At 75.4% G+C, this 47,882-nt stretch carries 26 protein-coding genes; 7 read left to right on the forward strand and 19 right to left on the reverse strand.

What is annotated here, in order from left to right; genetic code table 11:
- The 13 genes from IH44_RS46805 to IH44_RS0130710 form a co-directional block, all read right to left on the reverse strand.
- A partial coding sequence (locus IH44_RS46805) for a hypothetical protein (RefSeq protein WP_030463030.1) occupies positions 1–2,215 on the reverse strand: 2,215 nt, incomplete at its 3' end.
- Between the two features lie 6 nt (positions 2,216–2,221).
- Positions 2,222–3,223 carry a WXG100 family type VII secretion target gene (locus IH44_RS0130655; RefSeq protein ID WP_030463031.1) on the reverse strand — a complete coding sequence of 334 codons (1,002 nt, stop codon included), beginning with the start codon at positions 3,221–3,223 and terminating at the stop codon, positions 2,222–2,224.
- Positions 3,224–3,241: 18 nt separating this feature from the next.
- The gene (locus IH44_RS43230) at positions 3,242–5,107 is read right to left on the reverse strand and encodes a hypothetical protein (RefSeq protein WP_030463032.1); all 1,866 of its coding nucleotides are present in this window, start codon (positions 5,105–5,107) and stop codon (positions 3,242–3,244) included.
- 104 nt (positions 5,108–5,211) lie between these two features.
- Positions 5,212–5,844 (reverse strand): hypothetical protein, encoded by a 633-nt coding sequence (locus tag IH44_RS0130665; protein WP_030463033.1) that lies wholly within the window; start codon positions 5,842–5,844, stop codon positions 5,212–5,214.
- 278 nt (positions 5,845–6,122) lie between these two features.
- The gene (locus IH44_RS0130670; RefSeq protein WP_030463034.1) at positions 6,123–9,026 is read right to left on the reverse strand and encodes an AfsR/SARP family transcriptional regulator; all 2,904 of its coding nucleotides are present in this window, start codon (positions 9,024–9,026) and stop codon (positions 6,123–6,125) included.
- Between the two features lie 213 nt (positions 9,027–9,239).
- Complete coding sequence (locus IH44_RS0130675; RefSeq protein WP_157852517.1) at positions 9,240–21,461, reverse strand: toxin glutamine deamidase domain-containing protein; 12,222 nt, start codon at positions 21,459–21,461, stop codon at positions 9,240–9,242.
- An 839-nt stretch (positions 21,462–22,300) separates the two neighbouring features.
- Entirely contained in the window at positions 22,301–24,058 is a 1,758-nt protein-coding gene (locus IH44_RS45740; protein WP_030463036.1) for a hypothetical protein, read from the reverse strand.
- A 4-nt stretch (positions 24,059–24,062) separates the two neighbouring features.
- Positions 24,063–25,190: a hypothetical protein gene (locus tag IH44_RS0130685; RefSeq protein ID WP_030463037.1), complete on the reverse strand. Its 1,128-nt coding sequence runs from the start codon at positions 25,188–25,190 to the stop codon at positions 24,063–24,065.
- Positions 25,191–25,240: 50 nt separating this feature from the next.
- Positions 25,241–27,658, reverse strand: coding sequence for a hypothetical protein (locus IH44_RS45745; protein ID WP_051817589.1), 2,418 nt, complete (start codon positions 27,656–27,658; stop codon positions 25,241–25,243).
- A 217-nt stretch (positions 27,659–27,875) separates the two neighbouring features.
- A complete protein-coding gene (locus IH44_RS0130695) occupies positions 27,876–28,607 on the reverse strand; it encodes a hypothetical protein (RefSeq protein ID WP_030463039.1) in 732 nt (243 codons plus the stop codon).
- 347 nt (positions 28,608–28,954) lie between these two features.
- Entirely contained in the window at positions 28,955–31,090 is a 2,136-nt protein-coding gene (locus IH44_RS0130700) for a WD40 repeat domain-containing protein (protein WP_030463040.1), read from the reverse strand.
- Positions 31,091–31,135: 45 nt separating this feature from the next.
- Complete coding sequence (locus IH44_RS43240; RefSeq protein WP_051817591.1) at positions 31,136–31,705, reverse strand: GNAT family N-acetyltransferase; 570 nt, start codon at positions 31,703–31,705, stop codon at positions 31,136–31,138.
- Positions 31,706–31,978: 273 nt separating this feature from the next.
- Positions 31,979–32,893 (reverse strand): LysR family transcriptional regulator, encoded by a 915-nt coding sequence (locus IH44_RS0130710; RefSeq protein ID WP_035956901.1) that lies wholly within the window; start codon positions 32,891–32,893, stop codon positions 31,979–31,981.
- A gap of 139 nt (positions 32,894–33,032) precedes the next feature.
- On the opposite strand from IH44_RS0130710, the gene IH44_RS0130715 reads away from it, so the two are divergent.
- The gene (locus IH44_RS0130715; protein ID WP_030463043.1) at positions 33,033–34,031 is read left to right on the forward strand and encodes an NADP-dependent oxidoreductase; all 999 of its coding nucleotides are present in this window, start codon (positions 33,033–33,035) and stop codon (positions 34,029–34,031) included.
- A 49-nt stretch (positions 34,032–34,080) separates the two neighbouring features.
- On the opposite strand, the gene IH44_RS0130720 is transcribed toward IH44_RS0130715, so the two are convergent.
- From IH44_RS0130720 to IH44_RS0130735, 4 genes are all read right to left on the reverse strand, one after another.
- Positions 34,081–36,282: a DEAD/DEAH box helicase gene (locus IH44_RS0130720; RefSeq protein WP_051817593.1), complete on the reverse strand. Its 2,202-nt coding sequence runs from the start codon at positions 36,280–36,282 to the stop codon at positions 34,081–34,083.
- Positions 36,283–36,336: 54 nt separating this feature from the next.
- The gene (locus tag IH44_RS43245; RefSeq protein ID WP_030463045.1) at positions 36,337–37,602 is read right to left on the reverse strand and encodes an HNH endonuclease signature motif containing protein; all 1,266 of its coding nucleotides are present in this window, start codon (positions 37,600–37,602) and stop codon (positions 36,337–36,339) included.
- A 9-nt stretch (positions 37,603–37,611) separates the two neighbouring features.
- The gene (locus IH44_RS0130730; RefSeq protein WP_030463046.1) at positions 37,612–38,832 is read right to left on the reverse strand and encodes an MFS transporter; all 1,221 of its coding nucleotides are present in this window, start codon (positions 38,830–38,832) and stop codon (positions 37,612–37,614) included.
- Between the two features lie 149 nt (positions 38,833–38,981).
- Positions 38,982–39,734 carry an MBL fold metallo-hydrolase gene (locus tag IH44_RS0130735; RefSeq protein WP_030463047.1) on the reverse strand — a complete coding sequence of 251 codons (753 nt, stop codon included), beginning with the start codon at positions 39,732–39,734 and terminating at the stop codon, positions 38,982–38,984.
- 218 nt (positions 39,735–39,952) lie between these two features.
- On the opposite strand from IH44_RS0130735, the gene IH44_RS0130740 reads away from it, so the two are divergent.
- Positions 39,953–40,585, forward strand: coding sequence for an ABATE domain-containing protein (locus IH44_RS0130740; RefSeq protein ID WP_030463048.1), 633 nt, complete (start codon positions 39,953–39,955; stop codon positions 40,583–40,585).
- Positions 40,586–40,681: 96 nt separating this feature from the next.
- Here the strand turns inward: IH44_RS0130740 and IH44_RS0130745 are convergent, their stop codons facing one another.
- Positions 40,682–42,121, reverse strand: coding sequence for a glyceraldehyde-3-phosphate dehydrogenase (locus IH44_RS0130745; RefSeq protein ID WP_030463049.1), 1,440 nt, complete (start codon positions 42,119–42,121; stop codon positions 40,682–40,684).
- A gap of 409 nt (positions 42,122–42,530) precedes the next feature.
- Here IH44_RS0130745 and IH44_RS0130750 point away from each other — a divergent pair, with 409 nt between their 5' ends.
- The 4 genes from IH44_RS0130750 (at position 42,531) to IH44_RS0130765 (ending at position 46,341) form a co-directional block, all read left to right on the forward strand.
- Positions 42,531–43,061: an EF-hand domain-containing protein gene (locus IH44_RS0130750; RefSeq protein WP_030463050.1), complete on the forward strand. Its 531-nt coding sequence runs from the start codon at positions 42,531–42,533 to the stop codon at positions 43,059–43,061.
- 246 nt (positions 43,062–43,307) lie between these two features.
- Positions 43,308–44,516, forward strand: coding sequence for an isocitrate/isopropylmalate family dehydrogenase (locus IH44_RS0130755; RefSeq protein WP_081967231.1), 1,209 nt, complete (start codon positions 43,308–43,310; stop codon positions 44,514–44,516).
- On the forward strand, positions 44,513–45,256 hold the full coding sequence (locus IH44_RS0130760; RefSeq protein ID WP_081967232.1) for a cysteine hydrolase family protein: 744 nt from the start codon (positions 44,513–44,515) through the stop codon (positions 45,254–45,256). Before IH44_RS0130755 ends, IH44_RS0130760 begins: the two co-directional genes overlap by 4 nt.
- A 146-nt stretch (positions 45,257–45,402) precedes the next feature.
- Positions 45,403–46,341 carry an SAM-dependent methyltransferase gene (locus tag IH44_RS0130765; protein WP_081967233.1) on the forward strand — a complete coding sequence of 313 codons (939 nt, stop codon included), beginning with the start codon at positions 45,403–45,405 and terminating at the stop codon, positions 46,339–46,341.
- On the opposite strand, the gene IH44_RS0130770 is transcribed toward IH44_RS0130765, so the two are convergent.
- Complete coding sequence (locus IH44_RS0130770) at positions 46,338–47,369, reverse strand: hypothetical protein (RefSeq protein WP_030463053.1); 1,032 nt, start codon at positions 47,367–47,369, stop codon at positions 46,338–46,340. The genes IH44_RS0130765 and IH44_RS0130770 overlap by 4 nt on opposite strands.
- A 71-nt stretch (positions 47,370–47,440) precedes the next feature.
- Here IH44_RS0130770 and IH44_RS0130775 point away from each other — a divergent pair.
- On the forward strand, positions 47,441–47,882 hold a 442-nt coding region (locus IH44_RS0130775; RefSeq protein WP_030463054.1), incomplete at its 3' end, for a TetR/AcrR family transcriptional regulator.

The following is a 47,882-nucleotide window of genomic DNA, read 5'->3' on the forward strand; positions in this document are numbered from 1 at the left end:
CGGTGGACGGGCGGTCGGGGGCGGGGGTCTCCGGGCGGGCGGGGGCGGGGGTCTCCGGGCGGGCGGGGCGTTCCGCGTCCGTGCGGATCGTTCCGCCGGACGGGCGCTCGGTGGCGCCGGACGGCCGGACCGGGCCGGGCGTGACCGGGCCGGACGTGGCCGGGCGCGGCGGCTGGTGTCCGCCGGTGCTGCCGCCGCCGGAGTGGGCGCCGCCGCCCGTCGGGGCGGTTCCGAGGCCGCCCGTCATCGGCATCTGCACCGGCGCCTGCTGCGTACCGGCTCCCGCCGGGGGCACCTGGTCACCGGCGGGTACCGGCTGTCCCGCCGTCGACGCCCCGTCGGACGGCGTCGGCCGGACCGCCGTCGCCCCGGCACCCGCCAACCGGGAGCCGCCGTCGATGTGCGTGGCACCCGCCAGGTTGGGCACCGAGCCGGTCCCGCCGCCCGGCACGGCGCCGGACGTGTGCGCGGCACCGGCCTGGGGGGCGTCGGCCCCCGACTCCCGCAACGGGACGCTCTCCTGACGGACCTCCGCCGGGGACGGCCGGGACGGCTGCTCCTGCGGGCCGCCGTGCCCCGCGTTCGTCTCGTGGACGGGCTGGGCATCCGGGCGGACGCTCGCCGCGGGCTGGGGCGACGGCTCGTGCGCGCCGGACGTGCCCGCGTGGCTGCCCGTGGTCTCGTGCGGCAGGGGCGCGTCGGCGGTGCGACCGGAGCCGGTGGGCGCGTCGTGGCCGCCCGTGCTGCCGGTCGTCTCGGGGTGGACGGGCGGGGCCTCGTGACGGCCCGTCGCTTCGGCGTAGGACGGCGGGGCCTCATGACGGCCGGAGCCGCCCGCCGTCTCCAGGCGGGAGGGCGGCGCCTCCTGACGGCCCGTCGCCTCCGCGTACGACGGCGGGGCCTCGTGGCGGCCGGGCTCGGTGGGCGCGTCGTGACGGCCGGCGCCGGACGGCGACTCGGTGGAGGCCGGCGGGGTCTCGTGGCGGCCGGTGCCGGAGGTGGCCTCCGCGTAGGACGGCGGCGCGTCGTGGCGGCCGGTGCCGGAAGTGGCCTCCGCGTAGGACGGCGGCGCGTCGTGGCGGCCGGTGCCGGAAGTGGCCTCCGCGTAGGACGGCGGCGCGTCGTGGCGGCCGGGACCCCCCGTGCCGGTGCCGCTGGCGGTGGCGGTGCTGCTGTTGCCCTCCGGGCCGTGGTAGCTGCTCTCGCCGGTGGGGGCGGAGTCGGGCTTGGTGAAGGACGGCGGGGGGCCGTCCTGGCGGCCGCCGGTGCCGGGGGCGGTGGGGCCGGGGATGTCGAGGTGCGGGCCCTCGCCGGGCTTGGGGGCGTTGGCGTGGGCCTTGGCGGCGGCGCCGGCCGCGTGCAGGCCGACGCCCGCGCCGCCGGAGAGGCCGGAGCCGAGCAGGGAGGAGGTGTCGACCTCGCCGGTGGTGATGAGCTGGGTGAGGGCGTCCGCGCCGACGCCGACGGCCGCGCCGGTGGCCATCTTGCCGACGGTGGAGCCGAGGGCGGCCTCCGCGCCGAGCTTCTTGCCGATGCCGCCGATGCCCGCGCCGAGCAGGTGTCCGGTGGCGCCGCCGATCGCGCCGCCGAGGGCGTTCTGGCCGACTTCCTTCATGTCGATGCTCTTGCGGTGGCCCTCGGCGAGTTCGATGCCCTGGGCGAGCAGGTTGATGGCGGCCATCTGGACGGCCTGCTTGGCCGCCATGGTGATCATCTCGGTGGCGAGCTTCTTCAGGATCCCGAGCACGATCTGCCGCTGGGTCTGGATCATCACCGGCACCTGGAGCATCGAGGCCCCGGCGGTGACCACCGACTCGGCCTCGGCGGTGGCGATCTCGAAGGCCAGGATGCCGAGTTGCACGACGATCTGGATCTTCGCGGTCTCGGCCGAGTTGGCCATCTGTTCGAGCATGTCGCCCATGCCGTTGAGCGCGTTGACCGCGCCGCCGAGCCGGCCGGGCTCGTTCTCGGTGCCCTTGCCGACCGAGAACTTCACCCAGTACGCGCCCAACGACTGGGCGGCGTTTCCCTGTTGGCCGTCCAGGGCGCGTTTGATCGCACTGTCGGCCCCCCGCGAGGCGTCCTTCAGCCCCTCGGCGGTCTTGCGGCAGTGCTCGGCCATGTCGCGGAGCTGGTCCTCGTCGGCCTCGGGCCAGCGGCAGCCCGCGAGCAGCAGGAGCACCCACTGGAGCGGTTCCGGGAGTTCGGTGGCCATCGTGGGTCAGTGCCTTCCGCTCTGGGTGAGGTGCGGCGTCATCGGGACGTGCACGGGGGGACGGGGTGCGGACGGCGCCGGGGGGAGCGGGGCGGCGCCCTGGTCCTGGCCGCCGAAGTCGGCGGTGATCGCCGAGTCCGCGTCCTGGTAGCTCTGGCCCATGGCCTTCAGGCCGTCCGCGATGGTCTTCAGGTCGCCGGACAACTCCTTGAGGACGGCCAGGGTGTCGTGGCTGTAGCTCAGGTAGCCCTTCTCCCCCTCCGCGAACTTCTTGCCGGAGTCGTCGTTGCCCCAGGGGTTCTGGGACTCCAGCGACGGCAGGTAGCCGCTCAGCGCACTGCTCAGCGCGGCCACCTGCTCGGACGCCGCGAGCAGCGGTGAGACCGCCGCCAGGTACTGCGCGGGGTCGACCCGGAAGCCCGCCCCGGCGTTCCCCGCGCTCCCGGCGCTCCCGGCGGTCTTGGCCACGGCGCCCGCGGGCTGACGGGGCGTCACCGTCGTGCCCGCCGGAACGGCGCCCGTCTCCTTCGCCACCCCGGGCACCGTCCCGGCCCGGTCCGCCAACACCCCTTCCGACGCCGCCCGGCCCACCTGCTCGGCCGGGACCGTCCCGTCAGCGGCCCTGAGCGGCACCCCCTCCGACGCCGGAACCCCGGCCCGGTACGCCGGGAACGTCCGCTCGCCGAACTCCGCAGGCACCCCCTCCTCGGCGGGCACCCTGTTCTGGTACGCCGGGAACGTCCGCTCACCGAACTCCGCAGGCACCCCCTGCTCGGCGGGCACCCTGTTCTGGTACGCCGGGAACGTCCGCTCACCGAACTCCGCAGGCACCCCCTCCGCGGACGACCGCGCGGTGTAGGCGGGGAACGTGCCGTCGGGCAGGACGGTGCCGATCCGGGCCGGTTCCACCCCGTCGGGCAGGACGGGTTGGGCGGGGACGGTGCCTTCGGGATAGTGGCGGGCGGTGTGGGCCGGGGTGGTGAACCAGGCGGGCTCGTCGGTGGTCATGGGGGGTCCTCTGCTGGTTCAGTCGGTCGGGGCGGCGAGGCGGGTGAGGGCGGCGCGCAGGAAGGGGCTGGGGACCTGGTAGCCGCCTTCCTCCCGGATGGGTGCGGGCTTGGCCTCGGCGGCGGCGGTCGGGGTGGCCGGGGTGGTGGACGCGGCGGAGGTGGTGGCCGCGTCGGGTACGGCGGGTGCGTCGGGGTGGCCGCGGCGGGCGGCGGCGGTCCTGGCCCGGTCGAGGTAGGCGTCGTCGCGGTCGGCGGCCTGGGTGGTGGCGTCCTGGGTCCTGGCGCCTTCGCCGCCGACGGCCGTCGCGGTGTCGCCGGGGCCGGCGGGGCCGTCGCCCGCGGTGCCGTCGGCGTCGTCGGTGCCGTCGGTGCCGCGCAGGACGCCGGCCAGCAGGGCGAGGGCGTCGTTCTCGCTGGCGGGGGTGACGGGGGTCTCGGCGGGGGCGGCTTCGGTCCCGGGGTCGGTGAGGGCGCCGTCGGCGCGGGCGTCGTCGAGCCAGCGGCGGCGGGCCTGCTGCCACTTGCGGTCGCGCGGGTCGGTCTCGGCGGCCTGGCCGAGGATGCCGCGGTCGGTCTTCGGGAGGTCCTCGTCCTCGATCTCGGCGCCGAACCGGCTGGGGCTGAGGAAGCGGTTGCCCTTCTTGCCGTCCTTGCCGGCGCCGCCGCGTCCGCCGCCGCCCATGCCGCCGGGGCCGTGGGCTCCGGCGGCGGTGCCGCCGGGTCCGGCCCCACGTCCGGACCCGGCGGCGGAGAGGAGTCCGGCTCCGGTCCGGCCGACGGCGGAGGCGGCTCCGCCGAGGCCGTTGGCGGCGGCGCCGGCGGTCCCACCCGCCAGTGCGCTGCCGCTGCCGCCGAGGCCGAACGCCCCGCCCCCCGCCCCGCCGCCCGCGCCGCCGAACGGGGACAGCGCGCCGGAGCCGGAGCCCCCGCCGAGCGCGCTGCCCGTGTCCAGCCCGGACAGGCCGGCCAGGCTCAGCCCCCCACTTGGGCTGAGCGGGAGGGGGGAGTAGACCGGCAGCTTGCCGCTGCCGGAAGTGAAGTCGGGGACGGTCGGCATCGCCGGGGTGAGCGGCTTGAACGGCTGGATCGCGGGCGTCTTGCCCTTGCCCAGGCCCGCGCCGCCGCTGTGCGGACCGAGGCCGCCGGGCCCGCCCGCCCCGGCGCTGCCCGCCCCGGAGCCGAGGCCACCGGCGTCCGCGCCGCTGCCGCCGGGGCCGCTGCCCGCGCCGCCGTCCGCGCCGGGGGGCGGGGTGAGGCCGTCCAGGCCGGTGCCGGGGCCGCCGGCGGGGCCGCCCGCACCGGCGCCGCCGCCGTTGCTGCTGTTGAGGGCGCAGGTCTTGGCCATGCCGGTCATGTCGGTGATGTGGCCGGCGCTCTGCCGGAGCATGCCGTCGACGTTGCTGCCGACCTGGCCGATGTACTGGTGGTAGACCGCCGCGGCCTGCTTGACGCCCTCGGACTGGGCGATGTCGCTCTTCTTGCCGGCCGGGTGGGACGCCATGTACTCCTTGGCGTACTGGAGTTCGCGGATCATCTCGTTCTTGGTGCCGGTCACGGCCTGCACCGCGCCGTGCAGGCTCTGGGCGATCGCCTGCCCGGCCTGCAGGGTGGTGGCGACGTGCGAGCCGGCCCCGGAGGCGAACTTCTGCAGGTACTGGGCGAAGCTGTCGGCGGCGGGGCCGGACATGCTGGCCATCGCCCGCTGGGCGGCCTGGACGATGCCCTGCACGTGGCCGTCGGCGGCCTCGTTCCACCGGTCCCAGGCGGCGGCGAGGTCCGCGATCAGGTCCTCGTTCCCGTCGGGGAAGAAGATGTCCTTGCCGTTCTCGTTGTTCTGGACGGTCTTGAGCACGTCGGCGAGTTCGGCGGGCAGCAGGATCATGGCGGGCGGCTCTCTCGGGCGCGGACGGGGAGCGGAGCGGGGCAGGACTGAGCAGGGCGGACGCGGGGACGCGGGGGCGCAGGGCGCGGCGGGGTGACCGGGCGTCAGATGTAGTTGCGCTGGCCGCCTCCGCCGCCCGAGTGGACCTCGGAGGGCGGGGCGGGCTTGTTGTAGTCGAGGTCGGGCGCGGTCGGGTCGTGGTACCCGATGCCGGGCGCCGGGGCCGGGGCCGGGGCGGGTGCGGAGACCGGCTGGCCGGCCGGGACGGACGGCACCTCGGCGGAGACCGGGACCCCTTCGGACGCGGGCACGGCGGGGGCGAGCGGCGCCGACAGCGGCACGGCGGGCTGCGTCCTGGCGACGGCGTCCACTGCGGTGGCGCCGGTGCCGCCGGCCTCGGTGCTGAGCCGGCGCAGGTCGGCGGCGTGCTCCTCGTCGACGCTCTGGTGGCGGGCCGCCATGGTCTGGAGGTTGGCGGCGACCGCGGCGGCGTTCCGCAGGAACTCCCGGATGCCTTCCAGGACCTGGGTCTGGTGGGTGCCGAGGCCGCCGATGCCGGAGGTGTCGCCGATCAGGGACTTGCCGAGCAGGTCGCTGCCGTAGACCTTGTCCTGGACCTGCTTGACCTTGGCCTCGAGCTGGTTCATCGGGCCGTTCAGCTCGTCGAGCAGTCCGGCGATGGTCTTGGCCGCCGCCTGCACCTCGTCGAGGTCGATCTGCACCGTCTCGCCCGCCACCGCGCCCCTCCAGGGTTGTCCGTGTCCGATGGGACCGCGGACCGCCGGTGCGGTCCGTACGGTCCGTTCGGCGGCGGAGTGCCGGGGGCCGGTCCGGTCGGGCGGGGTCGGGTGGGCCGGAGCCGTGCACGCGCCTGGGGCCGGCCGGGCGGGTCCGCGCTGCCGTGCGGCCATCCTCCCGAGGGGCGTTTGCCTTTCGGCTGCGCCTGGTTAACGTTCCATTGTCAGGGCGGCGCGTGACGCGGATCACGCCCGGCGCGGGGTCGGTTGACGGGGCGTCAGACGGGCGACAGCAGGTCGGCCCGGAGGCGGTGCGCGGCGGCGGCGTGGCCGTGTCCGGCGGCGTCCTCGGCGCGGGCCAGGGCGCGCAGGACCTCGGCGGTGGCCTCGTCGTGGCCGACCTGTTCGGCCTCGGCGAGGGCGGCGCCGAGCCGGGCCCGGGCCTCGGGGTGGCGGCCGAGCGCGGAGAGCGCCTCGCCCGCGGTGGTGTGCAGCAGGACGCGGCGCGGGTCGGAGTGGGTGCCGGTGCTCAGCGCGAGGCCGTGCAGGGCGTGGTCGAGGGCGGGCCGGGGGCGTCCGGTGCCCAGGTGGTGGCGGGCCAGGTTGAGCAGGGCGAGGGCGGTGGTGTGCGGGTGGTCGGCGGCCAGGGCGATCTCCAGGGCCTGGGCGAGTCCGGCTCCGGCGGCGGCGTGGTCGGCGAGTTCGGAGTGGACGGCGGCCAGGTTGATCAGGGCGATCGCCCGGCCGACCTGGTTGTCGGCCCGGGCGGCGAGTTCGGCGGCGGGGGCCAGGCAGGCGGCGGCCTCGTGCAGGCGGCGGTTGGAGACCAGGACCCAGCCGAGCAGCGCCCGGACCTGGCTCTCGCCGTCCAGGTCGCCGGCCTCCACGGCGGCCTCCAGGGCGAGTTGGAGCTGCGGCACCCAGCCGTCGCGGACCCGGCGCAGGATCAGCGGCCACTGGGTGAGCACCAGCCGCCAGGTGCGCTCGGGGGTGGCGGTGGCGATCACCTCAGCGAGCGTCTCGCGGTGCGCGCCGATCCAGTGCAGGGCGTCCCCGATGGTGGTGAACTCCGGTACGGCGCGCGGGCGGTGGCTGCCGGCGGGCGGTTCGCAGCACGGCTTGCTGCCGGGTTCGGCGCACTGCGCGGCGGCCAGGCCCGCGTACAGGTACTGGTCGGCGAGCCGGGCCCGGGCGGTGCGCTGCTCGGCGCGGGAGGTCTCGGCGGCGAGCTGGCGGGCGTACAGCCAGACCAGGTCGTGCAGGGTGTACTGCTCGGCGTCGGTCTCGGTGACCAGGTGGGTGGCCGCGAGCTGCTCCAACGCCTGGGCGGCGTCCGGGTGTTCGAGGTCGGCGAGGGCGGCGGCGGTGTAGGCGTCGACCATCGGGCCGGGGTGCAGGCCGAGGGCGCGGAACAGCCGGGCGGCGGTGGGCGGAAGCTGTTCGCAGGAGATCCGCAGGGCGCTGGTGACGCTGATCTCCTCGGCCGCCAGGTGGTTCAACCGGCGCTGCTCGTGCCGCAGTTGCTCGGTGACGGCGGCCAGGCCGCGGCGCGGGTCGGCGGCGGCCTTGGCGGCGGCGATCCGCAGCGCGAGCGGCAACCCGTCGCACAGGTCGGCGAGTTCGCGGGCGGCCTCGGGTTCGGCGGCGATCCGGGCCGGGCCGAGCACCCGGGCCAGCAGCGCCGAGGACTCCTCCGGGCCCAGCACGGACAGCGGGACGGGGCGGGCGAGTTCGGAGGCGACCAGGCCGAGCATCCGGTGCCGGCTGGTGACCAGCGCGGCCGAGTCGGCGCCGGCCGGGAGCAGCGGGCGGACCTGCTCGGACTCGCGGGCGTTGTCGACCAGGACGAGCAGCCGGCGGCCGGTGGTGGCCCGCCGGTAGAGGGCGGCGCGGCCGGCCAGGGTGGGCGGCAGGTCCTCGTGGGCGGTGCCGAGGGCGGCCAGGAACTCGGCCAGCACGTCGCCGAGTTCGCGGTCGGGGCGGTCGCTGAACCCGCCGAGGTCGGCGAACAGCACGCCGTCGGGGAAGCGGTGGCCGTGCCGGTGCGCCCAGTCCAGCGCGAGCGCGGTCTTGCCGACCCCGGCCGGGCCGGTGACCAGCGCGATCGCGCCGTCCGGCCCGGTGCTCAACGCGTCGCCGAGGGCGGCGAGTTCGGCGCCCCGGCCGTAGAAGCCGCGCGGCGGCCGGGGCAGCAGGTCGACGGCGGGCAGCTCGGCGGCGGCCCGCTCCGGGGCCTTGGCCGACGAGAGCACGGGCGTGGGCGCCGGGGCGACGGGCCCGGGCGCGGTCGGCCGCAGCCGGCCCCGTTGGACGGGGATGCCGGGCACCCCGACCGGCACCGCGGCGGGCCCGGTGGTGTCGGCGGGCCCGCCGGCGTGGTCCGCTCCGCCCGCGTGGTCCGCTCCGGCGGCGTGGTCCGCCCCGGCGGCCGCGGCCGCGGCGCCCTCGCCGCGCAGGATCCGCTCGTACGCGGCGTTCAGGGCCCGGCCGGGGTCGACGCCGAGGCGGTCGGCCAGCGACTCCCGGGTGCGGTGGTACCAGGTGATGGCGTCGGACTGCCGGCCGGCCCGGAACAGGGCGAGCATCAGCGCGGAGACCAGCGACTCGCGCAGCGGGTGGGCGACCGTCTCGGCGCGCAGCAGTTCGGCGGCGCGGGCGGGTTCGCCGAGCCGCTGGAGGTGGTCGGCGAGGGTCTCGACGGCGGCGAGCCGGTTCTCCTCCAGGGTCTGCCGCCAGGCTTCCAGCGGGGCGCTGGGGACGGTGCCGGTGAGGGCGGGTCCGCGCCACAGGCCGAGGGCGTGTTCGAGGGCGCCGACCACCTCGGTGGAGCGCTGCTCGGTGCGGGCGGCGGCCACCAGCGCGTCGAACTGCTCGACGTCGAGCAGCCCTTCGGGCAGGCACAGGGTGTAGGCGTCGCCCGCGGTGGTCAGCCCGACGCCGTGCCGGTCGGCCCCGGCCTCGGCGAGCAGGGCGCGCAGCCGGGAGATGTGGCTCTGCACGACGGTACGGGCGTTGGCGGGCGGTTCGTCGACCCAGAGCGCCTCGGTGAGCTGGGCGACGGACACCGCGCGGTTGCGGCGCAGCAGCAGGAGGGCGAGCAGACTGCGCCGCTTCTCCGGACCGAGCCGGAGCTCGCCGTCGGCTCCGTCCGCGGCAACTGCCCCGAGCAGCCGGAATTTCACCGTATACCCCCCACTGTGGTGCATTGTTCGGTGAGGGAGGCTATCCGGTCGTTATCCGGTGCATACCACCGGGCCCGCCGCAGTGCCCCGCCGGACGGCCACGGTGCCCGACCGGACCGCCGCGGTGCCCGGCCGGACGGGCCCGGTGCCCCGCCGGACGGATCCGGTGCCCCGCCGGGCGGCGCGGTGCCGCCCGGCGGGTGCCCGGTGCCGTCAGGCGGACGGCGCCCCCGCCGCCCGCAGCGCCTCGACGTGCCGGCGCATCGCCTCGACCCGGGCGGCCGCCGCGGCGGCCGCCGGTGAGGTGCCGCCGGCCGACCCGCCCGGCCCGGCTTCCGGTGCCGGGGCCGGTACCGGCGCCGGCTCGGGGCGGCGATGACTGAGCATCAGCTCGCGGCTGCGGTCGGAGCGGGCGGTGACCCGGTAGTCCCAGTCCTGGCCGTGCTCGGACGGGCCGGCGAACCGGACGGTGACCTCGCGGGGCGAGACGCCCGGCTTGAAGTAGGTCTCCGCCTCGATCTCCCCGATCCGCTTCACCGGGTCGCCGTCCAGGGTGAACTGCCGGTGCATCGGCAGTCCGGGACCCTCGCCGCTGACGGTGAGGTGCAGCACCCCGCCCGCCCCCGCCGCGCCGTTGCCGAGCAGCGGCAGGACGGCGCTGGAGGCGGTGGCCATCGCGGAGGTGAGCAGGCCGCTGGCCGGGCCGTGGTCGGTCCAGCTCTCGCGCCGGACGTCGTACGGCCGGTCGGCCGGCCAGCCCTCGCGGGCGCCGGTGACCAGGTCGTCGAGGGTGAACGGCCCCTCGGCGCTGCGCCGCACCACGTAGTCGAGCGCCTGGCGCACCTCGGTGGCCGGCAGCGGTTCCCCGGCGGGGGCCTTGAGCAGGTCGCCGAGCAGGCCGGCCGCGGACTCGGAGCTGCCGCCGGAGAGTTCGACCAGCCGGTGGGCGGCCCGGATCCGCTGCTGGGCGAGCGGGGTGCCCGAGGTGAGGGCCTGGCCGTAGGCGGCCCGGCCGAGCCGCACGGTGCCGGCCAGCTGCTCGCGTTCGGCGGGCGTGCGCGCCTCGTGGTCGTACCCGCCGCCGCTGCCGTGCACCGCGTCGTGGACCTGGTCGAGCAGGCGGCCGCCCTCGGTGAAGTGCGGGGTGCCGTCCCGGTGTTCGGGGCTGAAGGCCCGGTACTGGTCGCCGGGGACGTCCACGGTGCGGGACTCGCCGCGCGGGACGTCCAGGGTGATGGGCAGCAGGCCCTTCTCGACGACCGGGTCCTTGCCCTTGTCGAAGAACGTCACCTCGACCTCGGCGTAGCCCTGGTAGCGGTCCACGGGGGCCGCGAACTTGCCGTTGGAGACGGTCTGGCCGGCCTCGTTGAGGCTGCCGCCCTCCCGCCACAGCCGCTGGGCCCCGGCGGTGATCCCCGGACTGGTGGTGACGTCGCCGGTGATCTTGGCGCCGACCTGGGCCTGGGCGCCCGCGTGGTTCGCGGACAGGTCCGAGCGGGCGGTGCCGGAGGCGGTCGTGTTGGCCGGGCTGAGGTCCGTCTTCTCGTTGCTGCCGTCGTGCTCCAGCGAGACCACCTTCACGCCGACCTCGACGCCCTTGCCGCCGCCGAGCGTGACCCGGTTGGTCGGGGCGGTCGCGCTGATCCCCCCGCCCTGGCTGGCGGTGCCGAACATGGCGGACAGGTGGCTGTGCGTGGTGAGCGCGTTGACCTTGGGCTCCAGCTCCTTCCAGGAGGTCTTCCCGAAGTAGTCCTGCCCGCGCAGCCGCACCACGTCCCGGACGCCGCCGACGTCGCCGAGCCAGCGCAGCACGTCGGTGTCGCGCAGCCCGTTCTCCCAGATCCGCTCCGGCGGCACCGGGACCGCGGTCGTCTCCGGCGCCTTCACCGGGACGGTGCGCGCCGGGTCGTCGACGACCTCGTCCCGCCCCTGCTCGTCGTGCGGCTCCGTCTTGCCGCCCTCCGCCTTGCCGCCCTCCGCCTTGCCGCCTTCCGGGCCCTTCGGCGGCTCCGTCTTGCCGCCCTCCGGGGCCTTCGGCGGGACGGTCTCCCCCTCGGGGGCCTTGGCCGCCGGCGCCTTGCCGTTCACGAAGGGCTCCACCGGGACGGTCTCGCCGGTCTCCACGATGGTCTCGAAGCCGACCGTCGCGGTGCGCCGCTGGTGGACCGAGGCGCCCACCCACGGCTTGCGGGTGATGGTGAACTGGAGTTCCGCCTCGCCCCGGTAGGCGCTGCCGGGCAGCTTCGACTTGGTGGCCATGCCGGCCGTGGTCGACCCGGTCCGGACCTCCGTGTGGTCGTGGCCGTGCCCGCCGGTGCCGGTCAGTCCGGCGGTCACCGAGACCGGTGCGCCCGGGATCGGGGCCGCGCCGGTCGCCCCGAGGACGCCGATCTTGGAGTTGCCGCCGCCCTCGGTCCGGGCGAAGGTGCGCTGCACGTCGGTGCCGGCGTTGAACTCGGTGGTGCCGGACTCGCCGAGGTGCTCCATCCGGTCCCGCAGCACGGCGCCGACCCGGACGGTGGTCCGGCCGTGCCGCACCACGATCTCGTCACCGGCGGTCATGCCCTTGAGCCGGGACTGCAGCCGGTCCGGGGTGAGTTCCGCGTCCAGCTTGCGGCTGACCCCCTCCCAGTCGCTGCCGAACGGGTTGCGCTCCGGCCGGGCCGCGCCGTCCGGCCGGGCGCCGCCGCGGCGGGGCTTCCAGCCGGACTCCACCTGGTCCCGGATCGACTCGCCGAGCGTCCGCCGCGGCCCGGGCGCCCCGCCGCCCGTACCGGCCGGACCGTTCCGGTCCCCCAGCGCGTGCACGTCGGTGACGATCGCCGAGGAGTCCAGCCGCCGCCGCTCCACGAAGCCCTTCGGCTGCCGGGAGGTGGTCCGCCCGGTCGGCTCCGCGTCCTTCTTCCCGTCCTTCGGGGCCTGCTCGGGGGCCTCCTTCGGGGCCTCCTTGGGAACCGCGCCCTCCGCGCCCTCCGCGTCCTTCGGGGCCGGGGCGGTGTCCTCCTTCTTCGGCACCGGGACGGCGTCGCGCTCCGGCACCGCGACCCGGGCCACCGTGTCGACCTGGTGGGTGACCGAGCCGTCGGCGATGCCCAGCCGCTTGAACTCGACCTTGACGTCGTACTTGGCGTCCACGTCGAACAGCACGGCCGTCTCGACGTGCTTGCCGCGGTTCGAAGTCGAGCCGACCGTCTCGGAGTTGTGGCCGTACGTGCGGTCCACCCGGTAGCTGGAGCCGCCCGTGACGTCCAGCACCGGGGTCTTCAGCCGGCCGATCCCGCCGCCGTTCAGCCGGGTGCGGTGGTCGCCCAGGCTGCCCTGTCCGCTGGAGGTGCGGGTGCCGGACTCGAACTCGTAGTCCTTCGACGTGGAGTGGTAACTCGACTCCCCGGTCCGGGCGGTGACGGTGATCTCGGCCTTCCAGGTGGCGCCGGAGACCGTCTCGGTGAGCTTCCCGCCGCGGGTCAGCTGGGAGAGCTGCGACTTCAGCGCGAGCCGGTCGAAGGTCTCCCCGAGCTGCTGGCGGGTCTCCTCCGACAGTTCGCCGTGCTTCGTGCGGACGGCGTTCTCCACCGTGGTGCGGACCCGGTCCGCGCCGCTCAGGCTGTGCACCACGTACGAGGCGTTCAGCTCTCCCCGCTCGCGGATCCGGGGCGGCGCGGTGTGCGTCGCGTCCGGGTTGGGCGCCTTCGCGGCGGCGGACGCCGGGGCGGCCTCGGGCAGCTTCTCCGGCCGGGTGAAGGTGTGGGTGCCGTCCTCGGTCTTCGCCACCTTCGACTTGACCGTGCTCCCGGCTTCGAGGCCCACCTCGATGCCGAGCGGCGCCGTGGTGTCCGAACGGCCGCCCGGCAGCGTCTCGCCCGGGCGCCCGAAGTGCACGTCCACCGCGAGCTTCGCGCCGTAGATGACCTGCGGCGCGTTGTACTTGCCGTTGGCGTAGACCCGGTCGGCCTGCCGGTCCTGCCCGCCCTCCCGGTCGCGGCGCTGGGCGGAACCGGTGGCCAGCAGGTCGCCGCCGGGCGCGCCCTTGGCGACCGTCCCGCCGAGCTGGCCGTTGCCGGCCGCGGTGCGCGCCAGCATCCGCCGCTCCACGGTGAACGAGCTGTTCTCGTTCACCGTGTTCAGCGCGGCCTTGCCGTCCTCGCGCCGGTAGGTCATCTCCTGCACCCGGGCGGTGGCGGTGACCACCATGTCCTCCTTGCCCGGGATCTTCACCACCAGCGGCTCGCCCCGGGTCATGCCGGTCATCCGGGAGGCCAGCTTCGGCTGGCTGAAGCCCTGCAGCACCTGCTCGCGGACGGCGTCCCAGTCCTTGCCGAACCGCTCGCGGCCCTTGGCGTCGACCGCCGCGCGCAGCGCGGACGTGTTCTCCACGTCCCGGACCACGACGTCCTCGCCGAGCCCGCCCCGGTCGTTGCCGCCGCGCCACACCGACTCCGGCGGGCCGGCCACCTCGTGCTGCTCGGGCTCCGGCGCGTCCTTGGCCTTGCCGCCTTCGGCGGAGTCCTTGGGCTCCGTGCTGCCCTCGCCCTCACCCTCGCCCTTGGGCTTGGGCTTGGGCTCAGCGGCGGGGGCCTTGGTGTCCGCCCGGTCGACCAGCAGCCGGACCTCGGCCTCGCCCGCCGGGTGCGCCGTGTCCTTGCCGTTGAACTTCAACTCGTAGTGCACGGCGCCGTCGTAGAGCACACCGGGCACCTTCGACTTGCTGGTCAGCTGGGAGACCCGGCTGTCACCGGAGATCTCCACCACGTCCCGGCCCAGCCGCCCGGAACCACCGACGTTGATCAGGGCCGGACCCGGCTTCAACCCGAGCGACGCGCCGAGCTGGCCCGCGTTGCCCTTGTTGGTGGCCGTGCTGTGGACCTGCTGGACGGTGGTGCCGATGTTGAACTCGGTCTCCTTCGTGGTGCCGACCTGCTCCAGCGTGCCGACCCGCGCCCCGATCTCGACCGTCCCGAGGCTCTTGCCGTTCCGGTCCGTCAGGTTGACGGTGAGCGGCTCGCCCGCCGTCATCGACTTGAGGTCCCGCTGCAGGCGTCCGAAGTCGACCTCGGCGAGGACCTTCTCCTTCATCGCGGGCCAGTCCTTGCCGAACTCCCGCGCACCCGCCTGCTCGACGTGCTCCAGCAGCCCCTCGACCGGCCGCTTGCCCGAGCCGCCGTCGCGCGGCTTCAGGTCCAGCACGATCTCCTGACCGCCGACCCGGCCGTCCAACAGCCGCTGCGGGGGCACCCGGCGCTCGCTGTCGGCCCCCATCGTCGGACGCTCCGGCACCGCCACCCTCATCGTGAGGTCCACCTGCGCGGTGTGCCCGGACTCGGTCCGCACCGGGGTCCCCAGGTGCCTCATGTTGCCGAAGTCCAACTCCAGCCGCATCGTCGAGTCGAACAGCTCCGCGGTCCCGGAGGTCTTCGACCGCGCCACCATGCCGCCCAGGTCCACGTCGACCTGGGCCTGGCCGCGGTCGTGGAAGTACCCCACCATCTCGGTCGGGTCGGCGATGCCCTTCGACTCGCGGACCTGGACGCCCACGTTGTACTGCCACTGCGAGTTCCGGTTCCCGCCGGTCGCCACCGTCCGGTCCGCGCCGTTCTCGAACTCGATCTTGTCGGTCCCCGCGGGCTTCGACTCGGTGACCCGACCGCGCAACTCCACGCTGCCGCTCCACCCGTGCCGCTCGAACGAGGCCGTCCACACCTCGCCCCGGGACAGCGCCCCGAGCATCGGGCGCAGCGTCGCCGGCCCGAAGTGCTCCTCCGCGAACGCCCGCGCCGCCGCCCGGTCCCCCGGCACCATCCGCTCGATGGCCGCGACCACCTGCTCCCGGACCGCCTTCTCGTTCCCGGTCAGCCCGACCACCAGGTCCGTCCCGGCGATCGGCCGGGGCTCCGTAGACTCCTTCTTGCCCTCGGGCAACGGGAGTTCGGGCTCGGGCTGCTTCTTCTCCGACTCGGGCTCGGGCTCCGGCTGCTTCTTCTCCGGCTCCGGCTCGGGCTGCTTCTTCTCCGACTCGGGCTCGGGCTGCTTCTTCTCCGGCTCCGGCTCCGGCTGCTTCTTCTCCGACTCGGGCTCGGGCTGCTTCTTCTCCTCCTTGAGCGCGTTCTCCCACTTCCCGTGGCTCGGCGCCGGGGCACCCTCCGGGCGCGGCACCGGCGCGCTGCCGTCGTAGTGGGCGGGCGCGTCGTGCGCGGGCCCGTCGTTCCGGTACACCGTGACCTGCCGGCCGTTCTCCGGGCCGAAGGTCCCCACGTGCTCACCGTTCGGGTCGAGGACCCGCAGCCGGACGCCCAGCGCGTTGGCCGCCGCGACGGGCAGCATCTCGCCCGCCTGGGTGTTCCAGCGGTTCCCCCAGTCGCGGACGGTTTCGAGCAGCGCCTGCCGCTCGTGCGGGAGCGGCGGCGGGGCGGTGGTGAGGATGTGGTCGCCGACGATCGTCCGCAGCTCGGCGAGCGGCACGTTGTCGAACCCTCCGCGCACGTCCTCGGGCAGGTAGGAGAGCAGTTCCTCCCTGGGCGCGTTGCCCCGGGCCACCAGATCGCCGCGGTAGTTGGTGACGACCTCCTGCGGCCACTGGTCCGCGGGCAGCGTCCGGAAGTGCTCCTCGACCTCGGCCCGGAGCCGTTCGTGCGCGCCGTTCACCCCCGAGAGCTCGGGCAGGCCGACGACCAGCGAACGCAGCAGGCACAGACCGTCGGCCGCCACCGGAACCAGCTTCCCGGCCGGCGGGAACTCGGGCCGCTCCTCGTTGTCGTCCTTCGGAGCCTTCTCCTCGCCCTTGTCCTCGCCCTTGTCCTTGTCCTGGTCGCCGTCCTTCTTGCCCTGCTCCTCGGTGTCGTCCTTCTTGCCGTCGCCCTCGTCGTCCTTCGGGGCCTTGCCCTCGCCCTTGTCCTCGTCGCCCTGCTTCTTGCCCTGCTCTTCGTTGCCGTCCTTCTTGCCCTGCTCCTCGCTGCCGTCCTTCGGAGCCTGGTCCTTGTCTCCGCCCCCCTGGTCCTCGGGGCCCTTGTTGCCCTTCTCCCCCTCGTGGGCCGGGGCGTGCTGGGTGCCGAGTTCGGGCGGGGCCGAAGCGGAGCGGGGGCGGGTGGTTCCGGCGGGCGGCGGCGGGGCGGGGGTGTCCTCGGTGTGCTGCTGCCGCGGGGGTTCCTGGTGCTCGGTGGGCGGCGTGTGGTGGGAGACCGAGCCGAAACCGGGCTGGTTGTCGTTGCCGCGCGGCGTGCCAGTGCCCCCGGAGGTCTTGTCGTTGCCGATGGGCGCCGGGGTCTCGGTGGTGGGCTCGTTCTTGGCGGTCTCCGGCGCCTTCTCCCGGCTGGTCCCGGTGCTGCCCTGCGGCGGCTGCTCGTTGCCGCGGTCCTCCAGCCGCTGCTGGCGGCGGGCGAGCTTGGCCGCCTTCACCGCTTCCTTCTGCTGGCGCGCCTCGGCTGCGGCTTCCGCCTTCTTCCGTTCCGCTTCCAGCTGCTCCGGGGTCTTCTCCGGCTTGGCCGACAGCGCTTCCCGGCGCTTCTCGAGGTCTTCGTTGTTCTTGACGACCTCTTCCGCCTGCTTCTTGCGGTCCTTGAGCAGTTCGTTGGCCTGCTTGGCCCGCTCTTCGGCGGCGGCGAGCTGCTTCTGGTGCTCGGGGCTCCGGTCGTCCGTCTGCTTGAGGCGCTGGACCTCGGCCTCGGTCTGCCGGACGAACTCCTCGGTGCGGGCGACGGAGTGCTTCGCGGCGGAGACGGCGGGCCCGTACTGGCGCAGCGCGTTGTCGAGGTTCTTCTTGTTCTCGCCCTTGTTGGCGTTCTTGTCGCCCTCGCGCTGCCGGTCGTCGACCCGGTCGGACATCCGGGCGGCGGCGAACGCGATCGGGTCGAGGGTGCCGTCGTTGCGGTAGCGGCCGTCGCCGTCCGGGTTGTGGACCGTGAGCGGGCGGTACGGCGGGCGGCCCTCGCCGGCCGGGCCGGGGCCGTGGCCGGGGCGCGGGTCGATCGGGAGGCCGGAGCCGAACTTCGCCTCGGGGCGGTAGAACCGGGAGACGAGGTCGCCGAGTTTGCGTTCGGCTTCGTCGACCTGCTTCTTCGCGGCGGCTTCGCGGTCGGTGCCCCTGGCGTCTTCCAGGTCGCTCTTCGCCTTGGCCAGTTCGTTGTTGAGGCCGACGGCGTGTTCCCTGAGCGCGGGTCCGCCCCGGTGGATCTCCTGGACGACGGACAGGGCCAGGCCCTCGGCCACGTCCTTGCCGTGGAAGACCTCCTGGTCGAAGGTGACGTGCTGCTTCGTGCCGCCGTTGCCCGGGTAGGTGTGCTCCCACTTGCTCTTCTCGCCGGTGGCGGTGGAGCCCTCGACGTACTTGGTGGTGCGGGCGGTCTCGCCGTTGGGCAGCTTGTACTCCTGCATGGCCGGGCGGTCCAGCGGTTCGAGCTGGTCGTGCAGGGAGACCCAGCCGTCGTGGTGCTGCAGGATGTCGGAGCCGAACACCATGGTGGTGGGGCCGTAGCGGGTGACCATCTTCTCGTCGCCGACCTCCATCCGGAAGAAGGCGAAGTCGTCGTTGCCCAGGCTGCTGGTGTTGGTGTCGCTGCTCTTCCCGGACGCCATGAACTTGACGTCCCGCCGCATGAGGTCGCCCTGCGAGGAGAGCATGCCGGAGTTGGCGATGGCGTGGTAGGCGGGGGTGGAGTGCTTGAGCCGGTAGGGCAGGTCCTTGAGCGAGTCGTGGAGGTCCCGCAGCTCGGGGTCGTCCTTGAGGTGCGGCTCGACCTGGTCGCGCAGGTTGCCGAGGTTGCGGTCGGACAGGGCGCGGACGAAGTCGGCCCGCTTCTCCGGCGGGAGGGTCGACAGGTCCTCGGGGAGGTTCGCCAGGTCCTCGTTGGTGAGCTTCTTCGAGTCCTCCGCCTTGGGCGGGTTCGCCGGGTCGTCCGCCTTGGGCTGGTTCTCCGGGTCCTCGTGCTTCGGCGGGTTCGCCGGGTCCTCGACCCTGGGGGTCTCGGAGGCCGGCGGCTTCTGCTGCCCGGCGCTGTCCCTGATGTCCTGCTGGACGGTCTTCCACTGGGTGCCGGTGGGCACGTCGGCGTACGCCTGGTCACGGCGGAACTCGCGGACCCGGTTGTGCAGCAGGTCCATCAGCTTCGGGTCGAGCGCCAGCGGGACGCGGCTGCCCCCGCCCTGCGGGTGCGGCTCGGACAGGGTCTTGGAGAGGCCGGTGAGCGGGCCGTACTGGTTGCGCAGGTGGTAGAGGCCGCCGTGGTCGGCGGCGCCCGTGACCTGGCCCTTGAGCAGGCGGTCCAGTTCGTCGCCGCGCCGCACCGTCTCCTCCTCGTAGGCGCGCCGCGCCTCGGGGGTCGGGTGGGCCTGCTCGAAGCGCGGGGGGTCCGTCATCAGCTGGAGCCGCTCGCGCAGTTCGTCGCCCTTGCCGACGATCTCGTCGCCGGTGGCGCGCAGGTGCTTGCCGGGGTCGGCCCCGTCGTTGCCCAGCCGGGCCTGCTCGTCCAGCCACTGGGCCCGTTCCAGCACCTTGGTGGCGGTCTGCGGGTAGTCGCTGCGGATCAGCATGTCGGCGAACTGGTGGAGTTCGGGCTGCGACAGGTGGTCGACGTTCACCTCGACCGGGGTGTCCTTGCGGGTGGTGAAGTCCTTGCCCATCCACTCGGAGAACGCGTCCGGGCGGGCCTGGCCGTCGGCGGAGGGGACCCACTTCTTCTGGTCCGCGTCCCACTTGATCCTGACCGACCCGTCCTGGGTGACGGCGGCCTCGTTGTCGCGCCGCTGGGCGGCTTCCGGGTCGTCGTCCTGGTTCTGCTTGTTGTCCTTCTTCTTCGCTCCGAAGCCCTCGTGGTCGGCGGTCGGCTCCGGGAGCGGCCGCTCCTCGGGGCGGTGGAAGTCGGAGTAGGTGTCCATGAAGTCGCGGTCGTGCGGCCCGGAGATGTTGTTCTCGTGCGGGTCGGCGACCGAGGCCCAGACCGTCCAGTCGGAGCGGAAGTTCTCCGGCATCGAGCCGTCGGCGACGGTGACCTTGCGGTCCGTCAGGTCGGCCCAGCGCAGCGTGCCGTCGCGGTCGTGGACCAGCGCGACCGCGTGGCCCGTGCCGCCGTCCTTGCCGGCGCCCAGGACGGTGGCGAAGCTGCCGGGGCCGCCCTGCTTGACCTGGTCCATCAGCTTCTGGATGCCGTCCGGCCCCTCGCCGAAGCGGGCCGGGCCGTCGTGCCGCTTCCACAGCGCGTTGCCGGGGACCGGTTCGGCCGTGCCGTGCAGGGTCTGGCCGGAGACCCGGGGGCGCCCGAAGTGGGTGTCCCGGTACGCCTCGACGTTCTCCAGGCAGGCGTTCAGGTCCTCGGGACGCCGGCCGCCCGGGCCCTCGTGGACCGGCACCTCGTGCGGATTGACCTTCTGCAGCAGCGAGTTGCTCATCGCGGGGTGCTGCCGGTCGGCGCCGCCGACGTAGTCCGTGAGGTCCTTGGTCAGCGGGTGCTCCGGGCCGAACGAGCGGTAGCCGCGGTCGTTCAGCACGCCGTCGGTGTTCTCGTACGACGGCGTCCGGCGCCGCTTCGGCTCCTGCTCGGAAACGAGCTGGTCGTCCTCGTCCTCGTCCCGTCCGCGCTTGCGGCTGTTCGACGGGGCGGGCTGCGGCGTGGTGTCGCCGTCCGCGTCCCGCCGGGGCGGGACGGCCCGGGTGTCCTGGGCGGGCGCGGTGGCGTCCGTCGGACGGGGCGGCTGGTGTTCGGGCGCGGCGGTGCCGTGCGCGGTGGCATCCGTCGGACGGGGCGACTGGTGTCCGGACGCGGCGGTGCCGTGCGCGGCGGTCGACGCGGGCGCCGAGTCCGACGCGGGCGCCGGGCGCGACGGGAGCGCGCCGAAGTCCCGGGCGCCGGTGCCCTGTCGGCTGCCCTCGGCGGGGTGCGAGGCCGGCGGCGGCACGGACGTGTTCTCGTCGCCGGACCGGACCGCGTCCGGTCGCGGGGTCACCGGCCCGGGGTTGTCGGCGGAACCGGACGGCTGGGGCTGCCGGGCGGCACTCTCGTCCCGCATCACCTCGATCCAGTCCGACTTCCGGAACTCCGAGAGCAGGGTCTCGGGGGTCCGGTTCGGGTAGGCCGCCAGCGCCTGCTCCGCCAGTTGCCGGATGGGGGCCTCGCTGGCGTTCAGGAACTGCTGGTTCGCCTCGTTGGCCCTCTGCAGCCGGGCCGCGGTGGCCTCGACGTCCGCGAGGGTCTTGCCGGGCCTCTGGAGCTCGGCGACGAGGCGCTCCTGGGCTTCGAGCCGCCCGCTCATGTCATTGACGAACCTCTTCAGCGTCTGGACGGACGGGTCCCGCGGGTCCAGCCCCTTGGTGAGGCCGTGCGCCGCGTCCTGGAACTGTCCGAGCTGCTGCTTCGCCCTGACGTGGTACGGGTCGACCGTCATCTTGACGAGGTTCTCCGGGGTCTGCGTCGAGACCTCGAACGGGATGGTCGACTGCTTGGAGACCGTCGGCGGACGGTTCGGATCCAGGATGTTCGTGTGCGTCTCCTGGCTGACCAGCTCCCAGCCCTGCCCGTTGTGGCGCAGCATGTTGGTCGCCGCCGGCGTGTGGCCGGGCGGCAGGGGCGCCGCGTAGTCGTGCAGCCCCGCCCACTGGGTGACCGTCTTCCCCAACCGGAAGTCGGCGCCGGCCCGCAGGTTCTCCGAGGCGGAGTACGACTGGTAGTGCCACGCCGTGAACGTGTCCTCACCGGGCTTGACGGTGGCCACGAACGCGCAGCCGTTCATCGCGTCGGTGAACACCAGCCCCTCGCGCGGGAGGTCCGGGTGCGGGCGCAGCGGGACCTCGGTGTGGCCGATGGTGCTGTCGGCACCGGGGCGCTCGCTGGCTTCGTAGGGCACGTACGCGCCCTTCACGTAGTGGCTGTCGTCCTTCAGCGGCGGCAACTGGGATCCGACCGGCTCGGGGAAGCGTTCGAGTCCGGGGAAGCTCTCGGGGTGCTCGGCGAAGTGCGCCGCGTACTTCTCCCACGCGGGCACCAGGTGGTAGGAGGGCTTGCCGCCGCGGCCGGCGGCCGGGTCCGGCTCCATCGTGAACCAGTGCTTGTCGCTGCTCTTCATCGCGTTGAGGAACGCGATGTCCTGCCCAGGCTTCAGCCCGGGCATCCGCTGCTTCACGCCTTCGGAGAAGTCCACCGAGAGGAGGTTGTCCTCCAGGAACCTCGCCGGGTCGTGCATGATCCCGTGCTCCGGCGTGCCCACCGGCGGCAACGGCTCCGGCTCGACGTGCGGCACGGCCTCGTCGTGGTCCGACGGCCGGTCGGTCACGTCCTGGTGCTCCCGGCCCTCGTGCTCGGGGTGGGCCTGCGACGACTCCGGGGCGGACTCGTGCCCGGGGCGGAGCGAACCGCCGCCCTGGTGGCTGCCGCCGTTGCCGGTCGCGCCGTTCGGGTGGACGGAACCGGACGCACCGGAAGTCGACGGCGCCCCCGATCGGATCCCGCCGCCCACGTCACCGGCACCGCGGACCGGACCGGTCACCAGACCCGACCGGTGACCGTCCTGCCGCGGGACGGCCCCGAACCCCGCCGGGCGGCCGGACGCACCGGCCCCGCCGCGACCGGCACCGGCCGCACCACCGGCCGTCGCACCGGGCAGGTACCCGCCGCCCGCCATCGGGGGCGGCGTGGCGGTCGACGACGTGACGTCCGGGACCGCGTCCGGCGACTCCTGACCGGGCAACTGCTCCGTCCCGGCCGGACGCATCGGCGTCGGGGCGGACGCCCCCCGCGTGCCACCGTCCAGATGGGTGCCACCGCCACCGGCCAGGTTCGCGGCGCCACCGAGCACGCCCGACAGGTTCGGCACCGCGGACTGGTGCGCCGCCGCGGAACCGTCGGACTGCTCCGTCCCCCGCGACGCAGGACCCTCCTGGTGCGGCAACGCCGTCCCGTGCGGCTGCGCAGCGACCGGCTCCTGGCGCGGAGCCGGAGTCTCGTGCGGCTGCGCGGCGACCTGCTCGTGGCGCGGAGCCGGGGTCTCGTGCGGCTGCGGAGTCGGCGACTCGTGCGGCTGAACCGCCACCGGCTCCGGACGCGGCGCCACGTTCTCGTGCACGGGCGCGGCGGGCTCGTGACGCGGAGTGGCCTGCTCGTGCGGCTGCGAAACCGGCTCCTGGCGCGGAACGGCCTGCTCCTGACGCGGAGCGGCATTCTCGTGCACCTGGGCAGCAGGCTCCTGGCGCGGCGTCACGTTCTCGTGCACCGGAGCCGACTCCTGACGCGGAACCGCCTGCTCCTGCCGGGGAGCAGCGTTCTCGTGCACCTGGGCAGCAGGTTCCTGACGCGGCGTCACGTTCTCGTGGGCCGGAGCCGACTCCTGACGCGGAACCGCCTGCTCCTGACGCGGAGCAGCGTTCTCGTGCACCTGAGCGGCAGGCTCCTGACGCGGCGCCACGTTCTCGTGCACCGGCGCCGACTCCTGACGCGGAACCGCCTGCTCCTGACGCGGAGCGGCATTCTCGTGCACCTCACGTTCTCGTGCACCGGCGCCGCCTGCTCCGTACGCGGCGCGACGTTCTCGTGGACCGGCGGGGTGGCCGTCGGCGTGGGATCCGTCTGCGGCCGCACCGATTCGACCTTCGGCGTCGCCGCCTGGGTCTCGGCGTGCGGTGCGGGGGTGTCCTGGGTCCGCACGCCCGTCTGCTCGCGCGGCGTGGGCGCGGGGGTCTCGTGGGTGGCGGACCCGGCGGGGGTGGTGGTGTCGTGTGCCTGGGAGGTGACGGGCGTGGTCGTCGGGTGGGTGCCGCCCGCAGTCTCCCCGGCGCTGCGGCCCGAGCCGAACGGCGCCAGGCCGTTGACCTTCGACTCGCCCGCACCGGCGCCCGCGCTCGCGCCCGCGCTAGTCCCGGAGCTGTGACCGCCGGACGAACCGGCCGCCGCAGCACCCGCGCCAGCGCCCGCGCCCGCGCCGAGCAGCGAGCCCGCACCGGTGCTGCCGTGCGTGCCCGCGCTCTCCGCCGAACCGCTGCCGCTGCCGCTTCCGCTGCTGCCACTGCTACCGGAGGAGGACGTCCCGGACGGCCCCTGGTAGGCGCTGTCGCCGGAGGAGGTGGCGGACTTGCTGAAGGTGGGCGGGCCGTCGTGGCTCGCGCCGCCGCCGGTGCTGCCGGTGCTGTGGGGGAGGTCGAGCTTGGGGGCCTCGGCGGGCTTGGGGGCGGCGGCGTGGCCCTTGAGCGCGGAGGCGCCCGCGTGCAGGCCGGCGCCCGCGCCGCCGGAGAGGCCGGAGCCGAGCAGGGATTCGCTGTCGACCTTGCCGGTGGTGATGAGCTGGGTGGAGACGTCGGCGCCGACGCCGACGGCCGCGCCGGTGGCCATCTTGCCGGCGGTGGAGTTGAGGGCGCTCTCGGCGCCGATCTTCTTGCCGGCCGCGCCGATGCCCTTGCCGATCAGGTGGGCGGAGGCGCCGCCGACCGCGCCGCCGAGGGCGTTCTGGCCGACTTCCTTCATGTCGATGCTCTTGCGGTGGCCCTCGGCCACCTCGATGCCCTGGGCCAGGAAGTTGATCGCGGCCATCTGGGCGGCCTGCTTGGCCGCCATCTCGAGCATCTCCTTGAGGAGCTTCTTGAGCAGCTGCGAGACGACCACCCGGCTGGCCGCGATCATCACCGGGACCTCGAGCAGCGAGGCGCCCGCGGTGAACGGGGCCTCGGCCTCGGCGGTGGCCAACTCGAAGGCGAGGATGCCGAGTTGCGCGATGATCTGGATCTTCGCGGTCTCCGCGGAGTTGGCCACCTGTTCGAGCATGTCGCCCATGCCGTTGAGCGCGTTGATCGCGCCGGGCAGGTAGCCGGGGTCCTGCTCGGTGCCCTTGCCGACCGAGTACTTGTCCCAGTACTTGCCGAGCGCCTCGGCGGCGTTGCCCTTCTGTCCGTCGAGGGCGCGCTTGATCGTCGAGTCGGCGCTCTGGGTGGCGTCCTTGAGGGAGTCGGCGGCCTTGCGGCAGTGGTCCGCCATCTCGCGGAGCTGGTCCTCGTCGGCCTCGGGCCAGCGGGTTCCGGCGAGCAGGAGCAGGACCCACTGGAGCGGCTCCGGGAGTTCGACAGCCATGGGGTCAGTGCCTTCCGCTCTGGGTGATCCGCGGGGTCATCGGGACGTGGACGGGGGTGGACGGCATGGAGGGGGAGGTGGGCATCTGCACGGGGCTGTCGATGTCGCCGAGTTCGGAGACGACGTTCTGGTCCGCGTTCTGGTAGCTCTCGGCCATCGCCTTCAGGCCGTCGGCGATGCCCTTGAGCGCCTCGGGCAGGCCCTTGACCACGTCCATGGTGTCGTGGCTGTACTTCAGGTAGCCCTTCTCGCCCTCGGCGAACTTCTTGCCGGACTCGTCGTTGCCCCACGGGTTCTGGGACTCCATCGAGGGCAGGAAGGCGCTCAGCGAGCGGTAGACCGAGGCGACCTGCTCGGAGGCGGCGAGCATCGGCGAGACGGCCGCCCGGTACTGGTCGGGGTCCACCTGGAAGCCCGACCCGGCGTTGCCCGATCCCCCGCTGCCGGAGGCCGCGCTCCGCTTGGCGGCGGCGGTCTCGCCCCGCCGCAACGTCCGCTCCGGCGTGGCCTCGCCGCGCTGCAACGTCCGCATCGGCTCGGCCTCGCCCCGCTGCAACGTCCGCTCCGGCGTGGCCTCCTGCGCCGGAACACCCCGGTCGAAGGCCCGCAACGGCTCCGCCTCCTGCGCGGGGACGCCCCGGTGCAACGTCCGCTCCGGCTCGGCGTCCCCCCGCACCCGCACGCCCTGCTCCATCGGCTGCAGCGGCTCGGCCGCCACCCGCTGGAAGGGCTGCAACGGCTCGGCCTCCTGCGCCGGTACACCCCGGTCGAAGGCCCGCAACGGCTCGGCCTCCTGCGCCGGAACAGCGCGCTCGAACGGCTGCAGCGGCTCGGCCTGCACCCGCTGGAACGGTTGCAGCGGCTCCGCCTCCTGCGCCGGAACGCCCCGCTGGAACGGCTGCAGCGGCTCGGCCTGCACCCGCTGGAACGGCTGCAGCGGCTCCAGCGGCTCGGCGGCCAGGTGCTGTCCCTCCTCCGCGGTCCGGAGGACCCGGTGCTGCGGCTCCAGCGGGACGCTGTCGGGGATGACCGTGCCGACCCGCAGGTGGGCGGGTTGGACGGGTTCCTCGGGCAGCAGCCGGGCGGTGCTCGGCTCGGACGCGGCGTACCAGGCCGACTCGTCGTTGCTCATGGGAGGGTTCCTTCGTCGGTGCGGGGGTGGCGGCGGGCGGGCGCGCGGGGTCAGTCCGCGGCGGGGGCGGCCAGCCGGGAGAGGGCGGCGCGCAGGAACGGGCTGGGCACCTGGAAGCCGCCCTCCTCGCGGAGCGGGGCCCGCTGCGGCGCGGCCGCCGCGCCCTCGGCGGCGGGCGCCGGGGCGGTGGTGGCGGCGGGCGCGTCGGGGTGGCCGCGGCGGGCGGCGGCGCTGCGCGAGCGCTCCAGGTAGGCGGCGTCGTCCGTGCGGTCGGCGCCCTCGGCCTGGGTGTCGGTCCGGGTGCTCGCCGAGGTGTCGGTCCGGGCCGTGGTCGGGTCGGCCGCGGGGGTGCCGCCGGAGGTCCGGTCGGTGTCCGGCGTGCCGTCGGTGGTCGGGGTGTCGTCGGTGCCGGTGCCGTCGGGGGTGGCCGCGCCGCCGCCGAGCAGGACGCCGGCCAGCTGGTTGATCATGTCGTTCTCGCTGGCGGGTCCGGCCGGGGCGACCGCGGCGGGTTCCGGTTCGGCGGTGGTGAAGGTGCCGTCGGCGCGGGCGTCGTCGAGCCAGCGGCGGCGGGCCCGGTGCCACTGGCGGTCGCGCGGGTCGACGTCGGCGGCCTGGCCGAGGATGCCGGCGTCGCCGTAGAGCTCCTCGTCCTCCTCGCCCTCGGCGCCGAACCGGGTGGGGCTGACGAAGCGGTTGCCGCCCTTGTTGCCCTTGCCGCCGCGTCCACCGCCGCCCATGCCGCCGGGGCCGTGGGCGCCCGCGCCGGGGGTGCCGGCGGCGCCGTTGCGGCCGCTGGCGCCGCTCCCGCTGCCGCTGCCGCCGGCCGCCAGGACGCCCGCGCCGGCCCGGCCGACCGCGGAGCCGGCCCCGGACATGCCCTTCGTGCTGGCCCCGCCGGCCGCGCCGAGGCTGCCGGCGCCGCCGGAGCCGGCCCGGTACGCGGAGCCGCCCGCGCCGCCGAGGCCGCCGGCGCTGCCGCCGCGCCCGGCCAGGGCGCTGCTGCCGGAGCCGATGCCGCCGCCCGAGCCGCGCAGGGCCGAGCCGCCGGCGCCGACGGTGCCGCTGCGTCCGGCGGTGCTGCCGCCCAGGCCGAACGGGCTGCTGCCGGTCCCGTTGAAGGGGGTGAGGCCGCCGCGGCCGAGGCTCGAACCGAGGTTGCCGGAGGTGCCCAGGCCGTTGCCGAGGACGCTGCCGATGTTGCCGAGCGAGCCGCCGAGGTTGAGGCTGCTGCCGGGGCCGCCGCCGCTGGTGCCGAGGCTGCCGGGGTTGTAGCTGCCGCTGGGGGTGTACCCGCCGGTGTTGCTGCCGGGGCCGCCCAGGTCGCCCAGGTCGCCGAGTCCGGCCAGGCCGAGCGAGCCGGCGCTGCTGGAGAGCGGGCTGAAGGTCGGGGTGGAGGCCACCGGGCCCGCGCCGTTGCCGAAGTTGGGCATGTTGGGGGTGAGCGGGGTGAAGGGCGCCAGCCCGGCGGAGCCGGAGCCACCGGAGCCGCCGGAGCCCGAACCGCCGCCGAAGCCGCCGCCCGCGCCGCCGTGCGCACCACCGCCGCCGGTCCCGCCCGCGCCGCCGTACGAGCCGGCGCCGCCGCTCCCGCCCGCGCTGCCGAGGGAGCCCGGGTCGCCGACGCCGCCGAGGCCGCCGTACGCACCCGCGCCGCCCGCTCCGGACGCGCCGCCCAGGGCCCCGGGGTTGCCGACACCGCCGAGCGCACCGGCACCGCCGAGCCCGTCCGCGCCACCGAGGGCGCCCGCACCGCCGAGGCCGTCGGCGCCGGTCGTGCCCGGGGCGTACGGGTCGCCGGGCAGGGCGGTGCCCCGGACCCTCATCGCGGCCGCCGTGCCGTCGGCGCCGGTGCCGCCCGCTCCGGCGGCTCCGCCGGTGCCCGGACCGCCGCTCGCGGACGTCCCGTTGAGGGCGCAGGTCTGGCCCATGCCGGTCATGTCGGTGATGTGGCCGGCGCTCTTCCTGAGCATGCCGTCGACGTTGCTGCCGACCTGGCCGATGTACTGGTGGTAGACGGCGGCGGCCTGCTTGACGCCCTCGGACTGGGCGATGTCGTCGTGCTTCCCGGCCGGGTGGGCCTCCATGTACTCCTTGGCGTACTGGAGTTCGCGCACCATCTCGGTCTTGGTGCCGCTGACGGCCTCGGAGGCGCCCTGCAGCGAGTTGGCGATCGCCACGCCGGACTGGAGGGTGGTGGCGACGTGCGAGCCGTCGCCGGCGGCGAACTTCTGCAGGTACTGGGAGAAGCTGTCGGCGGCGGGGCCGGACATGCTGGACATCGCCCGCTGGGCGGCCTCGGTGATCGCCCGGACGTGGGTGTCGGCCACCTCGTTCCAGGTTTTCCAGGCGTCGGCGAGGTTGGCGAGCAGGTCCTCGTCCCCGTCGGGGAAGGCGATGTCCGCGCCGTTCTCGTTGCTCTGGACGGTCTTGAGGACTTCGGCGAGGTCGGCGGGCAGCTCGATCATGGCGGCAGGTCTCCGGAGAGGGGAGGTCGGGTGCGGAGCGGGTGGCCGGTGGCCGGGGCCGACGGGGCCCGGGCGGCGGCAGCGACGGGCGGTGCGCGGCGGGTGCCGGTCCGCGGCGGCGGAGCGGCCCGGGCCGGTGCGGGCCGGTGAGGTGCGGTACGGGGGCGGGCGGCGGGCGGACCCGGGTCCGGGTCCGGCGGCGCCGCCCGACGGTCCGTCAGATCATTCTCGGCCCGGCGCCGCCGCCGTAGCCAGGCCGCAGCAGCGGGTTGGGGTGGTTGTAGTCGAGCTCGGGCGCGTCCGGGTCGTGGTAGCCGACGCCGGGGTCGGTGTTGCCGATCGGGGTGATCGGGGCCGGCGGCGGGGGCGGGGTCGGCTCCGGGACGGGGTCCGGTTCGAGCAGCGGCCGCAGCGGCGCGTCGGGCAGCGAGGCGGGCACCGCGTCGACGGTGTCCGGTTCGAGCAGCGGCAGCCGGGGCGTGAGGGGCAGCGAGTCCGGCACCGCGCCGACGGTGTCCGGTTCGAGCAGCGGCAGCCGGGGCGCGAGGGGCAGCGAGGCGGGCACGGCGCCGGTCGGGGCCTGGCCGACGGGCGCGGAGAGCGTGCCGGTCGGGATGACCTGGCCCATCGCGGCGGCCTGTTCGTCGTCGTTGGCGCGGTGCCGGGCGACCATGGTCTGCAGGTTCTCGCCCACCGCGGTGGCGTTCTGCATCAGGGTGCGGATGCCCGCGAGGACCTGTTCCTGGTGCTGGGCGAGGCCGCCCACCGAGGAGCTGCCCCCCAGCAGGGCCTTGCCGAGCAGGTCGGTCCCGTAGACGGACTCCTGCACTTGTTTGACGGCGGCCTCCAACTTGTTGGCCGGTCCGTTCAGTTCGTCAAGCAGCCCCATGATCTTCTTGGAGGCTGCCTCGACCTCGTCGAGGTCGATCCACACCGTCTCGTCCGCCACCGCACACCTTCCCGAACTCCACCCGCCCCCGGTGGGTACGCGTCCGCACCGGCGGCCCGGTCGGGCATGCCTGAACACCGGAGCGGAACGGCTCCGGGCGTGCCCGTGCCATGCCCGCACCGGCCCTTTTCGCAGGCAACCCTAACCCGCCGTCTGAGCGCGCACAGCCAAGGCCGGGTGCCGGGATGACGATGCGTCATCCCGGCACGAGCTTTGCAGAGCTTTCGACTCCTGTAAGGAGCCTAAAAGCATGCATCAGGTAAATTCACGGCGTGAAACCGTAAGGGAGGTAAAGAGCGGACGTGCGCGTTCCGGGTGGATCGTGAAGGTTCCGGAGAGGTTGCGCGCTAGAGGGTGACGGCGCCTCCCGGGGTGACGATCCGCAGGCCCGCCTCGTCCAGCTCGATGGCCAGCGGAGTGCCCTCCAGCGCCGCCTCGTTGAGCAGCGTCGCGCTGGAGAGGTGCCACAGCCGCAGCGTCCCGGCGGCGTCCCCGGCCGCGAGCAGCGCCTCGCCGTCGAACTCCTTGCCGACCACGGCCCGGACGGCCGCGCCGCCGCCGGTCAACTCGGCGGTCCGGCTGCCGTCCTGGACGTCCCAGACCAGCACCGTGCCGTCGCCCGCGCCCGCGATCACCACGGGGCGGCCGCCGATCTCGGCGAACGTCACCACCTCGGCGGGGCGCGGCAGTCCGGCGCAGACCGGGCCGGCCGCGCCGCTGCCCGCGTGCCACAGCCGCACCGTCAGGTCCTCCCCGGCGGTGGCCAGGATCGGCTGCCCGCCGGCCACCGTGGCGGCCAGCGCGGTGAACGGGCCGCGCCCGGTGGCGAAGCGGCGGCTGTCGGCGCCGGTGGCGGCGTCCCGGACGGAGAGCGCGCCGTCCCGCCCGGCCGAGGCCAGCAGCGGCTGCTCGCCGGGGGTGAAGGCGATCCCGGCGACCGGTCCGGCGTGCGGGACGGGCAGCGGCAGCGCGCTGCCGTCGGTCAGCCGGTGGCTGCGGACGGCGCCCGCGGCGGTGCCGCACAGCAGCAGGTCGGCGGTGAGGTCGAGGGTGTGCACCGGGCCGCCCTCGCCGGGCAGGTCGAGGAGTTGGCCGCCGGTGGGGGCGTCCCAGACCGCGACCGAGCCGTCGCCGAAGCCGGCCGCCAGCACCGGGCGGCCGTGCAGGGTGCCGGCGGCCAGCGCGGCCAGCGGGCTGCCGGGGCGCCCGGCGGGCACCGCGGCGGTCGCGGGCCGGCCGGTGGCGGCCTCCCAGACGGTGATCCGGCCGCTCTCGTCGCCGGTGTAGAGCAGGCCCTCGACGGCGGCCAGGCCGGTCAGCCACTCGCCGGCCGGCCAGCCGTGCAGCGGGCGGCCGTCGTACACGTCCCAGGTGCGGACGGTGCCGTCCAGCGCGCAGGAGGCCAGCACCGGGCGGTCGTCCAGGGTGGTGAAGGCCAGGCCGGTCACCGTGCCGGTGTGGCCGTCGAGTTCGGCCACCGACTGGCCGGTGGCCAGGTCCCACAGCCGGATCCGGCGGTCCTGCCCGGCGGAGGCCAGCACGGCCTGGTTGTCGAGGGTGAGCACGGCCAGCGCCGCGACCTCGCCGCGGTGGCCGACCAGCAGGTGCATCTGCTCGCCGGTGCCCGCGTCCCAGACCCGGACGGTGCCGTCGGGAGAGGCCGCGGCCAGCAGGTCGACCCCGGCGCAGTGCGCGGCGCGCAGCGCGGTGGCGCCCCGGCCGCCGGTGGGCAGGGTGCCCAGCACCCGGCCGTCGTCGGCCCGGACGGCCCGCAGGTCGCCGGACTGCCCGGCCGAGAAGGCCACCGGGATGTCCCGGCAGACCAGCGCGGCGACGGCCTGCGCGCCCTCGCCGCCGGTGGTGCCGTGCGCGACCTGGCCGGTGGCGGCGTCCCAGACCTGGACCGAGCCGTCGGTGCTGCCGACCGCGAACAGCGAGCGCCCGCCGGCCTCGCCGAGCGCGACGGCGGTGGGCGCCAGGCCGGCGTCGGCGTCGGAGCCGCCGAGCGGGGCGGCGTCGTCCAGCGCGGTGAGGCCGAACGCGCCGTCCTCCTCGACCAGCGCGTACGCGGCGCGGCCGGCCACGGTGCCGACGGCGGCGGCGCTGCGGGCGGTGCCGGCGGCGGGTTCGGTGCGGGCCAGCGCGGTGGCCAGCGCGGCCGGGGCGCCGGGCTCGCCGAGGGCCTGGCCGAGCAGCGCGGCGAGGACCGCGGCGGAGGCGGGCACCGGGGCGGCGGTGCCGTCGGTCCACTGCCGGTCGGCCTGGCCGGGCTGGCCCTGGACGGTGAGCCGCCGCCCGGTGGCGGGGGTGCCGTCGGGGGCGGGGGCGGGGGCCTGGCCGGCGCCGGCCAGCACCCGGCGGATCAGCGCGGCGTCGATCCGGCCGGTCCGCTCGCGGTCGGCGCGGGTGGCGCGGAAGGCGCCGTCGGCGGTGATCACGAGTTCGCCGAGGGCGCCGTCTTCCAGTCGTACGCTTCCTGACATGTCGTCACTCCTGGTTCGGTGCGGGGAGTTTGGGGAGCCCCGGGGTCAGCAGAGGTCTTCCGGTACGAGTGTCGCGTGCACCGCGTCGTGCAGCCGGTGGGTGCGGGAGCTACGGAACAGCGCGGGGCGGTAGCCGGCCCGGCGGAAGCCGATGGCGGCGCCGGTGAGCTGGCTGGGCATGTTGTCGGCGGCGGCGAAGGCGTCGATCCGGCGCAGGCCGATCCGTTCGAAGCCGAACCGGCAGACCAGCCGGAGCGCGGCCTTGGCGGTGCGCAGCCGGCGGTGCTCGGGCAGCAGCCAGACCGCGACCTCGGCGCACTCCTGCTCCGGGTCGAGGTTGACCAGCTCGGCCCAACCGAGGGCCTCGCCGGTGTCGGCCGACTCGACGGCGAAGTAGGCGGCCCGGCCGGTCTCCCACAGCATCGGCGGGACGTCGGCGAGCCACTGCTCGGCGGCCGCGGCGTCCCGGTGCGGGACGACGGCCTGCAGGAACTCCCGCACCAGCGGGTCGTGGGTGCCGCGGTGCACCAGGGCGGCGTCGCCGGTGCGCGGTCTGCGCAGCACCAGCCCGTCGGCCGCCATCGGTTCGTCCCGCACTTCGGCGAGCGTCAGCATCGCTCCCCCCGTCCCGCCTGCCCCGACCACCTCGCGGACCGCTCTCCCGGAGCCGCCCGGCGTACCCTCCCCCGCCGTCCGACCCGGCGTCAAGTCAGGCCCGATCCCCGGGCGTTTGCGCACGTCAGCGGGACGTTAGTGGAACGTGAGCGGGGCCGCGCAGACTCGTTCGCGGGGTTCGTCACTCCACGTCCCGCCGCCCACCCGGCCCACTCGTTCTCTCCCGGGCCGGGCGCCCCCGCTACGGGCGGCGGGACCCCTCCCTCTGAGGCCTCATCCCACCAGCGGCCTGGCTCCGGCGGGCAGCGGTGCCTCGCGCAGTGCTCGGACCAGGGCGCGGACGGCGGCGGTGCGGGCGAGTTCGGGGGTGGTGGCGTAGCCGACCCGGCGGGACGGCCGGTCGGGGCCGAGGTCGGTGACGGCGAGGCCGGCGGGCGGCCGGTCCAGGCTGAGCCGGGGCATGACGGCCATCCCGAGGCCCTGGGCGGCGAGCGAGAGCACCACGGTGTCGTCGGAGACGTCGATGGTGGCGGTCGGCAGCCAGTCCTGGCGCTTCCACCAGTCCGCGGTGTACGAGCCGCAGTTCTCGGCCCAGTCGACCAGCGGCAGGGTGCGCGGGTCGGGGTGGCCCCGGCGGTGGACCAGGGCGTACTCCTCGCGGTAGAGCGGCGCGGCGAGCAGCCCGGGCAGGGTGGTGGTGGTGCCGCGGGCGTCGAGGGTGGCCAGGGCCAGGTCGGCCCGGCCGTCGGCGACCTCGCCGGCGGTGCCGCGGCCGAGGTCGCGCACGATCCGCACCTCGGGCACCAGGTCGGGGCAGCGTTCGGCGAGCCGCGCCAGCACCGGGGGCAGCACCTGGACGGCGGCGCTGCGGAAGGCGGCGATCCGCAGCGGCCCGCTCGGGGCGGCGTCGCCCCCGGCGGCGGCCTGCCGGGCCTCGCCGGGGAGCGCGGCCAGCAGCCGCAGGATCCGGCGGGCGTGCCCGGCGGCCCGCTCCCCCGCCGCGGTGGGGGTCGCGCCGCGGCGGCCGCGCTCGAACAGCACGGTGCCGAGCTTGCGTTCGCAGCCCCGGACGGCGTGCGAGACCGCGGACTGGGTCAGTCCGAGCCGTTCGGCGGCGGCCGTGAAGCCGCCGCTGTCGGCGACCGCGACCAGGATCCGCAGTTCCTGCGGGAGGAGATCGTCCGTCACCGGCGCAGCCTACCGCGCAGCCATGAACGCCGTTCATGGCTGCGGCCCGGCCATCGACGCCGCCCCCTGCCGCGCCGCTCCCCCGCCCCGTAGCGTCCTGCCACGTCAACCCCCCTTCCCCCTTCCGGAGCGTTCCGCCATGCCCGTGCCCTTCCGCGCCGTCCACCAGATCGCCCGCCCGAACGGCCGGCCGACCGCCGACCTGTTCGCCTTCGTCGACGGGACGCTGCCCGCGCCCGCCGAGGGGCAGGTCCTGGTGGAGAACGCCCACCTGTCCGTCGACCCGTACATGCTCGGCCTGATGGCGGACGGCGAGGACGGCTACCGGCTGCACGCGCCGCTGGAGGGGCGGGCGGTGGGCCGGGTGGTGGAGTCCCGGTCGGCGGCGCTGCCGGTCGGGACGCCGGTGATCCACCGGGAGGGCTGGCGCACCCACGCGCTGGTGACGCCGGAGCAGGTGCGGGTGCTGCCCGAGCTGCCGGGCGTCGCGCTGAGCGCGCACCTGAGCGTGCTGGGCGGCACCGGCCTGTCCGCGTACGTCGGCCTGACCCGGATCGCCGGACTGCGCCCGGGCGAGGACCTGTTCGTCTCGGCCGCGGCCGGCGGGGTGGGCACCGCGGCCGGGCAGCTGGCCCGGCTGCTGGGCGCCCGGCGGGTGGTCGGCTCGGCCGGCAGCGCCGCCAAGACCGCTTTCCTGACCGGGGAGTTGGGCTTCGACGCGGCCTTCGACTACCACGACGGCCCGGTCGCCGAGCTGCTCGCCGCGGCCGCCCCGGACGGCATCGACGTGTACCTGGACAACGTCGGCGGCGAGCACCTGGCCGCGGCGATCGGCGCGATGCGCGACTTCGGCCGGATCGCCTGGTGCGGCGCCGTCGCCCAGTACGGCGCCGCGACCGCGCCCGCCGCCCCGCACAACCTGTTCGAACTGGTGGCCCGCAGCATCCGGCTGGAGGGCTTCCTGGTCCGCCACCACCTGGACGCCCAGCAGGAGTTGTACGACCTGCTGGCCCCGCACCTGCGCACCGGCCGGGTGCGCGCGCCGGAGACCGTGCTGGACGGCTTCGACCGCACCGTCGAGGCGTTCCTCGGGGTGCTGGCGGGCGCGAACACCGGCAAGATGCTGGTGACGATCTGATGGTGGGTCAGTTCGCTTTCCCGCCAAGGGTTTTGGGCCGCCCCGCCCGCTACCCGCCGGCCAGCCGCAGCTGCTCGTCCTCGACGATCCGCACCGCGAGCGCCCGGTCCGAGACGTCGACGGCCTCGGGGGCGGCCTCGGCGAGGTCGCTGCGGCGGGCGTACCGGTCGAACAACTCGGCCTTGCCCTTGAGGAGTTCGACCAGCCGGCGGTCCAGGCTGTCGGTGGCCAGCAGCCGGTGCACCCGGACCCGGCGGACCTGGCCCATCCGCTGGGCGCGGGCCACCGCCTGGTCCTCCAGGGTCGGCTTGAGCTGCGGCTCGCACAGCACCACCACGCTGGCGGCCTGCAGGTTGAGGCCGATCCCGCCCGCCTGGATCTGGCAGAGCAGCACCGCGTGCCCGGCCGCCGCGGTGAACGCGTCGACCAGCTCCTGCCGGGCCTCCGCGGGCAGCGAACCCGCGACGGTGCCGGTGACGGCGGCGCCGAGCGCCCCGTGCACGGCGGCGAGCACCTCCCGGAAGTACGAGAACACCACCACCTTGTGCCCCGACTCGGCGGCCTCGGCGACGAGTTCGCGCAGCCGCCGCAGCTTCGCCGAGTGCGCGGGCTCGGCGTACGCGGCGCGCCGCATCGCCATGAAGTTGCCCTCGGCGACGGCCGCGGCGTACGCGGCCCGGTCCGGCCCGGACAGCTCGTCCCACTCGTCGACCCGCACCACGTCCGGGAGTTCGGTGAGCACGTCCTGCTGGTTGCGGCGCAGGTAGGCGGGGGCGACGGCGCGCCGGAAGGCCAGCGGGCCGAGCGCGCCGAGGCCGGCCGGCAGGTCGGTGAGCAGCTCGGGCTGGAGGTGGCCGATCAGGGTGCGGAACTCCTCGACCCGGTTCTCCATCGGGGTGCCGGTCAGGAACAGCACGTGCCCGGTGCGGCCCGCCCACTCGGCGACCAGTTGGGTGCGGCGGGCCGCCGGGTTCTTCACGAAGTGCGCCTCGTCGACCACCAGCGCGGCCACCGGGTCGGCGGCCAGCGTGCGCAGCGACTCGTACGTCGCCACCAGCACGCCGCCGCCCGCCAGCCAGCGCTCCCGGGCGGCCTCCCGCCCCGGGCCGTGGTAGCGGTGCGCGGCCAGCACCGTCCGCTCGGCGGTCTCCCGCTGCCAGTTGACCAGCACCGAGGCCGGGCACACCACCAGGAAGCGGTGCGGGCCCCCGTCGGCCGCCAGGTGGGCCAGCACCGCCAGCGCCTGGACGGTCTTGCCCAGGCCCATCTCGTCGCCGATCACCACCTTCTTCCGGGCCAGCGCGAACCGGGCGCCGAACGCCTGGTAGCCGCGCAGCGAGACGGTGCAGCCCCGGTCGTCGAAGGGCTGCGCGCGCACCTGCTCGGCCAGGCCGTCCGGCAGGTGGCCCTCGGCCGCGGCCCGGCCGTCGGTGGCGGTCGGACCGGCCAGCCGGCCCTCCTCGGCCAGCACCGACAGCTCGGCGTAGAACTCGGCGGCCCGGTGCTCGAACTCGACCCAGGCCTCCACCTCCCCCGCGGGCGGGCGCAGCAGGTCCGCGGACGCCTGGGCGAACCGCAGCGCCACCCCGTCCGCCTCCGCCCGCTCCCCCTCTCCCGCCAGCAACTCGACGGCGCGCCAGGCCCGTTCGCGCTTCTCCGCCCCCACCAGCAGCCCGCGCAGCCGGCCCCGCGCGTACTTCGCCTCCGCCAGCGGCCCCTCGTACCGGGCGTCCAGATCAGCGGCCTCGGCCGCGGCCCGCCGGGCCCCCGGCCCGGCCAGCACCAGCCGGTGCAGGGCGGCGACCAGCGCGGTGGCCTCCGCGTCCGGGTGCGCCGGGTCCAGCCGGACGGCGGTGCCCTCCTGCACGGCGGTGGCGATCTGCCCGGCCGCCGCCAGCAGCTGGGCGGCGGTGGGCCCGCCGATGCCCGGGATCCGCAGCAGGTCCTGCCGGGTCGCGCCGTGCACGGCCGCGACGGTGGCGTACCCGGCACCGCGCAGCGTGCCGACCTGCAGCCGCCCCTCGGTGACGTCCTTCAGCCGCTCGACCGGTATCGCCTCCAGCTCGGCCCGCACCAGCCGCTCGAAGATCCGCCCGTGCGCCTGCGCCACCTCCCCGACCGCCGCCGCGTGGTCCGCCACCAGCGCCCGCGCCGCCGCCCGCTGCCGCCCGGCCGCCCCGAGAACCTCCCGGGCCCACCGCACACCCCGTCCCGCCACCTGCGTCTCCTCGCACTCACCCGCCCCGCCCATCCTGGCACCCCCCGCCGTCACCCCACCCGCACGGGGCACCGGCGGGCACCCCGCTCAGTCGTCCCGGCCGGCCGCGCCGCCGTCCTGCCACCGCCGGTGGGCCTCCCGGGCCGTCGCCAGCAGCAGGGCCCGGAGCTCCGCACGGCGCGAACCGCGGCTCTTCTTCGCGTGGCAGTTCGGGCACAACGCGATCATCTGCACCGGGTGGTCCCGGCCGCCCCCGGCGATCTCCTCGACGTGGTCGACCTCCAGGATCGCGTCACCGCTGTCGGTCACGTCGTCGACCTCCCCGGTGCAGGACGGGTTCTCGCAGCGCCCCCGGCTGCGCAGCAGCACCGCGGCCCTGGCCTCCGGGAGCCGCACCGGCGCGTTCCGCACGGCCGCCCGGCGCTGCCCGCGGACGGCGGCCTCCCGCGCCTCGACCTTGCCGACCAGGTCCCGGTAGGCGGCGGCGTCCCCCACGGCCGGGGACGGCGGCACCGCCGCTTCCCCGCCGGCCGGACGCCGGCGCCCCTCGCACTGCCGGTGCCGGATCAGCCCGTTGCGCACCGGCGCCTCGCAGACCGGGCACACCGGCTGCGGCCGTTCCCGGGCGGGTTCCCTCGGCGGCGGCACCGGCCGGGCGCCGGCTCCGGGGACGCCACCGTCCTGTTCCGGTCCGGGTCGGCGGGGCGGAGCCGCCGAGGGCACGGCCGGGAGGGCGGGGGCCGCCGCCCGGAGCGCCACCCGCACGGGCGGGCGCGGTGCGACGGCCTTCTTCCCGACCTTCCCGACCGCCTTCACGGCAACGGCCTTCTTCACCGGTGCCGCCCGCACCGCCGGCGGCACCGGTGCCCGCTCCGCGTCCACCACCGCGTGGAGGTGCGCCGTGAGCACGTCGACCGTCGCACCGACCCACCGCCGGGCCGCCCCCCAGGTCGGCGCGTAGACCCTCGCCGGTGTCGCGCCGGTCGGCCACAGCACCGGGCGCTTCGACAGGAAGGTCACGGCCTCCGGGAAGTCCAGCCGCAGTTCGGCGCCGGTCTTCTCGTTCAGCGCGTTGTGCACCTGCTCCAGCCGACCGAACAGCTTCCGGGCGGCGGAGCGGTTCAGCCGCCCGAGGTGGAAGGTGACCCGGGGGAAGCGTCCGTCGTACAGCCCCACCGTGACGCTGTAGCGCCGTTCCTCGTCCCACTCGAAGAGGAGCGTCTCGCCGTCCGGGGCCCAGGTTTCGCGGTAGTTGCCGACGAAGGCGAGGAAGTCCCGGTGTTCCGCCCTGCGGTCGCTCGCGCACGGGTCCCCGTCGTCCGCGGCGCCGGTCCCCCTGGTGTCGGAAAGCATGCGGTCAAGCTATCCGGCCGGGACGGGGGTGCGGGCCGGGCGGGGCAGCAGGAGGGGGGTGGGGAGGACGAGCAGGCCGATGGCGGCGAGGGCGGTGCGGGGCGTGGTGGCGTGGGCGAGCAGGCCGGCGAGGGCGGTGAGGGCGGCGATGGCGGCCTGCTGGCCGACCGACCAGGCGGTCAGGGTGCGGGCGAGCAGGTGGGTGGGGGTGCGTTCGAGGCGGTGGGTGGCGAGGACGGGGGTGTAGAGGCTCATGTTCACCACGATGGCGAGTTCGACGGCGATCACGGTGAGCAGGCCGGGGAGGCCGGGCCGGACGAAGGCCAGGCCGATCAGCCAGACGGCGCGCAGGGCGCCGACGGTCCGGAAGACCGCGGGGCGGCCGTAGCGGGCCACCACCCGGGGCGCCAGCCGCGAGCCGAGCAGGCCGCCGAGGCAGGGGGCGGCGAAGGCGAGGGCGTACTGCCAAGGGGGGAAGGCGAGTTGGCGCAGCAGGAGGACGGCGAGCAGGGGTTCGGTGGCCATGATCAGGCCGGAGACCAGCAGGTTGTTCAGGTACAGCGCCCGCAGTTCGGGATCGCCCAGCAGGTGCCGCCAGCCGTCGAGCAGCCCGGCCGTCCGGCCGCGGCCGGGCGGGGCGGTCGGGGGCGGCGCCTCGCGGCCGCCGATCGCGGCGAGGCCGAGCGCGGAGAGCAGGTAGCTGGCCGCGTCGGCCAGCACGGTCACCACCGGCCCGAACAGCCCGATCGCCGCCCCGCCGAGCGGCGGCCCGACCGCGATCGCACTCCAGTTGGTGGACTCCAGCCGGGAGTTGGCCACCAGCAGGTCCTCCGGCCGGACCAGCGCCTTGAGGTGGGCGCCGCCGGCCGCGTTGAACGCGATCTTGGCGGCGGCGACCAGCACCGAGACCAGCAGCAGCTGGACGAAGCCGAGCAGGCCGAACGCGTAGGCCGCCGGGACGCTCGCCATCGCCGCGCACCGGACCAGGTCCGTCGCCACCATCACCGGCCGCTTGCGCCGGAACTCCACCCGGGGCGCCAGCGGCACCGCGACCAGCGCCCCCACCGCCGGCCCCACCGCCGACAGCACCGACACCTCGGCGGGCCCCGCATGCAGCACCAGCACCGCGATCAGCGGCAGCGCCCCGAACCCCAGCCCGGACCCGTACGCACTGACCGCGTACGACGCCCACAGCCAGCCGAACTGCCGCCCCAGCGCTCTCCTGCCCACCCGGCCGCTCCCCGTCGCACAAACCTCCGTTGACCTGGGAGAGCCAAGCAAGCGGGACAACCGCAGGTCAAACAACCACCAGGCACCATGGCCACAACTGTCCGTTGTATACCGGAGAGGATCCTGGCGGGCGGGTCAGGGCGGGCGGGTCAGCGCAGTTCGAGGACGTCGGCGAGGCCGGCCTCGGTGAAGGCGGCGAGGAGGGGTTCGCGGCCTTCGGTGAAGTGGGCCCAGCTGTCGTAGTGGACGGGGACGACGCGGCGGGCGCCGAGGATGCGGGCGGCCCGGGCGGCGCGGGTGCTGTCGAGGGTGAGCAGGGCGTTGTCGAACAGGCCGACGCGGGCGGCGCCGGCGAACAGGACGGCGGTGTCGACGGGGCCGACGCGGTCGGCGATCCGCTGGACGACGTCGAGCGAGGCGTTGTCACCGCTGACGTAGACGACGGGCAGGCCGTCGCCGGTGAGGACGAAGCCGATCACCTCGCCGACCACCGGTTCGCTGCCGTCGGGGCCGTGCTGGGCGGGCACGGCCGTGATGGTGACGGGCCCCAACTCGACCTGCTCCCAGGGGGCGAGGCCGCGGGCGGTGCCGCCGAGCCGTTCGGCTCCGCCGCGGGTGGTGAGGGTGAGCGGGACGTCCGCGAGCAGGGCGCGGCCGCCGTGGTCGAGGTTGTCGGGGTGCTCGTCGTGCGAGAGCAGGACGGCGTCGACCGGCCCGAGGGCGGCGGGGTCGACGGTGCCGGGGAGGGTCTTGGTGAGGAACCGGCCGTCGCCGCGCGGGTAGTCACCGGGGGCGTCGAAGGTCGGGTCGGTCAGCAGGCGCAGGCCGCCGTACTCGATCAGGGCGGTGGGGCCGCCGAAGACCTGGACGGGCACGGTGGGCAGAGCGGGGACAGCGGTCATGGCACACCTCACGCATCGTCAGTTCCCTCACGGGGAACCGTTGCTTTTCTCCGTGAGGAGAATCTAGCGACACCTCACGGAGAAACGCAAGGTTCAACGTGAGATCGGGAGGGTCGCAGCCGCAGCCGCAGCCGGTCCGCCCACCACGCATCGACCAGTCGACATATCAACCGGCACACCTCTCCTCACGGCCAACACCGGCCTTTACCATGAGGGACATGAGCCAGCGCACCACCAGCACCCGCCCGGCCGCCCCGGCCGTCCCGGCCGCCCCCGCCGCCCCGCCGCCCGCGCCGGGGGCCGAGCAGCACCCGGCGCTGGACTTCGCCAACTCGCTGCTGACCCTCCCCGCCGGGCCGCTGGACCTGCTGGCGGCACCCGCCCCGACCTCGGAGTGGCTGACGGCCCACGACCTCGCGCCGGAGGGGAGCCAGGTGCGGGAGGCGTGCACGGCGCGGCTGCGGACGTTCCGGGAGGCGGTGCGCGAGCTGCTGGAGGCCGCGGTGGCCGGGCGGCCGGCCCCGGCCGGGGCGCTGGCGGCGGTGAACGGGGCGCTGACCGCGGCCCCGTCGGTGCCGCTGCTGCGCTGGGACGCCGAGCGGGGCCTGCACCGCAGCCTGCCGCACCCGGCCGACCGGATCGCCGACCGGGCGATGGCCCGGCTCGCCGCCGACGCCGCCGACCTGCTGACCGGCCCGGACGCCGAGCGGCTGGCCCGCTGCGGCGGCACCCCGTGCACCCGGTTCTACGTCCGCACCCACGCCGCCCGGCACTGGTGCTCGACCCGCTGCGGCGACCGGGTCCGGGCGGCCCGCGCCTACGCCAGGAAGCGCGCGGCGGAACAGGACTGACGACCCGTCAGGGGGAAAGCGAGGACCCCGGCCGGCCCGCAGGCCGACCGGGGTCCGCTGTTCAGCTCCCGGGCACCGGTGCCCGGGCCTCGCGCGTCAGTGCGCGGCAGCGACCGGGAAGGTCGGGTACTCGACGCCGGAGACGTGCTGGACGACCCGGACGACCTGGCAGGAGTAACCGAACTCGTTGTCGTACCACAGGTACAGGATCGCGTTGTCGCCCTCGACCTTGGTCGCGCCCGCGTCCACGATCGAGGCGTGCCGGGAGCCGATGAAGTCGCTGGAGACCGCGTCGGGCGAGTCGATGAAGTCGATCTGCCGCTTGAGCGGGGAGGTCAGCGAGACGTCCCGCAGGTGCTCCAGGACCTCCTCGCGGGTGGTCTCCTGCGCCAACTGCAGGTTGAGGATGGCGATCGAGACGTCCGGCACGGGGACGCGGATCGAGCTGCCGGTGATCTTCGCCTGGAGCTCCGGGAGCGCCTTGGCGACGGCGGAGGCGGCGCCGGTCTCGGTGATCACCATGTTGAGCGGCGCGGAGCGGCCCCGGCGGTCGGCCTTGTGGTAGTTGTCCAGCAGGTTCTGGTCGTTGGTGAACGAGTGGACGGTCTCCACGTGGCCGCGCAGCACGCCGTACGCGTCGTTCATCGCCTTCAGCGGCGGCACGATCGCGTTGGTGGTGCAGGACGCGCAGGAGATGATCTGCTCGTCCGGCTTGACGGTGTCGTGGTTGACGCCGTGCACGATGTTCGGGACGTCGCCCTTGCCGGGGGCGGTCAGCACGACCTTGGCGATGCCGGGGCGCAGGTGCTTGGAGAGGCCCTCGCGGTCGCGCCAGCGGCCGGTGTTGTCGATCAGGATGGCGTTGTCGATCCCGTACGCGGTGTAGTCCACCTCGCTGGGGTCGTTGGAGTAGATCACCTGGATCGCGTTGCCGTTGGCGACGATGGTGTTGGTCGCCTCGTCCACGGTGATGGTGCCCTGGAACTGGCCGTGGATGGAGTCGCGGCGCAGCAGCGAGGCGCGCTTGACCAGGTCGTCGCCGCCGCCGTTGCGGACCACGATGGCGCGCAGCCGCAGGCCGCCGGCCTTCTCGACCAGCAGGCGGGCGAGCAGGCGGCCGATCCGGCCGAAGCCGTAGAGGACCACGTCGCGCGGGGCCTGGCGCTCCAGCTTGTTGGCGCCGGTCGCGCCCGCCACCGCTTCGGCGGTGAACTCCGCCGGGGACAGGCCGCGGTCGTCGGCGCGGTGGGCCTCGGCGAGCAGGCCCAGGTCGATCTGGGACGGGCCGAGGTCGAGGGCGGCGAGGGCCTGGAGGAAGGGGAAGGTCTCGGTGATCGAGAGTTCCTCGCCGGCGATCTGGCGGGCGAAGCGGTGCGTCTTCAGGATGCTGACCACCGACTTGTTCACCAGGGAACGGCTGTGCAGCAGGATGGTGACGTCCCGCTCGCGGTGCAGCCGCCCGATGATCGGGATCATCGTCTCCGCGAGTTCCTCGCGGGTCTTCCAGTCCGTGAACACGTCGTCGTTGACAGTCACAATTCAACTTTCGAGGGTGGGCCGAGCTGAGGGTCGGCCGGTTTTGAGGGTTGGCCGAGCTGGGGCGCGCCCCATGCTAGCTTCGGCTTCCCGGCCCGCCCGGCGCCGGTCCCCTCCCGGGCCCGCGGCGGTCCGCCCCCGAACGCCCTGGTCGGCGTGACGGCGGCCACACCGCCGCGCGGCGGCGGCCGGTTGGGCCGGACGGACCACCGGACATGACGGCCCGTCAGGTCCCACCTGCGCGGTCACAGCACGTGACAATAATCACTTGCGTAACATTAGTCACTCCCGTGAGTGACGAGCTGTCAGTTTCCGGGACAACGGACCGGGTTTACCGGCAGAGTAGGAGTTCCCGGCCGAGGCCAGGCCGAGCAGGTCGGGCCCGCCGCGAGCGACGGGACAGCTACCCATGGGACATGAGGCCTTCCAGCGGGCCGCACTGGTGTTCACCCTGTTCGACACCAACGGGAACGGGGTACTCGACGCCGAGGACTTCGACCTCATGACGGAGCGACTGCTGACGGTCGCCGAGGACTCGCCGGCCGCCGACCGGCAGGCGCTCGCCGACAGCCTCAGCCGCTACTGGCAGGTGCTGTCGGAGACCCTGGACACCAACCGGGACGGCCTGATCAGCCCGGAGGAGTTCCGCGGCTTCGTGCTGAACACCGAACTGTTCGGCGCCACCGCCGCGGCCTTCGCCGAGGCGCTCGCCGTGCTCGGCGACCCGGACGGGGACGGCCTGATCGAGCGCCCCCGGTTCCTCTCCCTGATGACCGCCATCGGCTTCGAGAGGCCCAACATCGAATCCCTGTTCAACGCCTTCGGCCCGGACGCCGAGGACCGGATCACCGTCGGCGTGTGGGCCGAGGGCATCCGCGACTACTACTCGCCCGAGAAGGTCGGCATCCCCGGCGACCACCTGGTCCCGGAGTCCTTCTGACCTGACCCAGCCCGACTCGACCCGGTCCGACCTGTCCTGACCTGGTCCGACCTGTCCTGACCCGGTTCGACCCGAACCGACCGCCGTCCCGCCACGGCACCGCCACACACCTCACCGCCCCGCCACGGCACCGGCCCTCCGGCCGCCGAAAGAGCCCGCACCGACGTCGGCCCCGCCGACGCCGGTCCCAGCCATGCCGCCGCCCGGCCGCCGTCTCCTCCCGCACCACTCCCAAGGAGCCACGCAGTGACCGCACCCCTCATCGCCCTCGCCGTCGGCCGCGGCACCGGCCCGGACCTCGCCCCCGTCTTCGAGCGGGTGCTCGACCGGATCACCCGGCTGCACGGCCGGCAGGTCCGGGTGGAGCGGTCGCCGCGGACCTACCACTCGTACGTCTCGCTGCGCGCCGAGGCCGCCGGCACCGCGGAGATCGCCGCGCTCACCGAGCAGGACGCCGCGCACTACGAGCGGTTCTGCCGCGAGCAGGCCGCCGCCGGGGCCCGGGCGGTGTTCCGCACCGCGATCAACGCCCAGTCGCTGTACCTGGTCCGGCAGCGGCTGGCCGCCGTCAAGGTCGAGCCGATCACCGCCGGGGACGCCCGGCTGCTGCTGGTCCGCGACCAGGCCCAGGGCTTCTACACCGGCGAGAACCTGCACACCCCCGGCAAGGTGGTGCGCACCATGGAGTTCAGCCGCGACGTCACCGAGCAGGTGGTGCGCTACGCGGTGCGCCGCGCCCGCGAACTGTGGGCCGAGGGCCCGGCTCGGGTGCAACTCGCCTACAAGTACCACCTGCTGGACGGGGCGCTGGACGACTGGGCGCAGGGCCTGTCCGCCGAACTCGGCCTGGACGTCGCCCTGTTCCAGCCCGACACGGTCAACCGCAACCTGATCGCGCACGGCCCCGCGGACCGCACCCTGCTGGTCGCCGGGAACGAGTGGGCCGACATCATGCACGTCGTCCTGCTGGACCGCTACGGCTCGGAGCGGCAGGAGAACCGCTGCACCGAGAACGTCCACCTGCACCCCGAGCTGAACGGGCTCCCCGAGTACCAGACCGTGCACGGCTCGGCCGACGACCTGGCCGGCCGCGACCTGGTCAACCCGCTCGCCACCGTCCGGGCCGCCGCCCGGATCGCCGAACGGCACGCCGACTGCCCGGGCGCGGAGGCCGCCGTCGAGGCCGCGATCGCCGCCGCGCAGGCCGCCGGGGCCCGCACCCCCGACCTCGGCGGGACCGCCGGCACCACCGCGGTGGTCGACGCCGTCCTTGCCTCCCTTGCAGGAACGTTCGTGCCGGGCCCGGCCGGAGCGGTCGAGGACACCCGTCCCGCCGGGGCCGACCAGGGCATCCGCCCCGCCGAGGGCCGCCCTGCCGGTGGCCTCCGCGCCGACGAGGACGCCGCGGGCGCTGCGGACGCCACGGACGCCACCGCGACGGCGGCCGCCCGATGAGCTCCGCGGCCGCCCGCCCGCAGGCCCCCGCCGGGACGGCGCTGGTCGTGGTCGACCTGCAGAACGACTTCTGCGCGGGCGAGGTCGCCGCCGCCCGCTTCCCCGGCGACCCCGCGCTGCTCGCCCGGGCCGTCGAGGGCAGCGTCCGGGCCGTGCACCTGGCCCGGGAGAGCGGCGTCGAGGTGCTGTTCGTCCGCTTCCTCGGCGACCCCGCCCACCAGGGCCCGGCCTGGCGCAGCCGGGACGCCCGGCTCGGCAAGCGGCCCAAGTGCCTGGAGGGCAGCTGGGGCGCCGAGTTCCACGGCGTCCGGCCCCGGCCCGACGAGGCGGTGTTCACCAAACCGGCCTGCTTCGACGCCTTCCAGGACCCGGAGTTCGAACCGCACCTGCGCCGCCGCGGCCTCCACCACCTCGTCCTGGCGGGCCTGTTCACCGACGTCTGCGTGGACTCCACCGCCCGCACCGCCTTCCAGCGCGGCTTCCACCTCACCGTGCTGCGCGACTGCACCACCGCCCTGCACCTGGCGGACGCCGACATCCTGCGCTTCATGAGCCGGGTGTACGGCGCGCGGATCACCGGGCTGGACCAGCAACAGCCGTTCTCCGCCGACGAGTTCACCACCGGCGCGCCGACCGTCGGAGCCGGCACCGGCGGAGCGGACGCGGACGCGGACGGCGTGCCCGCCGCGCGGGCCGCCGGTGCGGCGGAGCAGCCGGGGGCCACGCCGACCGGGCGGTGACCACCCCCGCCCCCGCCCAGGCGCCCCGCTCCGCTGCTTCCCCCTTCCACCCCTTCACCGCTTCACCGCTTTCCCCTTTTCCCCCTTCACCCCTACCCCTGCGAGAGAACCATGCCCGGAACCCTCGGGACCACGGCGGCCCAGCAGTGACCGCCCTCGGCACCACCACCCTCGACACCCTCGGCACCGCCCGCCCCGACCCCGGGGTGGAGGCCGGCGTCGGCCGGACCGCCCTGCTGGTCGCCAACGCCCGCGCGCTGGAGGCGCGCCGGGCCGAGGCGCTGGCCGTCGACCCGTTCGCCGCCCACTTCGTCCGCGCCTCGCCCGGCTGCGCCGACTGGCCGGACGACCCGGCCCGCGTCGCCCCGGGCGACCCGGTGTGGGAGCGGCTGGCCGCGTACTTCGCCCTGCGCACCCGGGTGCTGGACGACCACCTGCTCGGCGCGACCGCCGCCGGCACCCGGCAGGTCGTCCTGCTCGGCGCCGGCCTGGACAGCCGGGCCCACCGGCTGCCCTGGCCGGCCGGCACCACCGTCTGGGAACTCGACCGCCCCGAGGTGCTCCGCTTCAAGCAGCGGGTCCTGGACGGCCTGGACGCCGCCCCCGCCGCCGACCGCCGCACCGTCCCGGTCGACCTGCGCGACGACTGGACGGGCGCCCTGACCGCCGCCGGGCTCGACCCGGCCGAACCGGTCGCCTGGCTGGCCGAGGGGCTCTTCCTCTACCTCCCCGCCGAGAGCGAACTCGCCGTCGCCACCGCCCTGGACGGCCTCAGCGCCCCGGGCAGCACCCTGGCGTACGAGGTCAAGAACGGCCTGGAGTCCGCCACCGTCCGGGCCGCCCCGGTCTACGCGGCCGCCCGCGAGCGCCTCGGCGTCGACCTGCTGGCCCTCTTCGCCCCGGGCCCCCGCCCGAACACCGCCGCCGCCCTCGCCGCCCTCGACTGGGCCACCACCGTCCGCTCCCCCTTCGACCACGCCCCCGCCTCCCGGCTGCGCCCCGAACCGCACGACGCCCTGGCCGCCAACCGCTGGGTCACCTGCACCAAGCACACCGGGGCCAGGACGGTGGTGCGGCTGCCCTAGGCCCTGTCCGGCTGCGTCGACTCCCGCAGCCGCGGACCGAGTTCGGCGATCAGGCGGCGGTAGGTGTCGAAGGCCGGCTTGGGCGTGTGGTCGTCGCGGAGCAGGCCGAAGTGGTGGAACGGGCTCCCGCCGGAGCTGTCCGCGTCGCGCAGGGCGAACAGGGCGTAGCCGTCGATGTTGAGCGGTCCGGCCCGGTCGGCGACGGTGCGGATCACCGTCTCCAGGGCGCGGGCCTGGGCGTCCTCGGGGCGGCCGGGGCCGGTGGGCCAGCCGTTCTCGCAGATCCGGATCGGCGTCCCGGCCGGGATGCCGGCCTTGGGCAGGTCGGTGTGCCGGAAGGTGTGCAGCAGCCAGGCGGTGGCGTCGGCGAGGCGTTCGGCGGGGACGGGGCGGAAGACGTCCGGGAAGCAGTCCAGGCCGACGTAGTCGAGCGCGTCCAGGAAGCGCCGGTCGGCGAGGCGTCCCAGGTCGGGCCAGAAGGTCGCGGCCGGGTCGAGGGTGGGGACGGCGTTGAAGCCGACGGCCGCGTCCAGGCCGAGCGCGCGCACCTCGTCCTTGGCGGCGACCACCCCGGCCACCAGCGCCTCCAGCACGCCCGGGACGCTGCCGTCGAGCACCGGCAGGTCGGCGTTGGGCTCCTCGCAGACCTGCACCGCGCCGAGCCGTCCGCCGAACTCCCGCACCTGGGAGCGGACGTACGCCTCCCAGCCGTCCCGGCTGCCGCTCGGTTCGCGGAACTGGAGGACCAGGTCGACCCGCCGCCCGGGCCGCTCCAGGTACGGCTCCCAGCCGTCGGGGGTCTGCGGCGGCGGGGTGACGGTGCGGGCGAAGGAGCGGTAGATCCGGATCCGGAAGCCGGGTTCGGCGCCCTGCAGCAGGTCGAGCGCCGCCGCCAGCCGGGCCGGGTCGTCGGGGCGGACGGGGTGGACGATGCCGTGCTCGTCGCCGAGCAGCGCGCCCGGGTAGATCCCGAACCCGAACTCCCGCCGCGACCCGGCACCGCTGCTGCTGTCCGTCGTGCTCGCCACTCCGGCCCCCTCGAAAATCTTGGTGTCACTCCAATTTTTCAGTGACCCTACCATTCCGTACGATGGGCGCCATGGGCCTTCGTGAGACCAAGAAGCGGCAGACCCGCACCGCGATCGCGGACGCCGCACTGCCGCTGTTCCTGGCGCACGGCTTCGACCGGGTCACCGTCGCCGAGGTCGCCCGGCACGCCGGGGTGTCCACCAACACGGTGTTCAACTACTTCCCGACCAAGGAGGACCTGTTCTTCGACCGGCAGTCCGAGGTCGAGCAGTACCTCGCCGCCCTGGTCGACCCGCTGCCGCCGGGCGCCTGCTGCCCGGCCGCCGCCGTCCGCGACGACCTGTGCGCCGCCCTCGGACGCGGCGACCCGGCGCTCGGACTCGGCCCCGGCGCGGCCGACTTCTTCCGCACCGTCGAGGCCAGCCCCGCCCTGCGCGCCCGCGAGCGCGAGATCGGCGAACGCGTCGAAACCGCCCTCGCCGCCGCCCTGCCCCCCTCCCCCACCGCCCCCC

The sequence above is a fragment of the Kitasatospora sp. NRRL B-11411 genome (assembly GCF_000721345.1).
Taxonomy (GTDB): domain Bacteria; phylum Actinomycetota; class Actinomycetes; order Streptomycetales; family Streptomycetaceae; genus Kitasatospora; species Kitasatospora cineracea.

Bases quoted from the DNA above. Each gene is read 5' to 3' on its own strand.
- IH44_RS45740 (WP_030463036.1), bottom strand. From the start codon at position 24,058: ATGGCTGTCGAACTCCCGGAGCCGCTCCAGTGGGTCCTGCTCCTGCTC.
- IH44_RS43240 (WP_051817591.1), bottom strand. From the start codon at position 31,705: ATGCTGACGCTCGCCGAAGTGCGGGACGAACCGATGGCGGCCGACGGG.
- IH44_RS0130715 (WP_030463043.1), top strand. From the start codon at position 33,033: ATGCCCGTGCCCTTCCGCGCCGTCCACCAGATCGCCCGCCCGAACGGC.
- IH44_RS0130750 (WP_030463050.1), top strand. From the start codon at position 42,531: ATGGGACATGAGGCCTTCCAGCGGGCCGCACTGGTGTTCACCCTGTTC.
- IH44_RS45745 (WP_051817589.1), bottom strand. From the start codon at position 27,658: ATGATCGAGCTGCCCGCCGACCTCGCCGAAGTCCTCAAGACCGTCCAG.
- IH44_RS0130735 (WP_030463047.1), bottom strand. From the start codon at position 39,734: ATGACCGCTGTCCCCGCTCTGCCCACCGTGCCCGTCCAGGTCTTCGGC.
- IH44_RS43245 (WP_030463045.1), bottom strand. From the start codon at position 37,602: ATGCTTTCCGACACCAGGGGGACCGGCGCCGCGGACGACGGGGACCCG.
- IH44_RS0130700 (WP_030463040.1), bottom strand. From the start codon at position 31,090: ATGTCAGGAAGCGTACGACTGGAAGACGGCGCCCTCGGCGAACTCGTG.
- IH44_RS0130740 (WP_030463048.1), top strand. From the start codon at position 39,953: ATGAGCCAGCGCACCACCAGCACCCGCCCGGCCGCCCCGGCCGTCCCG.
- IH44_RS0130655 (WP_030463031.1), bottom strand. From the start codon at position 3,223: ATGACCACCGACGAGCCCGCCTGGTTCACCACCCCGGCCCACACCGCC.
- IH44_RS0130685 (WP_030463037.1), bottom strand. From the start codon at position 25,190: ATGAGCAACGACGAGTCGGCCTGGTACGCCGCGTCCGAGCCGAGCACC.
- IH44_RS0130760 (WP_081967232.1), top strand. From the start codon at position 44,513: ATGAGCTCCGCGGCCGCCCGCCCGCAGGCCCCCGCCGGGACGGCGCTG.
- IH44_RS43230 (WP_030463032.1), bottom strand. From the start codon at position 5,107: ATGATCCTGCTGCCCGCCGAACTCGCCGACGTGCTCAAGACCGTCCAG.
- IH44_RS0130720 (WP_051817593.1), bottom strand. From the start codon at position 36,282: ATGGGCGGGGCGGGTGAGTGCGAGGAGACGCAGGTGGCGGGACGGGGT.